Source organism: Psychrobacter nivimaris (assembly GCF_043419765.1).
GTDB lineage: Bacteria > Pseudomonadota > Gammaproteobacteria > Pseudomonadales > Moraxellaceae > Psychrobacter.
In genome coordinates this window covers 115,343-173,013 of record NZ_JBHOFX010000005.1, presented here as the reverse complement: position 1 = coordinate 173,013, position 57,671 = coordinate 115,343, and the positions used below count along the sequence as shown (strand labels likewise).

Annotated in this window: 47 protein-coding genes (1 of these 47 cut by a window edge); 29 read left to right on the top strand and 18 right to left on the bottom strand. The window is 43.5% G+C overall.

Annotated elements, in window-relative coordinates; genetic code table 11:
- Positions 1-285: 285 nt before the first annotated feature.
- The 3 genes from ACHEVO_RS12115 to ACHEVO_RS12105 all read right to left on the bottom strand — a co-directional run bounded on the left by ACHEVO_RS12115 (position 286) and on the right by ACHEVO_RS12105 (position 3,686).
- Complete coding sequence (locus ACHEVO_RS12115) at positions 286-744, bottom strand: hypothetical protein (RefSeq protein ID WP_394125084.1); 459 nt, start codon at positions 742-744, stop codon at positions 286-288.
- 192 nt (positions 745-936) lie between these two features.
- A complete protein-coding gene (lnt, locus tag ACHEVO_RS12110) occupies positions 937-2,511 on the bottom strand; it encodes an apolipoprotein N-acyltransferase (RefSeq protein WP_394125083.1) in 1,575 nt (524 codons plus the stop codon).
- A 275-nt stretch (positions 2,512-2,786) separates the two neighbouring features.
- The gene (locus ACHEVO_RS12105) at positions 2,787-3,686 is read right to left on the bottom strand and encodes a CBS domain-containing protein (protein WP_290178559.1); all 900 of its coding nucleotides are present in this window, start codon (positions 3,684-3,686) and stop codon (positions 2,787-2,789) included.
- Positions 3,687-3,974: 288 nt separating this feature from the next.
- Here ACHEVO_RS12105 and ACHEVO_RS12100 point away from each other — a divergent pair, with 288 nt between their 5' ends.
- Complete coding sequence (locus ACHEVO_RS12100) at positions 3,975-5,309, top strand: Lnb N-terminal periplasmic domain-containing protein (RefSeq protein WP_394125082.1); 1,335 nt, start codon at positions 3,975-3,977, stop codon at positions 5,307-5,309.
- Positions 5,310-5,316: 7 nt separating this feature from the next.
- Here ACHEVO_RS12100 and ACHEVO_RS12095 read toward each other — a convergent pair whose 3' ends face one another.
- Positions 5,317-5,832 (bottom strand): YcgN family cysteine cluster protein, encoded by a 516-nt coding sequence (locus ACHEVO_RS12095; protein ID WP_341610399.1) that lies wholly within the window; start codon positions 5,830-5,832, stop codon positions 5,317-5,319.
- A 256-nt stretch (positions 5,833-6,088) separates the two neighbouring features.
- Between ACHEVO_RS12095 and ACHEVO_RS12090 the strand changes: the two genes are divergently transcribed.
- From ACHEVO_RS12090 to mutY, 5 genes are all read left to right on the top strand, one after another.
- On the top strand, positions 6,089-6,826 hold the full coding sequence (locus ACHEVO_RS12090; protein WP_394125081.1) for a dienelactone hydrolase family protein: 738 nt from the start codon (positions 6,089-6,091) through the stop codon (positions 6,824-6,826).
- A 172-nt stretch (positions 6,827-6,998) separates the two neighbouring features.
- A complete protein-coding gene (locus tag ACHEVO_RS12085; RefSeq protein WP_394125080.1) occupies positions 6,999-10,232 on the top strand; it encodes a DUF2339 domain-containing protein in 3,234 nt (1,077 codons plus the stop codon).
- A gap of 125 nt (positions 10,233-10,357) precedes the next feature.
- On the top strand, positions 10,358-11,314 hold the full coding sequence (gene ylqF, locus ACHEVO_RS12080; protein ID WP_394125079.1) for a ribosome biogenesis GTPase YlqF: 957 nt from the start codon (positions 10,358-10,360) through the stop codon (positions 11,312-11,314).
- Positions 11,315-11,444: 130 nt separating this feature from the next.
- Complete coding sequence (locus ACHEVO_RS12075) at positions 11,445-12,845, top strand: KAP family P-loop NTPase fold protein (RefSeq protein ID WP_394125078.1); 1,401 nt, start codon at positions 11,445-11,447, stop codon at positions 12,843-12,845.
- Between the two features lie 105 nt (positions 12,846-12,950).
- Positions 12,951-14,225, top strand: a complete 1,275-nt coding sequence (gene mutY / locus ACHEVO_RS12070; protein ID WP_394125077.1) for an A/G-specific adenine glycosylase — start codon at positions 12,951-12,953, stop codon at positions 14,223-14,225.
- 86 nt (positions 14,226-14,311) lie between these two features.
- Here the strand turns inward: mutY and ACHEVO_RS12065 are convergent, their stop codons facing one another.
- Together ACHEVO_RS12065 and rapA are read right to left on the bottom strand one after the other, a co-directional pair.
- Positions 14,312-15,214, bottom strand: coding sequence for an acyl-CoA thioesterase (locus tag ACHEVO_RS12065; protein WP_057761915.1), 903 nt, complete (start codon positions 15,212-15,214; stop codon positions 14,312-14,314).
- Between the two features lie 360 nt (positions 15,215-15,574).
- The gene (rapA, locus tag ACHEVO_RS12060; protein WP_394125076.1) at positions 15,575-18,463 is read right to left on the bottom strand and encodes an RNA polymerase-associated protein RapA; all 2,889 of its coding nucleotides are present in this window, start codon (positions 18,461-18,463) and stop codon (positions 15,575-15,577) included.
- 666 nt (positions 18,464-19,129) lie between these two features.
- Here rapA and ACHEVO_RS12055 point away from each other — a divergent pair.
- From ACHEVO_RS12055 to ACHEVO_RS12045, 3 genes are all read left to right on the top strand, one after another.
- Positions 19,130-21,445, top strand: a complete 2,316-nt coding sequence (locus ACHEVO_RS12055; RefSeq protein WP_394125075.1) for a sensor histidine kinase — start codon at positions 19,130-19,132, stop codon at positions 21,443-21,445.
- A 105-nt stretch (positions 21,446-21,550) separates the two neighbouring features.
- Positions 21,551-22,507 carry a response regulator gene (locus ACHEVO_RS12050; protein WP_341610299.1) on the top strand — a complete coding sequence of 319 codons (957 nt, stop codon included), beginning with the start codon at positions 21,551-21,553 and terminating at the stop codon, positions 22,505-22,507.
- Positions 22,508-22,817: 310 nt separating this feature from the next.
- Positions 22,818-23,765, top strand: coding sequence for a D-2-hydroxyacid dehydrogenase (locus ACHEVO_RS12045; RefSeq protein WP_394125074.1), 948 nt, complete (start codon positions 22,818-22,820; stop codon positions 23,763-23,765).
- An 11-nt stretch (positions 23,766-23,776) separates the two neighbouring features.
- On the opposite strand, the gene ACHEVO_RS12040 is transcribed toward ACHEVO_RS12045, so the two are convergent.
- Together ACHEVO_RS12040 and ACHEVO_RS12035 are read right to left on the bottom strand one after the other, a co-directional pair.
- Positions 23,777-25,402 (bottom strand): flavin-containing monooxygenase, encoded by a 1,626-nt coding sequence (locus ACHEVO_RS12040; protein ID WP_394125073.1) that lies wholly within the window; start codon positions 25,400-25,402, stop codon positions 23,777-23,779.
- Between the two features lie 97 nt (positions 25,403-25,499).
- Positions 25,500-26,213 (bottom strand): RluA family pseudouridine synthase, encoded by a 714-nt coding sequence (locus ACHEVO_RS12035; RefSeq protein WP_298810318.1) that lies wholly within the window; start codon positions 26,211-26,213, stop codon positions 25,500-25,502.
- Positions 26,214-26,693: 480 nt separating this feature from the next.
- Between ACHEVO_RS12035 and trxA the strand changes: the two genes are divergently transcribed.
- The 3 genes from trxA (at position 26,694) to ACHEVO_RS12020 (ending at position 29,359) form a co-directional block, all read left to right on the top strand.
- A complete protein-coding gene (trxA, locus tag ACHEVO_RS12030) occupies positions 26,694-27,020 on the top strand; it encodes a thioredoxin (RefSeq protein ID WP_057761928.1) in 327 nt (108 codons plus the stop codon).
- 525 nt (positions 27,021-27,545) lie between these two features.
- Positions 27,546-28,814: a transcription termination factor Rho gene (rho, locus tag ACHEVO_RS12025; RefSeq protein WP_055125334.1), complete on the top strand. Its 1,269-nt coding sequence runs from the start codon at positions 27,546-27,548 to the stop codon at positions 28,812-28,814.
- Positions 28,815-29,131: 317 nt separating this feature from the next.
- Complete coding sequence (locus ACHEVO_RS12020) at positions 29,132-29,359, top strand: hypothetical protein (protein WP_057761930.1); 228 nt, start codon at positions 29,132-29,134, stop codon at positions 29,357-29,359.
- Positions 29,360-29,554: 195 nt separating this feature from the next.
- Here the strand turns inward: ACHEVO_RS12020 and ypfJ are convergent, their stop codons facing one another.
- Entirely contained in the window at positions 29,555-30,442 is an 888-nt protein-coding gene (ypfJ, locus tag ACHEVO_RS12015) for a KPN_02809 family neutral zinc metallopeptidase (RefSeq protein ID WP_341610303.1), read from the bottom strand.
- A gap of 544 nt (positions 30,443-30,986) precedes the next feature.
- Here ypfJ and ACHEVO_RS12010 point away from each other — a divergent pair.
- Positions 30,987-31,343, top strand: a complete 357-nt coding sequence (locus tag ACHEVO_RS12010; protein WP_165598186.1) for a hypothetical protein — start codon at positions 30,987-30,989, stop codon at positions 31,341-31,343.
- 246 nt (positions 31,344-31,589) lie between these two features.
- Here ACHEVO_RS12010 and ACHEVO_RS12005 read toward each other — a convergent pair whose 3' ends face one another.
- The 5 genes from ACHEVO_RS12005 to rpmI all read right to left on the bottom strand — a co-directional run bounded on the left by ACHEVO_RS12005 (position 31,590) and on the right by rpmI (position 36,761).
- A complete protein-coding gene (locus tag ACHEVO_RS12005) occupies positions 31,590-31,889 on the bottom strand; it encodes an integration host factor subunit alpha (RefSeq protein WP_057761935.1) in 300 nt (99 codons plus the stop codon).
- A 215-nt stretch (positions 31,890-32,104) separates the two neighbouring features.
- Entirely contained in the window at positions 32,105-34,516 is a 2,412-nt protein-coding gene (gene pheT, locus ACHEVO_RS12000; protein WP_394125072.1) for a phenylalanine--tRNA ligase subunit beta, read from the bottom strand.
- Between the two features lie 188 nt (positions 34,517-34,704).
- Positions 34,705-35,760: a phenylalanine--tRNA ligase subunit alpha gene (gene pheS, locus ACHEVO_RS11995; protein ID WP_201608011.1), complete on the bottom strand. Its 1,056-nt coding sequence runs from the start codon at positions 35,758-35,760 to the stop codon at positions 34,705-34,707.
- 327 nt (positions 35,761-36,087) lie between these two features.
- Positions 36,088-36,444 (bottom strand): 50S ribosomal protein L20, encoded by a 357-nt coding sequence (rplT, locus tag ACHEVO_RS11990; RefSeq protein ID WP_011281252.1) that lies wholly within the window; start codon positions 36,442-36,444, stop codon positions 36,088-36,090.
- A gap of 119 nt (positions 36,445-36,563) precedes the next feature.
- Positions 36,564-36,761, bottom strand: coding sequence for a 50S ribosomal protein L35 (gene rpmI / locus ACHEVO_RS11985; protein WP_057761939.1), 198 nt, complete (start codon positions 36,759-36,761; stop codon positions 36,564-36,566).
- 435 nt (positions 36,762-37,196) lie between these two features.
- Here rpmI and ACHEVO_RS11980 point away from each other — a divergent pair, with 435 nt between their 5' ends.
- From ACHEVO_RS11980 to ACHEVO_RS11950, 7 genes are all read left to right on the top strand, one after another.
- A complete protein-coding gene (locus tag ACHEVO_RS11980) occupies positions 37,197-37,640 on the top strand; it encodes an acyl-CoA thioesterase (RefSeq protein WP_102093896.1) in 444 nt (147 codons plus the stop codon).
- 188 nt (positions 37,641-37,828) lie between these two features.
- Positions 37,829-38,686 carry a phosphoribosyl-AMP cyclohydrolase gene (hisI, locus tag ACHEVO_RS11975; RefSeq protein ID WP_394125071.1) on the top strand — a complete coding sequence of 286 codons (858 nt, stop codon included), beginning with the start codon at positions 37,829-37,831 and terminating at the stop codon, positions 38,684-38,686.
- A gap of 192 nt (positions 38,687-38,878) precedes the next feature.
- Entirely contained in the window at positions 38,879-39,118 is a 240-nt protein-coding gene (gene tatA, locus ACHEVO_RS11970; protein WP_057761945.1) for a Sec-independent protein translocase subunit TatA, read from the top strand.
- 26 nt (positions 39,119-39,144) lie between these two features.
- Entirely contained in the window at positions 39,145-39,855 is a 711-nt protein-coding gene (gene tatB, locus ACHEVO_RS11965; protein WP_394125070.1) for a Sec-independent protein translocase protein TatB, read from the top strand.
- Complete coding sequence (tatC, locus tag ACHEVO_RS11960; protein ID WP_394125069.1) at positions 39,855-40,772, top strand: twin-arginine translocase subunit TatC; 918 nt, start codon at positions 39,855-39,857, stop codon at positions 40,770-40,772. Before tatB ends, tatC begins: the two co-directional genes overlap by 1 nt.
- 213 nt (positions 40,773-40,985) lie before the next feature.
- The gene (locus ACHEVO_RS11955) at positions 40,986-42,485 is read left to right on the top strand and encodes a UvrD-helicase domain-containing protein (RefSeq protein WP_057761950.1); all 1,500 of its coding nucleotides are present in this window, start codon (positions 40,986-40,988) and stop codon (positions 42,483-42,485) included.
- Between the two features lie 73 nt (positions 42,486-42,558).
- The gene (locus ACHEVO_RS11950) at positions 42,559-43,593 is read left to right on the top strand and encodes a tRNA dihydrouridine synthase (RefSeq protein ID WP_394125068.1); all 1,035 of its coding nucleotides are present in this window, start codon (positions 42,559-42,561) and stop codon (positions 43,591-43,593) included.
- Between the two features lie 216 nt (positions 43,594-43,809).
- Here ACHEVO_RS11950 and ACHEVO_RS11945 read toward each other — a convergent pair whose 3' ends face one another.
- Together ACHEVO_RS11945 and ACHEVO_RS11940 are read right to left on the bottom strand one after the other, a co-directional pair.
- Positions 43,810-44,238 (bottom strand): MAPEG family protein, encoded by a 429-nt coding sequence (locus ACHEVO_RS11945; protein ID WP_394125067.1) that lies wholly within the window; start codon positions 44,236-44,238, stop codon positions 43,810-43,812.
- 11 nt (positions 44,239-44,249) lie between these two features.
- The gene (locus ACHEVO_RS11940) at positions 44,250-44,663 is read right to left on the bottom strand and encodes an OsmC family protein (protein ID WP_201549050.1); all 414 of its coding nucleotides are present in this window, start codon (positions 44,661-44,663) and stop codon (positions 44,250-44,252) included.
- 475 nt (positions 44,664-45,138) lie between these two features.
- Between ACHEVO_RS11940 and ACHEVO_RS11935 the strand changes: the two genes are divergently transcribed.
- Entirely contained in the window at positions 45,139-45,657 is a 519-nt protein-coding gene (locus ACHEVO_RS11935; protein WP_057761956.1) for an RNA pyrophosphohydrolase, read from the top strand.
- A 97-nt stretch (positions 45,658-45,754) separates the two neighbouring features.
- Here the strand turns inward: ACHEVO_RS11935 and ACHEVO_RS11930 are convergent, their stop codons facing one another.
- Together ACHEVO_RS11930 and ACHEVO_RS11925 are read right to left on the bottom strand one after the other, a co-directional pair.
- Entirely contained in the window at positions 45,755-46,576 is an 822-nt protein-coding gene (locus ACHEVO_RS11930) for an NRDE family protein (RefSeq protein WP_394125066.1), read from the bottom strand.
- A 108-nt stretch (positions 46,577-46,684) separates the two neighbouring features.
- Entirely contained in the window at positions 46,685-48,337 is a 1,653-nt protein-coding gene (locus ACHEVO_RS11925; protein WP_394125065.1) for a DUF4139 domain-containing protein, read from the bottom strand.
- Positions 48,338-48,749: 412 nt separating this feature from the next.
- On the opposite strand from ACHEVO_RS11925, the gene urtA reads away from it, so the two are divergent.
- The 8 genes from urtA to ACHEVO_RS11885 all read left to right on the top strand — a co-directional run.
- Positions 48,750-50,102 (top strand): urea ABC transporter substrate-binding protein, encoded by a 1,353-nt coding sequence (urtA, locus tag ACHEVO_RS11920; RefSeq protein ID WP_201549056.1) that lies wholly within the window; start codon positions 48,750-48,752, stop codon positions 50,100-50,102.
- A 366-nt stretch (positions 50,103-50,468) separates the two neighbouring features.
- Positions 50,469-52,157, top strand: coding sequence for an urea ABC transporter permease subunit UrtB (gene urtB / locus ACHEVO_RS11915; protein ID WP_394125097.1), 1,689 nt, complete (start codon positions 50,469-50,471; stop codon positions 52,155-52,157).
- 10 nt (positions 52,158-52,167) lie between these two features.
- Positions 52,168-53,238: an urea ABC transporter permease subunit UrtC gene (urtC, locus tag ACHEVO_RS11910; RefSeq protein WP_394125064.1), complete on the top strand. Its 1,071-nt coding sequence runs from the start codon at positions 52,168-52,170 to the stop codon at positions 53,236-53,238.
- A gap of 44 nt (positions 53,239-53,282) precedes the next feature.
- Positions 53,283-54,092 carry an urea ABC transporter ATP-binding protein UrtD gene (urtD, locus tag ACHEVO_RS11905; protein WP_394125096.1) on the top strand — a complete coding sequence of 270 codons (810 nt, stop codon included), beginning with the start codon at positions 53,283-53,285 and terminating at the stop codon, positions 54,090-54,092.
- Between the two features lie 78 nt (positions 54,093-54,170).
- The gene (gene urtE, locus ACHEVO_RS11900) at positions 54,171-54,869 is read left to right on the top strand and encodes an urea ABC transporter ATP-binding subunit UrtE (RefSeq protein ID WP_394125063.1); all 699 of its coding nucleotides are present in this window, start codon (positions 54,171-54,173) and stop codon (positions 54,867-54,869) included.
- Between the two features lie 303 nt (positions 54,870-55,172).
- Positions 55,173-56,057 carry a prolipoprotein diacylglyceryl transferase gene (gene lgt, locus ACHEVO_RS11895; protein WP_394125062.1) on the top strand — a complete coding sequence of 295 codons (885 nt, stop codon included), beginning with the start codon at positions 55,173-55,175 and terminating at the stop codon, positions 56,055-56,057.
- 148 nt (positions 56,058-56,205) lie between these two features.
- Complete coding sequence (locus tag ACHEVO_RS11890) at positions 56,206-57,075, top strand: thymidylate synthase (RefSeq protein ID WP_394125061.1); 870 nt, start codon at positions 56,206-56,208, stop codon at positions 57,073-57,075.
- A gap of 64 nt (positions 57,076-57,139) precedes the next feature.
- On the top strand, positions 57,140-57,671 hold the 5' portion of the coding sequence (locus ACHEVO_RS11885) for a dihydrofolate reductase (protein WP_394125060.1). The gene runs 41 nt beyond the window's last position; only the first 532 of its 573 coding nucleotides appear in the window; the start codon lies at positions 57,140-57,142; its stop codon lies off the right edge, out of view.

Below are 57,671 nucleotides of genomic sequence, written 5' to 3'. Positions count from 1 at the left end.
AAAGATCATATTTGTAATGACCAAACCCCTGATTATCCAGATGGACGGTCATATAGGCGGAACATTGTTTCACTTGGCTATAATCAAGTAAAGAAAAAATTGGTCAAAAATTACACAAATACCCATAAAAAAAGCCCGCTCTCAATGGTTGAGAACAGACTCTTTTTATAGGTATCTAAGACAGTAATATTATGCTTATAGCACTGTTGATACAGACTTCATAATACAGCTCATTTAACAATCGAGTAGCACTATTTTAGATTATTTACATAGTCATACTACAGCTTACTGTGCTGCGGCCTCATCAGTAGCGTCGCCAGCATTCCCAGCATCTAAGTCACCATCCGCTTGCTCAGCTGTCAAATCAGCATCGGCAACAGCGGCTTGGCTTACAGTACCAGAGGCAGTTGCTGTACCAGCTTCTGCGGTGACAACTGCACTATCTGCATCTGCCGCTGGTGTTACGGTTGCATCTGCTGCAGTATCAGGCGCTGTAGCATCTGACGCTTCTTCTGTTGTTGCAGCTTCTGCATCGGCTGGAGCCGCTTCTTCTTCAGTAGCAGTAGCTTCTGCTTCATCTGCCGCAGCTGATGCTTCAGTTGTCTCAGCAGTGATATGCTCGCCTGCTGGACGCAAAAATGCAGAAACACCAATAAGTAAGACAATACCTAAGAACATGGCAATGCCACCTAAAGCGAATAACAGCTCTTTTTTTGGATTGTTATTAACGATACCTTCTGACATACCTTATCCACCTTGCACAAAATATTTGAAATATTGACCTATTATATCGCAATTTATACTGATTTGTGAAAACCCTTAAGTATTTAAAGGGTTTATTATCCACAATTTAAATATCCATTTTTGGCACTTGTGACAGCTAACTACTTAATCAGTTATCTATTATTCGCTGTCAACACATCTTACTTAACAATACTACTTAACCGAACGTACTGGATTCTTCGGACGTTTACCCAAATAGCTGAGTATCAGCAACAGTGCCATGATAAACAAAATAGGATATTGACCAAAGCGCATAAATGGCGTGTTGCCAACTCGTGCCTGAATATCACCGCGCAATACAGTACGCTCAAACTGCGGTGCACGCTCTACGATACGACCTTTGTGGTCAATGATAGCTGTCACACCTGTATTGGTCGCACGCATAAACCAGCGGCCGTTCTCTAATGCTCGCATCTGTACCATCTGTAAATGCTGTAATGGGCCTGCCGACGTACCGAACCAAGCATCGTTTGAGATGGTCAATAAGAAGTCCGTGCCAATCGCATTTTTGCGCGTAGTGTCTGGATACGCCACTTCGTAGCAGATGGCTGCACCTAAATTATGCCCTCGCACACGTAGCGGTGACTGCTGATCACTGCCGCGACTATAGCTCATAATGTCTTGGCTGCCTGCTAGATTTGGCAGAATATCGAGCACGCCTTGGAATGGAATGTATTCCCCAAACGGCACCAGACGTTGCTTTTTATACAGCCCCTCTGCCTGTGCCCCTAGCGCTACCACGCTATTGTAGAACGGCGGATATTTATCTGTACTGGCATCAAACGCTGCTTCGTCCTTATAAGGAATACCTGTCACCCATGTCGTGTCAGTCTCTTTGGCCATCGCGACCATTTCACTGATAAACCCAACAGCTTCTGTCTGAAACATAGGAATCGACGATTCAGGCCACAGCACGATGTCACGCCCCCACTCATCACGGGTCAACGTTGCATAGATTTTTAGCGTCTCAATCTGATACTCGGTGAGCCATTTTAGGTCTTGCGGGATATTACCCTGAATCAAAGATACCGATAGATCAGGGGTTCCTTTTGGTTTGGTCCACTGCGGATTGATCAACCATAGCGTGCTACTAATGATTAGCAAGGCTATCGATGGAATCATATAGCCACCGCGGCGACGCAATAGCTCAACGATACTGGCAGCCAATAATACCGCTACAAAAGAAACCGCAAAGACACCAGCCACAGGTGCGAGCGAGGATAGCCAATACTGTTCAGTAAACGCATAACCAACGAATAGCCAAGGAAAACCAGTAAACAACCAAGTTTTCATCCACTCTTGAAGTATCCACAGGGCGGCAAAAGATAACGGCTGCTTACCGACCACACGATTAAAGATGAGCGCCAAAAAGCCATGGAACAAACCCATGCCCAGACCCATAAGCGCAATCATAATCAGTGCCAGCCATGCGGGCGTATCGCCATAAACGTGTATAGAAGTATATAGCCAAAACGCGCCAACACACCACAGCCCTGTACCGTACGCTTGACCAATCAGAAAGGCGCGGCGACCTGTCATCGCTGGTACCAGTAATGCATATAAAATAGCAGGTGACACCAAGGCAACTGGCCAAATCCCATAAGGCGCGAGCGCAAGTATGAAAGCTGCCCCTGCCAGCCAAGCTATTAGTACCGTCAACCCCATATGTAAACCTTTTGGCTTATCGGGGTTCAGACGTTTTTGCAAATCAACAGTAGACAGACGCATAGCAGTTATCCAAAACCATATTTTCTAAAATTTCTCAGCTAAGCGATGAGATAATACTCACGCAAAACCTGACTGCATAATGCTTTATGCAGGGCCACAAATAAAACCCACCCATGATACCAGTCAAAACCTACAAGTGGGTAAATTTGCGTAGCTAAAACCTCATTCTAAAGTTCAAAAGGCAGAAAGCAAAAAACACGATTTTTCATCGTGTTTTCTGTTAATTTGCTAACAAGTTTTATTCATTGACCAACTATCGTGACACTATAAGCAAGCTAATGGCTGCCTATCAATATCTGTTGCTCGGAATTGGTTTTGGTCAGCTCTAGATTTTGGATAAATCGCCCTTCGACATCGGTAATGGTAATTTTCCAATCATCTATCACGACGCTCTCGCCTTCTAAATCACCAACGAAGCCAAGTGCTTGCATGACCAAACCGCCCATCGTATCGACATCGGTATCGTCAAAACGACTACCTAGCTCATCATTACAGTCTTCAATTACTGTAGACGCTTGGACACGCCATGTATTTGGCTTTTCTGGATCAGGGACGATGTTATTGATATCGCTATCTTCATCAAAGTCATCGTGCTCATCGACGATGTCGCCAACGATTTCTTCCAACAAATCTTCCATGGTGACGACACCACCAAAGTTACCAAACTCATCAACGACAATCGCCATGTGTACTTGGGTACGCTGCAATGAGCGTAGCAAGGTATCAGAGCGAGCCGTCTCACTGATATATAACGGCTGGCGCACCAAGTCTCTGAGACGCTTACTATCAATTTTGTCTTCTTGGTTGCGGACCATATGTACCAGAATCGGAATCAAGTCTTTTGCTAATAAGATACCGATGACGGCATCATCATCTTGACTGTCAAAAACAGGATAGCGCGAGTGAGTGGTCTCAAGAATAATATCCATCACTTCGGCAAGACTGGTGCTCTCGTGCAGACCAATTACTTGCGGACGCGGCGTCATGATTTCGCGGACTTGTGTCGCAGGCAAATCTAGCACGCCTTCTAACATATCGACCGTATCAGGCTCTAAAAATTGGCGCGAGTCTTGTACCAGACGAATCAATTCATCACGGGTTTCGGGGGCGGTCGATAGCCAGCGTTTTAAGCCGCGCATCGACCAACTACTCGGGCTGGGAGTGTCGTCAGACATGGTGGTGTGATTTAACCTCTTTAGTTAATAAAATTCAGAATAGTATTCAATAGAAAAATGAACAATACTCAATAAAAAAACAAGTAGAGCCTAGATGGGGATAAAAGTAGCAAATAAAACGGCTGGTTTGTTATTAATTAGTGCATGAATAACAAATTTGCTAGTACAAATTAGCTTCACTTTATCGCAAGGCTCACCGACATTCAACGACAAATTCACTCAAATTGTATTGTCAGCGTGTTATAAACTTTGCTATGGTCAAAGCCTTTATTTATCAAAGCAAACCCTATGTCGCTACGTTCCGTTTTTTCTCGCTTACTCTCGTCGCGTTCACGCAGTCGACGGTCAAACAGTCGTGGCTTAGAGAGCCTTGACTTAAAACGCGAAATATCAAAAAATAGCCCATCAGATAGCAATCAGCCAAAGCCTACATGGCGCCAGCGTCTTGTGACTTTTTTAATTGCCGTTACGTTATTGTTATCAGCGATATGGTTGTTACTCGCGATTTGGTATCAATACGGCGTCAGCTCAGTATTGACTTGGCTTGCGACAATAGCGATTGTAAGTATATTAGCTGCGCTGCTAAGTACGCGTTATTGGGATGCCGTCACAAAAGTATTTCACAGTGACTCACTATCTAATAAAAAGTCAGTTAGCAAAAGCACAGCAACCAAGCTACTTATCCGCATATATAGCGCTGTTTGGCTTGTAGGTCTAGGTTGGTTTTTTTCTATTGAGCCCAAGCAGGATCGTGACTGGATGGCTGAGGTCGACCAACGGGTCTCTTATGAACGCGATGCGACCAACCCTGATTTAATTACTTTAACCAATGTTCGTAACTTTGATTGGCAGACTGAAGAGGATGCTAACGAGCATTGGGATACCCGTACGATTGATTTATCTAAACTCTCTGGCGTTGATGTGACCAATTCTTATTGGATGGGTCCGCTAATCGCTCATACATTGGTTAGCTTTCGATTCGAAGATGATAGACCACTTGCATTCTCATTTGAGATACGTAAAGAAGATGGCGAGTCTTTTTCAGCGTTGGCTGGGTTTTTTCGACGTTATGAGCTGAGCCTGATTGCCGCAGAAGAGCGCGATATTATTTACACCCGCAGCAACGCGCGCGGCGAGCAGGTTTATCTGTTTCCTATTAGCAATTTGCAACAGCATGAAGTGAGGTCGCTATTTGAATCTTATCTGACTGCGGCTGATGATTTGAACGCTAAACCTGCTTGGTACAATACATTGATTAGCAACTGTACCAATATTATCTTTTATATGGCGCGTATTGTTAGTGGCGATCGCTTGCCATGGGATTATCGAATTTGGGTCTCTGGTTGGTTACCGAACTATCTATATGATGTAGGCATGTTGGATGCGGCGCCAGAAAAGGACAACCAACCTTGGTCAATGAATACGTGGTATGAGCGCACTCATATCAACCCAAAGGCAAAAGGCTTTGATAATCAGGCTAACCAACTAACTAGCGTTAGTAGAGATAAAAACAGCCGTAACTTTTCACAGCAGATTCGTCAAGATATTCCGATACCAGCATTGGCTAACTCGCAAGCCAGTGCTGAAGCGAAGGCTAGATCTACTGCTCAGGCATCTAACTAACTGTAGACTAAGGGTTAACCCAGTTAACCACCCGTGTCTCCATTTCTTCATCAGACATACCGATTTCCGTGACACAGCGACCAGCGACGCCTACGTTGGCCGCTCGCATTTGTTGTTGTGTTACCACCGCATCCCCAGTCAATAATAAATGCCAACTTGGTAAGCCCTGCCCTTTATACAGACGCTTATAGGCGCAGTGCGATGGTAGCCACATCATCTTGGGCAAGTTGTCCATAGTCAGCTGAATGCAATCTGGCACATGCTCTTGCCGCGTTGCATAGTGACTGCAATATCCCGTCGCGCAGTCCATCAACTGGCAGGTGACATCGGTATATTCGACCAGCTCCTCATCCACATTGCCACTTTCATCTTCGTCGATGTACTTAATCAAGCAACAACTGCCGCAACCATCACACAGTGCTTCCCACTCGCTATGGTTTAATTCTGTTAACGCAAATCGCGACCAAAACTGCGGACGTAGTGGCTCAGACTCATACTTAGAGTCAGCATCAGCAGAATCGATATCGGCACTATCAGGGAACAAGCTCACCGATTGCGCAGGCTTGGCTGCTGCATCGAGACCTGAGTTCAAGTCTGATTGGTCATTATTTTTGTTTAACAAATTTATAGTCATAAAGTCGCAGTAGCATTTTGATAAAGAGCGTTACAGTATTATAGCTGTTTTTGCTAGACATGGGCGTTAAGGTAGTACGAGTTAGAAAAACGAACCATCACAATGACGAATAATTAAAACTCACAACATAAAAAAGGACAATAATATGTCAATTAAGACTTTTGAATTAATCAGTACTACCGAGAATGGTGTAGAACTTATCAGTTATGTAGCACTCCCAGAAAACGCTTCAGATGAAAATCCAGCAGCAGGTATCTTGGTTGCACCGGAATGGTGGGGCGTGGTCGATCATCCAAAATCAGTGGTTGAGCGCTTGGCAGAAGCAGGTTATGCAGCAGTCGCTATGGATGTCTATGGTGAAGGTAAACTAACTACTGATGCAGCAATGGCAAACATGTGGATGGAGCAAGTACTGGCCGATCAAGACATGCTAATGGCACGCTGCCACTTAATCCTTAATGACTTCAGCGATCAGTTATCAGTCGATGGTGATAAACTAGGCGCAATCGGTTACTGCTTCGGTGGTAAAGTTGTACTAGATATGGCTCGCGAAGGCATGCCGCTAAAAGCCGTTGCTACGTTCCATGGTAACCCAACCCCAAAACAGCCAGCAGATAAAAACTTTGCAGCAAAAGTGTTGGTCGCTCATGGCCGTGATGACTCAATGGTATCAATGGATGCTATCGAAGGTCTAAAATCAGAGCTAGATGCAGCCGATGTTGACTACACTATCGACGTTTATGACAATGCCAAACATGGCTTTACCAATCCGCATGCTGATGAGCGCGCAGCCAAAAATGAAGTAGATCTTGGCTACAATGAAGCCGCTGCTAAACAAAGCTGGGAAAACATGCTTGAGTTTATGAAAGCCAATCTAGCATAAAAAATGATTTGATATAAAGACCATTAAAAAGGGTAGCTTAATTATTAAGCTACCCTTTTATTTTGAGTGTCATTTTAGCATCTGTCTTTTAGTCCAGTAATCAGAGTAGTCTTGTGCTTCTTATTAAATCACGTCATTATCACTTTACTATAAACTGGATTGAGTGACGAAGATGTTGTATCTAATGGTGACCCAGTTGGGCTGGCTGGCTTTTACGATTTTATTGATCGTAGTGGTCGCGTTGTATACTAGGATAGCTCGAAAAATCGAGCATCTACGCCGCGATGTAACGACGCTGCAAGCTGAGCTGGAGCAGCAAAGACATCGTAGTATGCCGCCTCCGTCTGCACCTTTCGTCGATAAAAGCAATTATGCGCGCAACACTGCTACTGACGATCATGATCTTAAAGACAATGCTCCTAAAGACAGTGACGCTAAAGACCATGATGCTAAAGAAATAGCTTTTGACTCACAACATTCTTTTTCAGATAATCAGCTGCCTGTATCACCACCACCGCTTCCTACCGTTGCTTCAAACTCAACCATACATGCAGCATCAAGTATCTATGACGATAAATCTATAGACGATAACGCCTCGATAAATACGCAAAATACAGTGCCTACCGCACCGATTGAGCCTGATGAACGCTCATTACCTATTGTGACCTCACTGATTCACTCAATCAAAAACTGGTTTTTCGGTGGCAACTTGGTCGTGCGAGTCGGCGTATTGGTGCTATTGGTAGGTGTGGTGTTATTGCTTCGCTTATTAAGCGAATATATCGAGATTTCGATTGCCACGAAGCTGCTAGCAGTTGGCGTTACAGGGTTAGCATTGGCAGCGCTTGGGTTAAAGCTGACGGCAAAACGCTTCTCATATGGGATTACGCTACAGGGCGCAGGCTTAGCGATTGCTTATCTAAGCACCTTTTTTGCTTACAGTGTTTATGAAATCATTCCTAGTATCCCAAGCTTTATCGGGCTTGGGTCATTGTCTGCCATTACCATTGCTCTCGCCGTACGTCAAAACGCCTTCCCATTGGCATTACTGGCATTATCAGGTGGATTCTTTGCACCGATTTTGACCAGTGAAGATACTGGCAGCTTGGTTACCTTATTCAGCTATTATCTACTGCTAAACGTCACCATTGCCGTCATTGCTCACTATCGACCGTGGAAAATATTGAATCTATTCGGTGTGACTGTGACATTTGGCTTGGCATACTATTGGGGTGTCAGCGAAAACCTGAGCGCCGTCATTGAAACGCAGCGTTGGTCATTGGTGGCATTAGTAGCCTTACATTGGCTGCTTTACTTGTTTGTCGTCATTCGTTATGCGCAGCAAATCATCACTTATAATGCGCTAAACGAAAAAGACCTCGGTCATGCTGATAATGTAGATAATACAAAACACTTGGACAAAGCCCATGTAGGCAGCTCCTATGTATTCCCTATTGATACGGGTTTACTGTTTTCAGTACCGCTACTGGCTTTTGGTTTATTTTCTGCCTTACTAAACGACATCTCTAACGCCCTCACGATTACCAGTGCCATTTTGGCTACGGTTTATCTTGGCTTAGGCTGGCTATTTATCCAGCGCAGTAAACGCTATGCTTTAATCACCGAAGGCATGCTAGCGTTAGGATTAGGATTTTTTGCGCTCGTTATTCCGCTGGCGCTAGATGCTGAATGGATTGCTTTTGGCTGGTCCGTACAAGGGTTGGCGCTAGTATGGTTTGGACGACGCTCGTTGCGATCGTGGTCTGTATTATTCGGTGTGCTATTGCAGCTCATCAGTATCGTCATGTTGATGGCTACCATCGTATTCCCTAGCAATGATTATCCGATTTTGGCCTTTAGTATTTCAGCGCTCAGTTATCTAGCGACCGTCTTTATATTACGCGCTAGTAACTCCCCTGCTGTGCTGCTTAATAGCTTAGATAGTAGTAACAACCTCAATAACCTTAACAATAAAAGCGCTACAACATCCTCGGTCATACAATCACAATCCTCAGTAATAAAAACACAAACATTGGACAGCGCATCAGATGCATTAACCAGCTATGCCCATGCGCTGGGTGTCAGTACGCAAGCTGCACAGCAATGGCTGACCTCAATCAATAGTCGGAGCCGCGTATTCAAATTCGTTTGGCATAGCCCTAGATTTATCAAGTTTTTGACACTGACCGCGATGGCTTGGATGCTACAAGTTCTGATGCTTGATTTGCATCATTGGTTTGATATCTGGCAATCAAGCACGACGGTAATTGCACTGGCCGCACTTATGAGCTTAATCGCCTATTGGGTCATCAATCGCTATCGTCCGTGGGCGGAAATTAGACAGCTTAGTCATGGATTACTAGCCCTGTTCTACTTCATGCTAGTACTGCAACTGCCACAAAAATTTGAGCGAAATTTAACATGGGCAACAGCGGAATGGTTAGTGTTCCTAGGCTTAATAATCGGCTGGTTAGTCATGGGGCAGCTATGGCTAAAAACATGGTCTGATACATTGTCCGATAACAACAATATCTCACGTTATACTGCTGCAAGTTGGCTAGGTACGGGCATCTTACTCATTGCTGCCGCTGCGCATTACGGCCTACCAGACTCTGATGGCGTAATGGCTTTCTTGTTTTCAGCGACACTCATATTATTTGGGTTATGGTTAAATCATCGTTATCTCAGTCAAAATGCAGAGAACATCTCAACTAATAAAGCTTCAGAACAAGGTCTGCTGTATTGGTTTGATTGGCAGCAAGCACTATTAGGATGCGCCGCCATCTTTGCTCCTATTGCTTTACTGTGGACTGTTCTTACCAATTGGTCTTATGACGGTGTGATTTGGGGACTGTCTTATTTTCCATTATTCAACCTATATGACATCACCTCATGGCTGACGCTATCAGTTGGCTTTAGTCTGTATTACATCAGCCAACGCCGCCACAATGAAACCATTACTGAGCCAAGTGCAGCTGCCAAATCTAAGCGCGTATTCACCGCTGAGAATTTGCTAATTATATTGGGTCTGATCAGTTTTTGGGTGATCTCCAGCATGTTGGTCAGAACGCTACACGCCTTTATTGGCACGCCACTTTGGAATGACTATCAAGGCGGCGCATGGCAGAGCGAGCAAGTACAAACTGGACTGACGATCTTATGGACGCTCTTGGCATTGGTCGCCACCATCATGGCGAGTCGCTATTGGCAGCGCGCGCTTTGGTTTATGGGTATTGGATTATTAGGTATCGTCGTACTTAAGTTAGTCTTGGTAGATTTGTCACAGACTGAGGCAATTTGGCGAGTCATATCCTTCCTTGGCGCAGGCAGTTTAATACTATTAATTGGTTACCTTGCACCATTACCACCTGCGCATGAGGAAACAGAAAACCAAAATCAGGCGTAATGACAAAGCTGGTTGGGTGAAATTGTGCCGTGAGCAAGGTGGTTCTGTAGTAAACTGGACACCATTAGAAAGTAAACGTTGATTGTTTTACTTTTAGCATTTTTTATAAAAGGTTATGAAAGCAGATGGATAAGAGAGCAAGTATTCAGTGGTTCCCTGGGCATATGAACAAAGCCCGTAACGAAATCAAAGAAGTCATGCCGCAGATGGATTTGGTCATCGAGGTCATCGATGCGCGTATTCCATATAGTAGTGAAAACCCAATGGTCGCAGCACTGCGCGGCGAAAAACCTGTTATCAAAATCCTGAACAAAGCTGACCTTGCCGATCCTGAGTTGACGCAAGCTTGGATGGATTATCTCGAGCAGCAAGATGGGGTCAAAGCCATTGCTTGCGATACTGAAAAAGCCAATGACGTAAAACGTATCATCGCCATCTGTAAGCATCTTGTACCCAATAAAGTCGGGACTGGTCGTCAAATCAAAGCGATGATTATGGGTATTCCAAACGTTGGTAAATCAACGCTGATCAATACGCTAGCAGGACGCGCTGTGGCAAAGACAGGCGACGAGCCAGCCGTGACCAAGTCGCAGCAGCTGATTAAGCTCGACGATGACATCATGCTCTATGACACACCTGGTATGCTATGGCCAAAGGTTGAAAACGAAAACTCAGGTTATCGTCTCGCAGCGACAGGCGGTATCCGTGATACTGCTTTTGACTTCGCTGATGTAGCCAGCTATACCGCTGAGTACCTAATGCAAGCCTATCCTGAAATGCTAAAAACTCGCTACAAAATTGAAGAGCTGCCAAAGACTGACTGGGAGTTTTTTGAAGTGGCTGGACGTAATCGCGGCTGTGTACGCGCGGGCAACCAAGTCGATACGTACCGCATGTCTGAGATCCTCATTAACGAGTTGCGTAGCGCAAAGATCGGTCGCATCACGCTAGAAACACCAGCAATGACTGAAGCGGAAGAAATCGTCGTCGCTGAACAACGACTCGCTGCTGAAGAGAAGAAAAAAGCGAAAGAGGAAGAAAAGCGCTTACGTCGTCTAAAAACGCGGAAGAATCGGAAGTAGCGTTTATCTAAAGGCTTATTACTTAAAAAACTATTACCTATATAAAAGCCCTTATGGGCTTTTTTTATGTCTGTATTATCTGTATAACATCAGTATCGTATATCAAAAATATAAATATAGAGAATGAGTAATGACAGATGACAACATAATGAGAGAGTTAACTTTTTCTAATAGAGATGAGTTCACGCGGAAGCCTATCGCTGAAAAAATCATTAAGCTCTTGGACTCAGATATTGATGTCTCACCACTTATCATCGACGGTAAATGGGGTACAGGTAAAACCGAGTTTTGCTTCAAGCTTAAAAATCTAATTAAAGCTGATAGCTCCAATAACTACAAAATTGGTTACGTTAATGCCTTTCAAGCTGACCACACTAACGAGCCGTTACTGACTTTAATCTCAGAGATTGTAAGCTTTTATCCTAAAAAAAGTTATCAGCGAAAAAAACTAATAAAAAATGCTGTTCCTTATTTACGCTTGGTTGGTGGTATTGGCTTGAAGGCAGGATTAGGCTTCGCTTTTGGACGCTATGCTGCGGATATACCTGAAGAGTTGTCTAAGGGCATGGAAACCATAGAAGAAGGTTCAAAAGAGTTAATAGACCTTTCTTTAGAATCTCTTATTGAAGACCAAGCTGAGGCTGAAAGAAGTCTGAATACCCTAAAAAATGTATTAACTGACATTACAGCAGAAAATCCTGTCATTTTATTGATTGACGAGTTAGACCGATGCAGACCAGATTTTGCAGTAATGATGTTAGAAACTATCAAACATGTTTTTGACGTTGAGAATGTACAAATCATTTTAATCACTAATGCGGAACAGCTTAAAGCCACTATAAAACATAGCTATGGTAGCGAAACCGACTCACACAGCTACTTATATAAATTTTTTAAATATCAAATTAATCTACCTACGACCAGTAAAGATAAGGACAATCAATCAGTTAAAAATAACGTGACTTACTTTGAAAAAGTCGTAAGAGACAGTAAAGTTATTTCGCAGGAATTCAAAGATAACCAATTTATCTATGAGATTCCAACCTTTCTTAATGTTGATACGCTGTCTCTACGAAATATTGAGCAAATCGTTCGCTGTGTAGAAGCACTAGTAGTATTCGAAGATAATAAAGAGCAGAACCAGTCACCAACTGTTGAACAAATTCTGATGGTCTTTCTATCTTTTGTTTATATGATGGATAAAGATTTACTAGAACAAATCATAAAAAGGAGTATCAACTCAGATAAATTTCTGGGCTTCACTAATAGTTCTAGATTAGATATGACGTCCTCATATGTTAGATCTGAAATTCTTACAGATTTGTCCGTTAAACATCTTTTCTTAATTATATTTGAAAAAATTTCTACGATTCCTTTTTTAGATCTACCAGTTAGTACTATCGATCGACAATCAGTGATGGCTCGTATTGAGGTTAGTTTATCCAAGTATGATTATATCGAAGATGCGCATTGCGACAAGTATGTTAAACAAACGATAAACAACCTCTTACTATTCGATATCGTTAAGTAGTTATTTTTATTATATTATTTCAATACATTACGTCAGAGTTGGGTCGTAGCAAATACGTATATCAGGTATAATTGTTTACCTTCAAAAAACTAAATAATAGAGCCTATGACCCAGCTAACTGCCAACTCTACTTCTTCTGAAACCAACTTTAATCACTGTACAACATCTCTTAACTCCTTCGCCCCGCGCCTACTCGATTGGTTTGCCGAAAGCGGTCGCCATGACTTACCTTGGCAACAGCATCAGACTGATACGCCCAATCCTTATATCGTCTGGCTATCAGAAGTGATGCTTCAGCAAACGCAAGTGACCACTGTAATGCCCTACTTTGCACGTTTTATGGCATCGTTTCCGACTGTGCAGGATTTAGCCGCAGCAGAATGGGATACCGTAGCAGAGCATTGGGCAGGGCTTGGCTACTATGCACGCGCGCGTAATTTGCATAAAGGTGCTAAGCAGTTGGTAGAGGTCATCGCCGAAACGGGCGAGTTTCCGCAGACGCTAGCAGGATGGGAAGCGATTTCGGGCGTTGGGCCATCGACTGCTGGCGCGATTATGTCGATGGGATTACATCATTATGGCGTCATCTGTGATGGTAATGTCAAACGAGTGCTGACACGTTGGGCCGCTATCGACGGCGATATCACTAAATCTGCTACCACCAAAGATTTATGGGCATTGGCAGAACGACTGACACCGACAGAGAACTCAGGACTATTTGCGCAAGCCATGATGGATATGGGTGCGACATTATGTACCCGTAGCAAGCCTGCGTGTCTATTGTGTCCATTGAAAGAAGACTGCCTAGCCCATGCGCAAGGGCGCGAGACTGATTATCCCGTCAAAGCAAAAAAACAGCCAAAGCCAAGTAAGTTTAGCGATGCGTTGCTGATAGAAAGCGTAGACGGTGAGATACTATGGCTACAACGCCCTGACAACGGCATCTGGGGTGGATTATGGAGTTTGCCATTACAGTTCGTGGAAAAAGTTGACGGTAAAACTAATAACAAGGCTACCGTTAAAAAGACACTAGCTAACGATGACAAACTATCGAATATGCCAAATGACGTACGTAGTAATGAAAAAGTATACGAAGCAGAATTTACCACTGCTGAGCAAATCATTAATGAGTGGCTCATAAAAAATGAACTGGTGGCAAAATCAGTTAGCAATACCTTGCTCGATGATGCTCCTATCAAGCATTCGCTGACGCACTTTCACTGGTATTTGACCCCGCGTAAATTGACGATTGACGCGACGCAGGTAACTGAGCTAAATCAAAAATTAGCAGCGGCTGAAATTGAATTTAAGTGGCTAACCGAACAAAAAGCGCAAGACAGCCTAGGACTGCCTCGCGCGATGGTTAAAATCTTAGAATAAAAATTGGAATAAAAAAAGCGACTCACTATTAATAATGAGTCGCTTTTTTATGATGATAATATAAAGATAACTAAGCCTACAGTACTCTAAGACTTTGGCACACGTAAACGCATGAGTCCTTCTTGTTGCACGGTAGCGACCAGTTTACCATCTTGCCAAAACTGACCATGATTCAAGCCTTTCGCATTAGACGTGGTATCGCTCCACATGTCGTACAGCATCCATTTATTCAAATCAAAATCACGATGGAAATGCATTGAGTGATCGATACTAGCAGCCTGTAGACCACTGGTCATAAAACTCACACCATGTGACATTAGCCCTGTGCCAACCAAATAAAAGTCCGACGAGAATGCCAAGAGTGCTTGCTGAATAGCCACTGGCTGATTGCCCAATTCACGAATACGTAGCCAGTTTGCTTGCTTGGGTTTCATAGGTTCTGGGCTAATCGGATTACGCGGCTTAACTGGCTTAATCTCGACATGACGGCGGCGCATAAATCTTGCTTTTAGCGCTTCTGGCACTTTTCCGACATTTTCTTCTTTTAGATCTTGCTCTGTCAGTAAGTCTTCTGGCGGTGGATAGACAGGCATATCTTCTTGATACTCAAGCCCATCTTCCATCGGCGAAAACGAGGCAATCATTGAAAATATTACTTGTTCAACAGGCGGCTTACCACGTACTTCTTTGTACTGAATAGCCGTGACTTCACGTGCAGACAAGCTACGACCATCACGCAATCGACGGACTTGGTATATCACTGGTTGGTTGATATCGCCACCACGCAAAAAATACCCATGCAATGAGTGACAAGGTTTGTCTTTATCTAATGTATGCGCCGCTGCCATAATCGCTTGAGCGAGCACTTGCCCACCAAATATACGACTGCCCACATAGTCATGGCTTTTACCCTCAAACACATCAGGGGTAACTTCAATAAGCGCGATAGTAGCCAGCAGCTCATCAATCAGTTGTAGATTATCGGACATGACGATATGTTTCCTTATTTTTATCAAAAACGCTCAGCATCTGATGATATTGATGCCATATAGCCATCATATTTGAATGTAAAATAATGCGAGATCACTTGTTAAGATCTGTCGAAGGAGACCTTAAAATAAACATACAGACATCGTTAGCGATGTTATCACCGAATATTTATTTTCTATAGAAAAGGTAAACATCTTACCCAATATTGGTGGCTTTGACTAGTTACTGTCGGCTTACTCATAAGTATTGCTTGTCTGTTTTTGCCAGACAAATCGCAACTAAAGATCAAAGCAAGCAATCTCAACCATAAAAAAACGAGATGTATAACAACACCTCGTTTTTGACAAATACGCCGATATTTATGGCTTAACTGCTACGAGTACGCGAATAGAATCCGGTACTAATGACAAGTTACCAAGCGCTTGCTCACCTTGAGCTTTAAGCTGCTCTAAACGCTCAATCTCTTCAGGACGTACGTTTGGATTGATCGTCTGTAGATGTTTTAGACGCTTAATTTCGCGTGACCACTGCTGGCTAAAGCGGCTACTTGCTTGCTCACCAATCTCAGCGATCTGCTGACGAGCAATGTCTTCAGCTTCGTAATAACGCTGTTCAATCACATCGCCGCGTACTTTAATGACTTGGCGGGCACGGTTTTTATCCAATCGCTCAACGTGCGGCATAATCATCTCAGCACTGATACGAGCCGATAAATCACTGCCCTGCTCACTGATAAAGACACGGATATTTTGTGTGGACAAAGTCGCTGGTAAATTCAGCAGTTTCGGTGCTATTGCTTCTACACGGAAATTCACTTCTAGCAATACCATACCTTGCGGTACAGCAGCGCTTTTCAGCATCGCAACTGTCGTATTACCAAAGGTACTGGTACTCGCCAGCTCATAGATAGCACGCATCAATGGATGCTCGTGAGTGATAAACTCGATGTCTTCACGCTGAAGCGCTTGCTCACGCTCAAAGGTCAACGTCATACCGTCTTCATCACCAAGTGGCAAGCCATCAATATAGTCGCTAATTTCGGTGCTATCGATAGGCGCGATAACCCACGAGCCATCACGCTGGATATTGTGATCGATATTGGCAGACGCAAAGAAACGCTCGATGAAGTGCGGCAGCAAATTATTGCCATCAAAGTCACGCATAGCATCGGCGATACGACCAGCGACACGCGGACGGCATGAGTTGTACTCTAGCAGACGGTCACGACCAGCTTGTAGCTGTGCTTCTAGTCCCAAACGTGTCTGTAGCGCCTCGTCAATGATGTCTTGCAAGATGACATTATTTTCAGCGGTATCAGCACCCTCAAGCATTGGCTTAAGCTCTTGGATATATTGCTCTTGTACACTTTGGGCAGTTGGCGATATCTGATTGAACATGTTCAGTGCATCGTTATACCACTGATACAGACGCTCTTGCGCTGTACCTTGCACATAAGGCACATGTAGCATGATTTGCTGCGTCTGACCGATACGATCTAGACGGCCGATACGCTGCTCTAACGTATCTGGATTAGCAGGTAGATCCCATAGTATCAACTGGCTTGCAAACTGGAAGTTACGACCTTCTGAACCAATTTCTGAACACAGTAGTATCTGCGCACCTTCACTATCTGCAAAGAATGCGGCCGCTTGGTCACGCTCAAGCAAAGTCATCTGTTCAGTAAAGATAGCTGTTTTGATGCCCGCATGCAGACGCAATACTGCTTCTAAACTCTCTACCGTCGCACCACTACGAGCGATTAATAGCACTTTTTGATGCTTAAGCTCACCGCGTAAGATATCAATCAACCAAGAAACGCGTGGATCATCTTCTAGCCAGCCACCGTCTGGTTGGTTTTCTTCGCCCCATAGCTGCTCACGCAACTTACCATTGGTTTGATAGCTGTCTTTCCATGCCTCAGGAAGTGGCAATGGATATGGTTGGCTACTACGGCCATAGAACCCTTTGACACTCTCACGAGTATTACGGAACAAAATACGACCTGTACCATGACGATCTAACAGCTCATTTAATGCATGAGTTCGTAGTTTTTCATCTTCATTGATTGAAGATAGTTCTTCAATACTAATATCTAATAAGCTACTTAAAGCAGCGATTTGACCTTCATTCAATGGCTTTTCTTCTATCAAGACGCCAGCAACTGCTGCTGTCTCTGCAAAAGCTTCTTGCCCATCGATAAATTCATCCAGATCATCAAAGCGATCTGGATCAAGCAGACGCAGACGGGCAAAGTGACTCTGCGCACCAAGCTGCTCTGGCGTTGCTGTCAATAGCATCACGCCTGGCGTTTCTTCTGCGAAATCTGCAATCAAGTCATACTTATCATTGCCGCCCTGTGCTTCATCCCAATGCAGATGATGCGCTTCATCAACGACCAATAAATCAAACCCTGCATCCATCGCTTGATCATATAAGTCTGGGTGATCAAGTAACAGATCCATACCACCGATGATACATTGCTCAGTGGCAAAGACGTTTTGTTCAGGATCGTGTTCTTTAATAGCCGCAGTACGCACTAGATCAAACAAGGCAAAGTTTAGGTTAAAGCGACGACGCAGCTCAATCATCCATTGATACTGCAAACTATCTGGTACTAAAATCAACACACGCTCAGCTTTGCCTGTTAGCAACTGCTGATGAATAATCATGCCCGCTTCGATGGTTTTACCAAGGCCAACTTCATCAGCCAATAGTACACGCGGCGCGATACGCTTACCGACTTCATGTGCGATATACAGCTGATGCTCGATGATATCGACACGTGCACCCATTAGGCCTTTTAATGGATGACCTGCCAGCGCTGACTGCATGCGCAAGATATCTTGACGCAGCTCATACCAATCACCACGTTCAATACGGCCAGCAAGCAAACGCTCAAGCGGCTTGGCCAACGTGATATTAGCAGCAAGGCGGGTTTCCATAATGCCGCGCTCGTGCTCATCGACGCCATATTTCAGTACGCCCATCACTTCATCAACGGCATTGACCGTATAGCTTTTGCCATCTTGATCGTAGATGCTATCGCCCACTTTAAACACCACGCGCGATAATGGCGCAGAGTTTTTTGCGTAGACGCGTGTCTCTTCACTTTGCGGAAATAAAATATGCACACATCGGTCGTCAACATCGATGACCACACCTAAGCCAAGCTCAGACTCCGTATCAGATAAATAACGTTGACCAACGGCGAATTCAGTACTGTGCAATGAAGCAATAGAGATAGTCATAAGGCGATGTCTTTTGTACTCAGGTAGTAAGAAATTAAATAGATAGCTTATAAAAACAGCAATGGCGGCTAACAATGGCTAAATAAGGTTGTTCACACCACAAAATGTCAAAAAAACATAGAAGAAGTGCCACAACACCAATTAAGCCAATCGTTCAGCCCAACCATTATATAACGTTAGCGGGTAGATGAGTGCGTTAAGTTGACTTTTCAAGAGCAGATTCATACAAGATGACGCGAATGCTAAGCATAAGTTGGTCATATAAAACAATAAGATAACGACTCGCAAGTATAGAAAAAACATTTACATCATAAAATTGTTTCTATACTGTTACTTTATGAAAATAGATGTGTTTTTCGTTACGTCAATTGTTCATATTTATTATTAAAAAATAGTATTTAGCGCTTTCCTTCTACTTATCGACAGGTATCAATATTCACAAGTAGACGAATTTTAATACTTGTTATAGGGACTTAGTTTGTAGATAAGCGGATGGGTTTATGGATTGCGCCCTTCCTTAGAAGTAATGGCTTCACATCGTTGTGCTATTTATTCAGACATTTAGACATCAAATTATTCAGCATTAATAATCGCAGCTCTTTTTATACAAAAAATACTGCTAATCGTATTTTTTGTACTTTATATAATTCAAGGATGAATACATTTATGAGTGCCTCCAAAAAAGTTGGCTTATTTAACCAAGTCAGTACCCAAGTTACCATTATTTTGTTTCTTGCTTTTGCCGTTGTTGTTGCCGTTGTGGTTTACATTGTCGAAAAAGAAGGCTATGAAAAAATCAGACTTGAGTCAGGAAAACTAGTGGCTCAACGAGGGAATACCGCCGTCAACAGCATCTCGGCTGATGTCAATCGCGTCATGCGTAGCGCGTTGCAACTACAGCAAAGCGCTCAAACACTGCCAATCGAAGAAAATATTTTGCAGACCAGCACGGCTAACGCTTTTGATAAGCGCGATTATAGCTTATTAGGTAGTGGTGGTATTTGGCCTGATAATGGTGCGCTCGGAGACAGTACAGCGACTCATCCATTTTTGATGGTGCGCCAAGATGGCGATTACCGAGCAATATTAACGGATCCAAACCCTGCTAATCCTTATTACAATGAAAACTGGTTTAACAAAGTAAAAGTACTCAGACCTAATGGCTGTATATGGGCTGATGTAAGCCCCACTCAAACCAAAGGTGAATTGGCAATGAGCTGCGGTGTCGCTATTGAACGTGACAATCAGTTTTGGGGTGCAAGTACCGTTAACTTTACGCTCAACCAGCTACAAGAAAACATCGTTAAGCTGAGTGAAAGCTCTGGCTCAGGTTATATTTTATTGATTGACAACAGTAATAAGGTTATCGCTTCATCTAACCCTGAGCGCTTGAACTATATTGACGAAGAGACTGGTGTCCCACTGGATATCAAACAAGTCATTGATTCAGACCCTGCGTGGCAACCTATCTTAGATTTTTTAGATGCTCAGCATAGTGAGATTATCAAACAAATTGCCGCAAAAATGCCTCCTGAAATACAACAAGTCATTGCAACACTTGATAAAAATGAGGCCACTGCTGTTAGTAGTTCTGAGCTTATCAACTACGCCGCTTATTTGAATGCTAATGCAAGCAATACAAGCACGATGGACAGTCGCTTGCTACAAAGTTTCGATCTAACCAATGACAGCTACTACAATGGTAGTCAGGCATATGTTTTCCAGATTCCTGAGACCTACTGGAAACTAATCGTAGTTCAACCAGATGCTGCCGTTAATGCTATCGCAGATAACTTAAGCAAAAACCTGATCAACTTAATCATGCTAGCGTTATTTATAACTGCTGCACTGATCTATTTCATGCTGACATTCTTAGCATTCAAACCATTGAAAAAGACCACAGACAAAATCTCTCTCGCAGAAAAACTAATTGATGATAAGCAATATAATAAGCTTAGTGACGTCAAATTTTCAGGCGGACGTAATGAAATTGGCCTAGTAAACCACTCTATTAGTGAGCTACTCCATCGTATCCAATCTAATGAAGGTAAGCTTGCTAATATCAATCAACAGCTAGAGATTAAAGTCGAAGAACGCACCGCTGAACTACAAGACACACTAAAAGAGCTGAAAAACTCTCAGCTACAGCTGATCCGTTCTGAAAAAATGGCCACACTTGGTCAGATGGTTGCAGGCGTTGCTCATGAAGTAAATACACCATTATCTTATGTACAAAACAACCTCGAAATCATCGGTCAATTGACTGAGCAATACGAAGAGCTGATTGAGTTGGTACAAGGGTTAAAAGGCGTTCAATCTGAAGCAGCTGCTGCTGATGACAAAATAGATAAACTGTTAGCAGATATTGTCCGTGCTTCGGATGAAATCGAAGAAGATGATTTATCGTCTGAGCTAAAAGAGCTGATTAAAGACTCTTTGTTTGGGGTGGAACAAATTACCGAGATGGTACTTAACTTACGTAACTTTGCACGCCTTGATGAGTCAAAAGTGAAAACCATTGATGTACGCGAATGTATAGAATCTTCTCTCAAAATTGCTGGGAACTCTATCAGACATCAAGATATTGTCACCAATTTTGGCCCAACACCTGAAATCAAATGCTCACCATCGCAAATCAATCAGGTATTAGTCAACCTATTAAACAATGCTTCGCAAGCAATGGAAGGCAACCCTGATGACAAGATTGAGGTGCGTACCTACGCTGATGAAACCAACCTCTACATTGAAGTAACTGATAATGGTAAAGGCATGAGCCAAGCAGTATTGGATCAGATATTTGAGCCCTTCTTTACTACAAAAGCGGCAGGTGAAGGCACTGGCCTCGGCATGGCAATCAGTCAGCAAATCATGGAACAACACAATGGTACGATTACCGCTACATCTACTGAAGGTGTTGGCACGGTGTTTACCTTAACCCTACCCATCAACAATAATTTAACGGAACAAAGTATGTCGGCATAAGCAACACGCTTATTATATTGTCGGCGCAGCTCAGTTGTGCGCTGTGCTGACAACAGACATAACACTTACAATCTAGCCTCTATTATTCATCGTAAGGATACGATCATGAATGAAGTTAAAGACAACATACAACCCTCTGCTCTAAGTACTGGACCTAAACCGAAAATTGCGTTTATTGACGATGAACAACGCATTTTACGTTCTATGAAACTCCTCTTTCGTAAAACTCATGACGTTTTTATCACGACCGATCCCACTGAGTATATTGACTATATTAAAAACAACCATGTATACGTAGCAGTCAGTGACCAACGCATGCCTGAGCGTGTCGGTGTCGATATCTTACGTGAAGTAAAAGACATATCACCGTCTACCATGCGTATTTTATTAACGGGCTATGCCGATTTGAATGCCATTATTGGTTCTATCAACGATGGAGAGATTTATCGTTATTTAACCAAGCCTTGCAAGTCTGAGGAACTCATCGCTGTGGTTGGGCGTGCCACTGAAATCGCGTTGACTTACAATCCAGATGAAGATGCCGATCAGATTGATAGCTCAGACAATAAGCAAACCCTGTTGGTTATCGATGAAACAAATGAGCTAATCGAACAAATCCGCAAGCAGTTCTCCAACAATTATAAAGTACTGCATGCTGAAGGTTTAGAAGAGGCTTATGACTATCTGGCAAACTACGACATTGGTGTGTGTATTACTGACATCAATGTTAGTGGCGAAAACATCGCACCAATAATCTTCACTTTAAAGCAAGATGCACCGCATTTGGTCGTTTTGGTGCAAACTGAATTCCAAGATGCAGGGTTGTTGATTGATTTAATTAACAAGGGTCAGGTCTATCGATGCTTGCCGAAGCCGATGCGCGCGAGCTTGCTAGAGATTAGTGTTAATCGTGCTTTCCAACATCATACTAAACTCAAAGCGAGTCCTGACTTGGTAAAACGTTATGAAGTCGAACACGACCCTGACAATGATGTGCGTATTGATTTGAGTAATCGCGTACGCAGTTTCATTGGCAAATTGCGCAAGCGTTTTTCTTTTTAGCATTTGTTATTAACAGTGTTTGCAAAGTTGGCTTGATAGCGCTTGTAATACAAGCTGCATCAACGAAAAAACGTATTGTCTAACTATAAGACCTCTACTTCGATATTGAAATAGAGGTCTTTTCTTTGTTTACAGTAACATCCATTTTATAGATACTGCTTTCACGCCAAAAATAAAGTGAAAATTCCTTTTTGCTGCTTACTTCTTTTTGACTAAAAATACCAACGTGCTACATTAAGCCGATAAGGATTCATGCGATAGCCATTTATTCGCTAATTATCTATAAGACAACAATAAGTAAGGACTAGCCATGCAAGCCGTTTTTTTAGATAAAGGTACTTTTTCTGAAGGTATTGACCTGCCCGCGCCAATGGGTGTGAGCGATTACATCACTTATAATGACACGCCAAAAGACACGGCTGTTATCATTGAGCGTTGCAAAGATGCTGACATTATTATCACCAATAAAGTGCAAATCGGTGCAGAAGTCATAGAGCAGCTACCGAAACTCAAGCTGATCCAACTGACTGCCACTGGTATGAATAACGTCGATCAAGAAGCTTGCGATAAGCACGATGTTGCGCTTTTTAATGTCGCTGGTTATGCGGTCAAAAGCGTGCCCGAGCATACCTTTATGTTAATGTTAAATGCAATGCGCGCAGGTATCCATTACCATCAAAAAGTCGCTGACGGCACATGGCTGGCAAACGGTAATTTTTGTCTGCTGGATATTCCGTTGATTGATTTGGAAGATAAGACACTAGTTATCATCGGTATTGGCACCATCGGCAAACGCGTAACCGAAATCGCTCGTGCCTTTGGTATGACCGTACTATGGGCAGAGCACCAAGGACGTGAACCACGCAGCGACGACTATACCGCGTTTGATGAAGTGCTAGCATGTGCCGATGTAATCAGTCTACACTGTCCATTGAATGAACAAACTGAGCATCTTATTAATAAAGACACTCTGGCAAAAATGGTTAAACAGCCGCTCATCGTCAACGTCGCACGTGGCGGCATCGTTGATAGCCAAGCATTAACTGACGCGGTTAATAATGAGCAAATCATCGGTTATGCTAGCGATGTGTTTGAACAAGAACCGATCGCTGACGATGATCCGCTCCTCAGTATCAGCGACCATCCGCGTGTTATCTTTAGTCCGCACAATGCATGGGGCAGCAAAAGCGCCCAAGAGACCTTGTGGCAGATGTTAAGTAAGCAAGTCGCCGATTTCATCACTAACCATCATCAATAACTACCAAGATGCTAACGACTAAACCGTAACCAGTCGTCTTTTATCTTGCGATACTTAAGCATGATTCGATCGCTTAGATAGTTGTTGGTCACAAACCAAGGATAGCGATCGCCTTGCTTAGGTAGCTCGTCTTTGCCGCGTCTGACATAACCAGACGATAGCGAACCCATCACGGTATCTGCTTGAGCACAGGCTGTCATATCGGCAGTCTGTGCTTGTGGTAATGCGACTTGGTAGCGGTTTTTATGCATATACCCCAGTAACCTCACTACATACTGACAAGCCAAATCGATTTTTAGTGTCCACGAAGCATTGGTATAGCCAAACAGTGCAGCCAGATTAGGTATGCCTTCTATCATGACTGCCTTATAGGTCATACGCGTGCCAATATCGACAGCTTGACCATCGATATATACCGCTGCCCCGCCCAACATCTGTAGCTTTAAGCCAGTCGCGGTAACGATGATATCAGCGTCGAGATGCTGGCCAGATTGCAGCATAATCCCTGTTTCAGTAAAGTGACTGATTTGATCGGTCACTACTGTTGCGCGTTTGTCCTGCAGGGCTTTGAATAAATCACCGTCAGGTACCGCACATACTCGTTGATCCCATGGATTATAGTCAGGCATAAAATGCTTGCTATCAACGCCGCTACCTTTTAACTCTTTTTTCACCCCATTTTTTAAAACTGCCTTCATCACCTTGGGTGCGTGAGTCGCAACTTTGTACAGGCCTTGCTGTCTCAACACATTGCGCGCACGCAGTACCGTATAAGCTTGCTCCTTTGATAATGGTGAAAACTTGCCTGATAACCAGTCAATAGCATGGTCATCACCCGGCACGCTTGCCACATAGGTCGGCGTACGCTGCAGCATCGTGACATGACGCGCACACTGATTATTGTCTTTATCTACTAGCGCAGGTAGCAACGTCATCGCCGTGGCACCACTACCAATAACGACAACTTTTTTATCATCATAGTCTAGATTATTCCAGTGCTGTGGATGGACGATTTGACCGTGAAAACCCTCCTCTCCGTCAAAATGAGGACGATAGCCTTGCTCATAATCATAATAACCAGTGGCACCTACGATAAACTTAGCAGTCTTAACAAACCTCTCACCGCTTGCATGGTTTTTAATGGTTACTGACCACTGTTGATCCTCACTAGACCATGATATCTGCTGAACTTCATGCTGATAGTGGATATGCTCGGTCACCCCAAATTCGTGTGCCGTATCAGCGATATAGCGCTTAATATCATCGCCTGCTGCAAGCATTCTATAGTCAAGCCACGGCTTAAAGTTATAACCAAAGGTCAAGGCGTCAGAGTCAGAGCGAATCCCTGGATAGGTAAATAAATCCCATGTACCACCCAAATCAGCACGCTTTTCTAAGATAGCAAAGCGCTGTGGAGATTTTTGCTTATTAGTCGGTTTTGCCTGCTTTTGCTTTTGGGGAGCTTTACGACCGAATAGGCCTTTATGCTGCTGTTGCTGTAAACGGCAAGCCATACCAATACCTGCAATACCCGCACCGATAATCAATACTTCATAGTCGGCTACTTTATCCGTCTTTGACTTTTTACCTTTAAGGCGGTTTTTGATAGCCTGTTTGGTCGTGGTGATATCAAGCATACTTTCATCCTTGTATTTGCATGACTGGCATTTTATAGCTGGCTTTAGAGCCGTTGTTTATCGCACCTATTAACCGCAAGCGGCAAAATTTAACGATTTAAAATGGGCAAGGACTTTCCCAGTCCATCCAAGCACCCAGTACCGGATGCTTTAAACGCAATTGCTGTGCATGTAAGTTGAGCCTTGGGGCTATCTCTAATGCGGCACCTTCAGCATAAATCGGATCGCCAATCATCACATGATCGACATGGACCATATGTACGCGTAGCTGATGGCTGCGACCAGTGACTGGCTTTAGCATGACCCTAGTAACTACCTCGCCATTACAGGTTTCGTGAGCCACAACTTCGTATAGCGTCAGCGCATGCTTTGACCAGTCGTGATCGACGATATGGCGTGGTTTGGTACTTGGCTCATAGCGCACTGGCACTGATATCTCACCAGTTGCGCCGACTTGCTCCCATTCACCAAAGACACGCGCTTGGTATTTTTTTTGCGGTAAACGCTCGATGAATTGCTTACTGATATTGGTTTGCGCTGCTGCATTTTTTGCAAAAATAAGCAGTCCCGACGTGTCCATGTCTAAGCGGTGAATCAACTTGACGGCTGGATTGGCACGCTCAAGACGAGCAAGCAGACTGACTTTGAGTGTCTTGCCATCGACGCTCAATAGGCCTGCAGGTTTATCAACCACCCAAATGTCATCGTCTTCGTAAACTGTAATTTCTTGCGCAAAATTTTTAAAGAACTCAAGCGGATAAGCGCTTTCTTGGGCATTGAGGGCATTAACTTCTTCATCGGTAAAAGGCATAAATTTAACTACTTATGTAAATTGGTTTTGAGATAAGGATTGTTGGTGGCTAATACTTCAGACACGACAGCTATATTTGGCACGACAGCCATTTTAGGAACAATGGTTATTTGGACAAAAGAGCAAAAATTTGGCTGATTTTTAACGTTATTAATATCGCTAGCTGCTAATCAATAACTACTATATAAACGAGGTAAACATAAAACTTCTATCGCACTGAGATACATACTTTGATAAGGATAATCGTATTAAATAACAGATTAGACACTCTTGTGCTGCACCGTTTCGATTTATTGTGCTAATACTAGTTGTTAAACAATTTAACCAGCCTGTATCTGTCAAATTAGGGCAAACATGTTAATATAATGGCACATTTTCACCCCTTCTAAACAATTCTTTGACCACCGACTGATTTATTATTAAACCAATATATAGGTTGATGAGTGGTGATAGAAGTAATAAAACAAGAGAGATAAAATTATGTCAGACCTTATTGTACATACTACCGACACAGACTTTGATCAAGACGTTCTACAATCAGACGTACCTGTATTAGTAGACTTCTGGGCGCCATGGTGTGGTCCTTGTAAAGCCATCGCTCCTATTTTAGAAGATCTAGCGACTGAGTACCAAGGTAAAGTTAAAATCGTTAAAGTAGACGTGGACAACAACCCACAAGCGGCTAGCCGTTTCGGTATCCGCAATATCCCAACGCTATTTGTATTCAAAGATGGCGAAAAAGTTGATTCAGTAATGGGCCTACAGCCAAAAGCTGAATTGGCTAAAGTACTAGACAAGCATTTATAAGTTAGATTTGCTCGCTCTAGATTACCTTGAGCGGGTAAAATAGAATAACCGAGAAAGCCATTATCTAACTAAGATAGTGGCTTTTTTGCTTGTTTTTTGTGCAAAAAACTCGATAATATGACTTTTTTGGCAAAATTTATTGACAACGCTATTGTGAAGACCGTATAGTCTGCTGACAAGAGAAAACCAACTGTTTTCCTAAGTATCTTGTCGCTATTCTCCTCGTGTTTATCAACAAAAACACAATCGTCATTATAAACACCATTGCTGAACAAAATGACTAAACGCAATTACTGATATTGAGTTTTTGACGCAGACTCTTATGTAGCCTTTTTTATCCTTATTTCTTATTACCTTGCATCCAATGATGGCAATGCGTACATAAGCAGACATATAAAACCAAAACTACATAAACTACAGCGCTGTGCACACACCCATATCATCATATTACCGTTATTTTAATCACTGTCGTGACTTGTGCTGCTAATGGCATCTCTCATCTGATCAATTGCTAATGACCTATCTATGAATCTTACTGAATTAAAGAAAAAATCAATCGCTGAGCTATTGGCTATCGCCAAAGAAATGGGTCTTGATAATATGGCGCGTAGCCGTAAACAGGACATTATCTTTGCTATTCTAAAAACCCATGCGCGTAACGGTGAAGCCATTTATGGTGACGGCGTACTTGAGGTTCTTCCTGATGGTTTTGGATTTTTGCGCTCATCAGAAGGCTCATATTTAGCCGGTCCTGATGATATTTATGTCAGCCCTAGCCAAATTCGCCGTTTCAGTCTAAAAACTGGTGACAGTATCGCTGGTACGATTCGTCCACCAAAAGATTCTGAGCGTTATTTTGCATTATTAAAAGTTGGCGAAATCAACTTTGATACGCCAGATCGCTCACGTCATAAGCTTATCTTTGAGAACCTGACGCCCCTATTTCCAACTGAGCATTTAAAACTTGAGCTTGGTAACGGAACCACTGAAGATTTGACTGGTCGTATCATCGATCTAATTGCTCCGATTGGTAAAGGTCAGCGTTCTATCATCGTCGCACCGCCAAAAGCAGGTAAAACGATGTTGCTACAAACCATTGCACAGTCAATTACTCGTAATAATCCTGAATGCTATTTGATCGTACTATTGATTGATGAGCGTCCAGAAGAAGTCACCGAAATGGTACGTACGGTACGCGGTGAAGTGGTCGCTTCTACTTTTGATGAGCCGCCACAGCGTCACGTACAGGTTGCTGAAATGGTCATCGAAAAAGCCAAACGTTTGGTTGAACACAAGCAAGACGTGGTAATTTTACTTGATTCAATTACGCGTCTAGCACGTGCTTATAACACGGTCATCCCATCATCAGGCAAAGTATTGACGGGTGGTCTGGATGCCAACGCCCTAGAACGTCCAAAACGTTTCTTTGGTGCTGCGCGTAACGTTGAAGAAGGTGGTAGTTTGACCATTATTGCCAGTGCATTGATTGATACTGGTAGTAAGATGGATAGCGTTATTTTTGAAGAATTTAAGGGAACTGGTAACCAAGAGATTACGCTTGAGCGTGACTTGGCTGAAAAACGTGTATTCCCTGCGATTAATATCAAAAAATCTGGTACACGCCGCGAAGAGCGTCTATTGGACGAAGACAAGCTGCGTAAAGTATGGATTTTACGCAAACTACTTCAACCGATGGATGGCGTACAAGCCACTGAGTTCTTGTTGGATCGTCTAAAAGAAGCGAAAACCAATGATGAATTCTTTGAGCAAATGAAGCGTAAATCACAGAACTAATTCTTAGTTAGTTTGCTAGACATATTCAGCTTTGATTCAATATTAAGACTACCTATAGGTAGTCTTTTTTATGGCAGCATCAAAATATTAATAGTTAAGCCAATTAAACTATGCTGCTCTGTCGTTCACAGCTATTGCCGATGATACAGTACGGCAACATCGCTTACATCTCGTTTGCAAAGTTTAGCGTTTTTACTACGACTATATTATTAGTAACCGACTATTATGACAGACAGTAGGAATATACTTGAAAATATCATGGACACAGTATTTTGAAGGTATTGTATTTTAAACTTGATGACTTAATAGGTGATAATATGAAATTTGCTAAAACGATCGCAATGACTGCAATTACTAGCTCAGCCCTAATCATGACTGGTTGTAACTCTTATAGTGGTATGAGCAACACAGCTAAAGGTGCTACTGCTGGCGCAGCAGCTGGTGCTCTTATTAAAAGCAAAGGCGACAGCAAAGATATCGCTCGTGGCGCATTGGCTGGTGCAGCGATTGGCGGTGCTGGTGGTTATGTTCTTGACAACAACTAAATCTTTCTACGCTGATATTATTTGACAATTGGTTGAGTGATATCAGATAAAAGATGATAAAAAAGCCTGCGACTCGTTGCAGGCTTTTTTATGTCTTAATTTTTACTATAAATCCATGCACTAGACTTATAATAAAAAACATCAGTCTTAAAAAACATCGTTAGTTAAATACACGATTATTAATATATATGTCCATTAAAGTGCACCGCTGAACGTATCACAAGATTGTACATTACCGCTTTCTAGACCACGGGTGAACCATTCGACACGTTGTTGACTGGTACCATGAGTAAAGTTATCAGGCACTACTGCACCACCACTCGCTTTTGCCAGACGATCATCACCGATTTGACCAGCAGCATTTACCGCTTCGTCAATATCACCAGCCTCTAAAAACTGTACACGCTCTTGATTGCGCTGTGCCCATACACCAGCAAAACAATCCGCTTGCAACTCTTGTAATACTGAGAGCTTATTGGACTGTGCTTGAGTCACTTGCTGACGAGCTTCATTGACCTGTTGGCTAATGCCCAGTAGCGTCTGTACATGATGGCCTACTTCATGTGCTATCACGTAGGCCTGTGCGAAATCGCCAGCCTTGCCTTGGTTCTCTTCACCACCAGAGCCTTGCTGATCGCCTGAAATACCAAGATTCTGACGCATCTCTACGAAGAATGACGTATCCAAATAAACAGTCTGATCCCCTGGACAATAAAATGGACCTGTTGCAGAGCTAGCACTACCACATGCCGAGCTGACCTGACCATTAAACAAAATCAATGACGGCTCTTGATAAGTGCTACCAGCTTCGTTAAAGATTTGATGCCAGACTTCTTCTGTATCTGCCAATACAACTTTCACAAACTGCGTGTCTCGGTCTGTGCTAGTTGCAACCTCAGTAGATGATTCACTACCACCGCCTGTGACCGCTTGGCCTGTCTGTAATGCGGTCATTGGGTTTACCCCAAATACCAACCACAAAATACCAGCGATAATAATACCGCCAATACCACCGCCAATCATCTTACCGCCACCTGTGCTAGAACGCACATTCGAACTGCCTCGTCTACCTTGCCATTTCATAATTCTATTCCTCAAATATAGATTGATTCACTATTTCTATTAACTACTATCTCTACTAGCCACTACTTTTATTAATTATTACTTATGTTATATATTATTTGGCCAGCTAATTCACGCTATGACCTAGTCTACTATCCTAAAAGCAAGTAGAAACCTATAAAATTGCTAACTTAACTAGGATTTATGTAATACAGGATGGCCATCTCACCATTTAAATTCATTTTTAACCATGAAAACGGGGTTAATATCAACAATTCAAGACAAAAAATGAGAACCAAAAAAGCGCTCAATCCCTCTGATGTCATTGATTATACGTCGATTAATTTGGCTTCTTGTATTAAAAAGTATATCGGATAGACAAAGTAAAATATTATTTTAAATTTTATTGTTACTTAATTGTACAGACTATTTCTATTTACTTAGAAAACCTATAGAATGCGTGGAAGCTGAGTAGCTGTAACTAAGACTAGTTGAATTCTGAGAAATCTCGGATTTCGACCTTTGTTGCTGCTACTGCTCATTTCATTTTTCCGGAGAAAACCATATGAAACTTAAATTACTTGCTCTAGCTGGTATCATGACTGCAACTATGGGCCTTACTGCCTGTGATAGCAGCAAAGAAAACGCTGCTGAAGATTTATCTGACGCGCAAGAAGAAGTGCAAGACGCTTCTGAAGAGCTAAACGAAGCTGCTGCTGAAGGCGAAATGACTGCTGATGCTGACGCTGCTGTTGCTGGCGCTGAAGCTGACATCGCTGATGCTCAAGAAGCAACTGCTACTGACGAAATGGACGCTGAAGTTCCTGTAGACGGCGACACCACTAGCGTAGACGTAGCTAGCGAAACTGATACTGCTGCTGTTGAAGCTTCTGACGAAGTAGTAGTTGAAGAAGCTCAGTAATTTATTGTTCATACAATAGATAAACTGTAGTAAAAAAAAGAGAGCCTATGCTCTCTTTTTTTATGTCTATTATTTATGATCTTAGTAGGATTTTACTTTATAGATAATCCTAATATAGGATACGTGCCGCAATATCGAAATACATAGATGTACGCAAAAATAACTAAGTGCAAATACGCACTAGCATTCTTATGAATTCACGATAAAACAGACACACTATCGTTCAGCGCAGTGCCAAACTAAGTATTAGCTATCAAACAAACGCTCGTCAACCTTCTGACGAAACTTCTGTCCTGTCTTAAAAGTAACCACACGGCGCGCGGATACTGCAACAGGCTCCCCTGTTTTCGGGTTACGGCCTGGACGGCTGTTTTTATCTTTAAGCTCAAAGTTGCCAAAGCCTGAAAGCTTGACCTCTTTGCCATCAATCAAACTCTCTGACAGCTCATCAAAAAAGTTCTCCACCAGACAGCGGCCTTCTTGGCGTGTTAGGTTTAGGTGACTCATCAAATGCTCAATCATGTCAGATTTGGTTAAGGTGCTCACAGTACGACTCCTATGCTATGTCGTGATGTCGAATATCATGGTTTAGCGGTATGAGGGTTAAGGCTAGCTATTATAAAGGTTTTTTGACCATTTTTTAACAAAGTCTTCATTAAAATCCTTTATTAATAACCACTTAACTTATTCTATGAATAGCAATGCTCCGTAGCCTCATGGTAAAAAGACTACAGAGCATTGGGTATAATACTTACTAAATGTTAGCTGTCGCGCAGCTGTACAGAATGCTGGTCAGTTAGCGCTTGTACCACTTTATCTGTGGCAGTCTTGACGGCTTCGTCAGACAACGTTTGCGTACTATCTTGCCATATCAGTGCAAACGCTAGTGAGCGCTGGCCTGCTGGTACTTTGTCACCTTGATAGACATCAAATAACCAAAGATCAATCAGCATATTACCTGCTGCAGCTCGCACGGTTGTCTCTAGCGTCTGCAAACTGATGTCACTGTCTACCAAGATAGCAATATCGCGGCGTACTTGTGGGAACTTGCTTGGTGTCGTGATAGCATGCTGCTCACGTGCAATCGTCAATAGCGGTGCCAGTGACAATTGAGCGACCCAGATAGTCGGCAGATCTAATTGCTTAGCAGTATTTGGGTGCAACTGACCCAACCAACCAACATATATATCATCGATATATAACTCAGCGCTTTGTCCTGGATGCAGGAAGCTTAGCGTACTACGCTCGTAGCGGATACGTGCGCTATCGATTTGAGCTGGTAATAGCTGCTCAATATCATGCTTTAGGTCATAAAAATCTAAGGCGCGGTTTTGATAAGCTTGCTCGCTCCATATATCACCAACTGCGACTAAAGCAATGCTTGGGGTCTGTACTAATTCGCTGATGCTCTGGCCGACAAAGCTAAGCCCTGTTTCAAAAAAACGTACACGTGGCTGCTGACGATTCAAGTTATATTGCACGCAAGGCAGTAGGCTCGATAGCAAAGTACGACGCATGACGGCCAAATCACTAGAGATAGGGTTTGCCAGTGCCAATACCTCCCCTAGCGCTTCGTCATCAAGCAATGCTTCTAGTTTTGCATCACTAAAGCTAAAGCTAATCGCTTCCATATAGCCGTTGTCGACTAATGATAGCTTCATCTCATGCGTCAAATCTGCAGTATCATCATAATCCATACTGACTTGCAAATGTGGCAGGACGCTTGGAATATTGTCGTAGCCATAGATACGAGCAATCTCTTCGATTAAGTCTTCTTTGATACTCATATCAAAACGATAAGATGGTGGCTTACAAATCAGTGAATCGCTCTGCTGCTCTACGTCAAAACCCAGTTGGGTCAAGATACGTACCATCTCAGATGGCTCAATATCAATCCCAATGACATCACGAACTTTCGCGATTGGCAGTGTAATCGGTGCGCGTGCTGGCAAATGCTCAAGGTTTTCGGCCGTGACTATTTGACCTGCTTCCCCGCCAGTAATACTGGTGATTAAATCACAAGCTCGTGCCAACGCCAATGCTGGCAATTCAAAGTCGACGCCGCGCTCAAAACGCTGTGATGCGTCCGTATGTAGCCCAAAACGGCGTGCGCGCGCAGCGATAGCGAGCTGATTAAAGAAAGCACTTTCTACAACGATATTGGTAGTGCTATCAGTGACACTGCTACGCTGACCACCCATAATACCAGCCAGTGCCAAGGCACCTTTATCATCAGCAATCACAAGCTCATCACCCGTCAAGGTAACGGTTTGCTCATTCAGCAAAGTAATGGTTTCATCAGGCTGTGCCAAACGTACAACGATATCACCTTCGATCGTGTCTGCGTCAAACGCATGTAACGGTTGACCCAATTCCATCAATACATAGTTGGTCACATCGACCAAGAAGTTGTGTGAACGTAGTCCTGACTGTACCAGCGCATCTTGCATCCATTTCGGAGTATCAATGCTACGATCAATATTGCGAATCGATTGCAACAGATAGCGAGGACACGCTTCCTTTGCATCGACTGTCACAGCTGGCGTTGCAGCAGTGCCAGCTGTATTGGCCGAGATTTCTGGCATTTGTACAGGTAAGTCGTTGATGACAGATATTTCACGAGCGATACCACGTACGCTAAAGCAATCGCCACGGTTTGGGGTGATTGAGATATCCAATATTTGATTATCTAGACCTAGATATTCACGGATATCTGTACCAACTGGTGCATCTTCAGGCAGCTCAAGCAAGCCATCCATATCATCGACTAAATCAATTTCAGAAGCGCCGCATAGCATGCCATTTGAGGCCACACCGCGTAGTTTGCTCTTCTTAATCTTAAAGCCCGCTTTACCATCACTGGCGTTATCGCTTGGCAATACCGCACCAACGGTAGCAACCGGTGCTTTCATACCGACGGTCACATTAGGCGCGCCGCAGACAATTTGTAGCGGCTCAGCATCACCGATATTTACTTGAGTGACACGTAATTTATCTGCATCAGGATGCTGCTCAACGCTGATGACTTCACCGACAACCACACCGCTAAAAGCACGGGCAACCGCATAGCGATCATCAATCTCAAGACCTGCCATAGTCAACTGTTCGGCTAACTGTTCGCTAGTATTTGTAGGGTTTACCCACTGACGTAGCCACTGTTCGCTAATTTTCATAAATATCTCGGATCAGAATTTTATAATAAAGATGTTGGAGTAAAGCTTGGCGAATTCACTTGCTATAATCAATCCTATATAAATTAGATACAGTGTCAGGCTCGCTCAGTCTACGATTGGTAGCACTTTCACTCACGTTCCTTGGATCTAAATTATCTTGAACTAACTATATAGGTGTAAAGAAAACTCTAGCCAAATTGCTTTAAGAAGCGCACGTCATTTTGGAAAAACAAGCGCAAGTCATCAATACCGTAATACAGCATCGCAAAGCGCTCGATACCCATACCAAAAGCAAAGCCAGTGTATTTGTCGCTATCGATACCGCAATTGGTTAATACTTGTGGATGCACCATGCCGCAGCCCATCACTTCAAGCCACTTACCATTGTCATCTAAGATATCCACTTCTGCAGACGGCTCAGTGAATGGGAAAAACGACGGACGGAAACGTACGGTCAGCTCTTTGGCAAAAAACGCTTCTAGAAATTCACTGATTAAACCTTTTAGCTCAGCAAAAGTGCTCGACTCGGTGACCATAAGGCCTTCTAGCTGATGGAACATCGGCGAATGAGTTTGGTCTGAGTCGTTACGATAAACACGACCTGGGCAAATGATGCGAATCGGCGGCTCATTTTTTTCCATGGTACGAATCTGAACAGGACTGGTATGCGTACGCAATAGATAATGCGCATCAAAATAAAAGGTATCATGCATCGCGCGCGCAGGATGGTGCGACGGGATATTCAACGCTTCAAAATTATAGTAGTCACTCTCGACTTCAGGACCAGTTGCAACATTGAAACCCGCTTGAATAAAGTACTGCTGCATACGCTGAGTAATCATAGTTACTGGATGCAGATGACCTTTTTGACCTCCGCGAGCAGGCAAAGTAATGTCAATGCTCTCGCTTTCTAGCTTGGCATTGAGCGCGGCGACTTCTAGTTGTTGCTGTTGGTCTGTCAGTGCTTGCTGAATGCGACTACGCACTTGATGCAACCAGCCGCCATAAGTTTTTTTATCATCAGCATCGAGCTTGCCCATCTGCTTTGACCAGCCCGTTAAAGGACTCTTTTTACCAGTCAATTGCACACGCAAATCTTGCAGTGTACGTGCATCAGTTACTTGTAGGATTAGAGCTTCAGCAGCATTTGCAAATTCGGTAAGCTGAGCTTCGTTAAGCTCATTAAGCTCTGAAGACAAGGTCGGTAGCGCCGACAAGTCGTTGGTGGCAGCAGGGTTAGTCATAAGACGCATTATTCCTGATTTGAACGGACTATTAATTGTAGGGATTTGACCAAATATTGCAAACCATTTATCCAGTTATGTTTATATAAAAGATTAATATAAAGGCTGGTTATAAGAATGGCTTGAATATTTAGACGATGACAAGCATATTTCTGCTCGACAAAGTTCAATATAGAGCACGCTTAAAATAATTTAATATAAAAAAAGCCACCGACCAGCGGTAGCTTTTATTAATATCATACTATTAATCAATATTAGTCCTATCCATTTAGACAATTGCTTATAAATAATTATTTAAAAGCATCATACCTAAAGGATGGTTAATATTTAGGCCAATTCCGCTTTTGCTTTTTCGACCAATGCTGTGAAAGTCGCTGCATCATGCATAGCGATGTCTGCTAGAACGCGACGATCGATTGCGATGTTTGCTTTTTTCATGCCATTGATGAAGCGGCTATAGCTTAAGCCGTTTAAGCGTGCACCAGCATTGATACGTGCGATCCAAAGACGACGGAAAGTACGTTTCTTGTTGCGACGGTCACGATAAGCATATTGACCAGCTTTGGTCACTGCTTGTACCGCTACGCGGTAAACACGTGAACGGGCACCGTAGTAGCCTTTTGCGCGCTTTAAGATTTTTTTGTGACGGCGATTTGCCTGTACACCACGTTTTACACGGGCCATAATTTACTCCAAGATTTTTTAATCACTGTTAAGCGAGTGATGATGCCGTTAAATAACAAACATCATTGTCAGATTGCAAAGTCAAATATTTTCAATCAAAGATAGATGACGGTAGGCTATTAAATGTATGGGCACATACGACGAACTGCTGCTTCGTCAGACTTGTGCACCAACTTAAGACCACGCAATTGGCGAATACGCTTAGCTGATTTCTTGGTCAAAATATGGCTTTTGAATGCTTGCTTACGCTTGAAGCCATTCGCTGTTTTTTTGAAGCGTTTAGCTGCGCCGCTTCTGGTTTTCATCTTAACTTTCATGATGATTTGCCTCTTTTTCTGTTTTAGAACCTGGTCGTCAAATAGTCATGCTGAATAATCGTTATATAAATAACCACTAAACCTCTATTTGCCTCGAGGTGGGAGGCGCTATTTTAGCAGATAGTGCCTTGTTTTGCCAAGTAAAGTTTTGGCGAGGTTTTAGTAGACAATATAGACAAGTAATCAGCATCAAATAAGCGATAGCAGCTCTCTTAAAAGCCTTAATAAAACGGCTGATTTTTATTCAAATAGATTGAATGTCAGCCTAAGCTGTGCTTAAGTAGAGACTGAGCTATATCTTCATATAAACATCTTTAAAACCCGCTTATTCACCATGAATATTTACGCTGTAATGTATAGTGATAACGATAACAATGCTACTAACCTACAGCATGATAAATAGAACAATCTTTGGCCATCACTCTAGGAGATAGTGTGTCAAAACAAGAGTTAGTATTCGACGACGACTTGTTTGTTTTTGAGACAGTGATGCGTGTGCGTCATACGGAAGCCGACGCAGGACAGCATATGACGGTCGAATCTCTGACAGCGCTATTGTCCGAAGCACGGCTAAGGTTTCTATACGCTAAAGGTGTCAAAGAAATCAACGCAGACCATCAAGGCTTAATTATCGATAAATTGCAGCTAGATATTGTTAGTCGTATCCGCGTACGAGAAGAGTTGTTATTTGAAGTTGGTGTCGAGCCGATATATGATAACGGCGGTAATATAATCCTAAAGGTCACGCGGATGCACACGGGCGAGATAGTAGCAAAAGCGCGCCAGCATTTTCGAGGTTACGACTTTAACCTCAATAAAGTGACTAAGCTTGATAATACGATCAAAGAAGCGCTGTATCCGCATTTATTTAGACTGTAGAATCGCTTGTCATAAATAGTATGCTGTCATTTAGCACAATTGCATTTTATAGTGCATTTAGTTGACATCATATTGCTAGCTGTCAGCATATTGCAGAGCATTTCAGATAATCTCCCCGCTTTAATCATAAGTAGTATAATTGCTTATCACTCTTTTTCACTTTCTACCTATAAGACGACAAATACATTATGACTTTACCTGCTTGGCTGACTGCCGTAACTTTTAATGATGATGGTTTGATTCCTGCAATTGCTCAAGATCATCAGACAGGTCGTATTTTGATGATGGCGTGGATGAATGCAGAAGCATTACAGCTCACTGCACAAACACAGACAGCGGTTTACTTTTCGCGCTCGCGTGCCAAGCTTTGGCATAAAGGTGAGTCATCAGGTCATACGCAAACTGTGCATGATATTCGTCTAGACTGTGATGCAGATGTGATTGTGCTTAGTGTCACTCAGGCTGGCGGCATTGCTTGCCATACGGGACGTGAATCTTGCTTTTATCAGCGTTTGGATTTATCAGGTCAAACGCCTGAATGGCAAACTGTCGATAAAGTATTGAAAGACCCTGCGGATATTTATCATTCTCATGAATCTACTAGCGACACTCATGAAACGGAAAACACTGGCGCGAATACTGACTCTAATACTATCCAAGCACAATCTGATATTGCTCAAGCACAAGTCGATAGAGCCTCTGTATTACAGCAGCTCGATAGCGTATTAGCAGAGCGCAAACAAGCCGATGCCGACAGCTCTTATGTGGCCAGTCTGTATGCTAAAGGATTAAATAAGATATTAGAAAAAGTCGGTGAAGAGAGTACAGAAAGTATCATCGCTGCCAAAGATTTTGCTAACTGCGATGAGAGTACAGACAAAGCAAGCTATGATGAAGCGCGTCATGAGCTGATCTATGAAGTCGCCGATGTCTGGTTCCATACCTTGGTTGGGCTGGCATGGTTTGATATAGAGTCGGATGCCGTGTTAAACGAGCTAGGCAGACGTTTTGGGTTATCTGGTATCGATGAAAAAGCCGCTAGATAAGCCTAAATAAAAAATAAACGTCTATTTTATTGGATTATTGTTGCTTTCACCTATTTGTAATAAGTGCAGGTTATAATATAGCTCTGTTTTATCTCGCATTATATGTCGATGCTTTTTGTTTGCTAGATAGACCTTTTTGCAAATTAAAAGCAGGCATATAAAGACTGAAAACCAAGTCACAAGGATACCATTATGGGTAGTTTTTCTATTACACATTGGCTGATACTATTGGTCGTTGTCGTTGTCGTGTTTGGCACCTCAAAACTCAGAAATGCTGGTAAAGATTTGGGCGGTGCTGTCAAAGGCTTTAAAGAAGCTGTTAAAGATGAAAATACAGAGCATGCCAAAAAACACGCGGTTCTTGACCACGATGCGACGGCACACACTGAAGAGCGCTCAACCACCAAGGTTGATGATAAGCATAACGTATAGCATCTAAACAGTGACATCGGACCATTATGTTTGATATCGGGTTTTCTGAACTACTTCTCTTCGGCGTTATCGCCCTAATCGTACTGGGCCCAGAAAAACTGCCACAGGCAGCGCGCACGGCTGGGCAATGGTACGCCAAAATTCGCCGTACAGTCTCAACATTGCAGTCTGAAATAGAGGCTGAGCTTGACTTGGCTGAAACGCGTCAGCAAATGCAAAAAGAGCTCGCCAAAATTCGCCAGACCGAAGCTGAAATGAGGCGCGAGATGGCTGAGATGCGCGGTAATATGAAAGCTTTTGAAAGCTCACATAGCCCTGCTTCGATAGATTCTGAAACTGCTACGAATGCTGCAAACAGCAAAGGCGACGAAACTGATGAAAATAACCGCACACAAAAGCAACAGTCAGCCACGCCAAAAGCATTCGACTATGCTTATGCCACTGACGAGCAGCCAGATACAATAGAAAATGGTCAATTATCGAAGCGCGGTCACAGCGGTGACGATGTAGATGATGCAAATGTAGATGATATAAATGTGAGTGACAACGCCAAGGCAGCGCCAGTTGTTCAGACCATCATTACCCGACCGTGGGAAAACATGTGGTTTCGACTTGGCGCTTATGACAAAGCACGTCGGCTCCCAATGCCACCATATGTGCCAAACTATAAAGCTGATGCCCTACTCAACAGTCCTGCCAACATGCAGACTTCTGACCATAAGCAGGAGACTGATTGATGCCATTATTCAAGCGCAAAAAAAGTCGTCAAGAGAAAATCGCTGTTTCTGCCATTACTGACCAAGATGTTATTGATCAAGACTCTATTGACCAAAACACACTTAATCAAGGTGCTGCAGCAACGACCAATACCACTCAAGATAAAAAATCAGAGGATGTTTTAAGCCCTTTGGCTGACATGCCTATTACCGAGCATTTGATTGAGCTGCGTCGGCATTTGATCAAAATATGTGTGGCAGTACTGATAATATTTTTAGGCTTGGTCGGCTATTCGCGCGAGCTATATAACTTGTTGTCTGACCCATTAGTTGCGCAGTTACCTGCCAACTCGACCATGATTGCCACTGATATCACGTCAAACTTTATGGCGCCGATACGTTTAACCGTATTTGTAGCCGCGTTTTTAGCGATGCCCTATATTCTTTATCAAATTTGGTCATTTGTAGCGCCCGGCTTGTACAAGAAAGAAAAGAAAATCGCTATTCCAGTGCTGCTATCTTCTATATTTTTGTTTTATGCTGGTGTGGCTTTTTCTTACTTTATTGTGCTCAAAGGGGTCTTAAAGTTCTTTATCATGTTTGCCCCGCAAAACGTACTACCCATGACGGATATCGACAGCTATCTCAGTTTTGCCTTAAAATTATTTATGGTATTCGGCTTAACGTTTGAGATTCCAGTTGTCACTTTGCTATTGATATTGGCAGGTATTGTCTCCATTCAGAGCTTAGAAGAAAAACGTCGTTATATCATTGTGGGCTGTTTTGCTGTGGCTGCCGTTGTCACGCCGCCAGATGGTGTATCGATGCTCATGCTAGCGATTCCGATGTGGTTGCTGTTTGAGCTTGGTTTGTTTTTGGCGAAGATTTTAATCAAAGAAGAGCCTAGTCCTACTCTCGTATCGACAGACAAAGAATAAAACACTTATCAGTCTAACCTAGACTAAAATAAAGTTATTGATTACATATAGCTATGCGTTAAACTACCATTACACCGTTTTATTCTTGCCTCATTAGTAAGCTGATTGCTTATTATCACGTTTTAGCATCATCATCTATAAGCCATTGTTTACCCAGTGGCTTTTTTTGCCCCTTTTGTTTTTAATCAATTTTTGTATTTAGGTAGCTTTATTATGTCCGCATCTATGCCAGCTTATATGAGCGATCCCACTGACGAGCAGCTGAGCGCGCTGAATATGGCGATGGATCATAAGTCGTTTAAAGTGGTTGCTTATGCGGGCGCCGGTAAGACAACGACGCTCAAGCTAATCGGTGAGCGCTTACGTGGCCGCGGACTGTATCTGGCTTTTAACAAAGCGATTGCCAATGATGCTCGGTCAAAGTTTCCGCCGCATGTAGAGTGCCGTACTTTTCATTCATTAGCTTATCGTCATGTTGCTCGTGATATTACCGCCAAGCTATCTTTGCCGCGCTTTTCACCTAAGCGTCTCGGTGATGATTTAGGACTACAGCCTGTACAAGTACGTCGACAAATGGATGGGGTTAATAAATACATTACGCTGACACCCGCACGATTGTCTCGGTTCGTCAGCGACGCAGTGAGTAATTTTTGCAGCACGCATGCCAGCTATCCTGCACCAAGGCACATACTGTTCCCAAGCTGGCTCGATGACTCAGATGCAGAACAGTTACGCGAGATGCTCTACCCTGCTGTCGAGCAGCGCTGGTTACAGTCGATTGATGCGCGTCACCCTGCTGGTATTGGCCATGATATTTATCTCAAGCTCTGGGCACTATCTAAGCCTAGTATTCCAGCGGACTTTATCTTATTTGACGAGGCGCAAGACGCGGACCCATTGATGATGGGTATCTTGACTCAGCAGTCGAGACAAGTCATCTATGTGGGCGATGCGCATCAGCAGATTTATGAATGGCGCGGCGCGGTCAATGCGATGAAAAAGTTGCCATTGCCGCAGACATTATTGACGCAATCTTTTCGCTTTGGTGAGCCGATTGCAGAAGTGGCCAATACTCTACTAAAAGCACTACAAGAGGACGTACCGCTAAAAGGTAACCCGAATAAGCAGTCTTCTACCGATAAGGGCATGGTACATAGCAAAAAAGATGCTATTTTGTGCCGTACCAATGCTGCTGCCATGTCACAACTGTTGACAGGGCTAAAGCACGGACATCGCGTGGCGCTACAAGCGGATACCGACCGTATGCTCAAATTCTGTCAGGCAGCCGAAAACTTAAAAAATGGTAAATCGGCTTACGGTGTACCTGAGCTGGCGTATTTTTATAACTGGGGTGATGTACAAGAGTACGCCGAAACTAACGAGGGTAGCGATCTCAAAACACTGGTCAAATTGGTCGATGACCACGGTACCAACGTCTTGAGCCAAGCGGTCAATAGTCTCACCAGTATCGAAAATGCTGACTATGTCATCTCTACCGCTCATAAAGCCAAAGGGCTCGAATGGGGAAAAGTGCAGTTAGATGATGACTTTTATTATGATGTGACCACCAATGCAGTCAAGATTAGCCCAGAAGAGTTGCGCCTGCTCTATGTCGCCTGTACTCGCGCGCAAAGCAATTTGGATATTCATAATATTAAAGACCTGATCTCCGGATTGCAGACGGGCAAAAAAGTGATTTTTGGTAATACTTAATTACCCTCCACCTTTGTCAGCCTCAAGTTTTATTCAATCTCTCATAGTGACCCTTTAGCAGTGAATCACCAGCATGAATAATAACCAACAACTTCAAACGCGTCGAAATACTATTAATCAGTTATTTGCAGCTCCCGTGCGTTTGCTCGCGCCTATGGAAGGCTTAACCGATCCATTAATGCGTCAAATCTTAACCCAAATTGCGTCTGACTTAGGCCGTCCTTATGATTGGTCAGTCAGTGAATTTATCCGTATCACTCAGCACGTCTTGCCTGCGCATGTTTTTTATAAATATGTGCCTGAACTACATCATGATGTCAAAACGGCTTCTGGTACGCCCATTCATGTACAGATTTTGGGTAGCGAAGCGCAGCTGATGGCCGAAAACGCCGCGTACGCTTGTGAGCTTGGTGCGCCTGCTATCGATATCAACTTTGGATGTCCAGCAAAAACGGTCAACAGCCATCGCGGTGGTTCTGTATTGTTAGATGAACCTGAAACCATGTATCAAATTATCAGTGCCGTACGCCAAGCCGTTCCCGCCCATATACCAGTATCAGCTAAGATTCGTCTGGGCTATACCGACACTAGCCGAATGGATGATATTCGCGGCGCGATTGCTTCTAGCGGCGCTGATTGGCTCACCATCCATGCACGAACTAAGACCCAAGGCTATAAACCACCTGCCTATTGGGATAAAATTCAGAGTTTTAATGCGCTCGATATTCCAGTCATTGCCAATGGAGAAATTTGGAACTTTGAGCATGCGCAAAACTGTATGACGCAAGCAGGTACACAGCATTTAATGTTAGGTCGCGGCGCAGTAACGCGTCCTGATTTAGTGGCACAGGTTGATAATTGTACTGAAAAAAGTACTGACAGCGGAGAGAATACGGCTACATTGTTATGGCAAGATTTGATTGCCCATCAGATTAAGTTTTTGGAAGGTGAGGCAAAGAACGATGTGGTATTGGTCGGACGCTATAAGCAATGGTTAGGAATGCTTACCAAAGGCTATGTTGAGGCACAAACAGTGTGGGAAAGTCTCAAACGAGAAAAAAATAAAGCGGTGATTATTAGCGCCCTACAAGCAAGCGTACGAGATTAATCACTTGCTTGTATTTGAGCGTTTTGGCGGTTACGGGTATTTTTACTAGGGTGGTCCTCATTTCAAAAATGGAGATAAAAATGAGATAAATTGCCGTCAAACGAGAAAAATAGCGTAGATAATATCGAGATACTAGCAAGCGATTTGACGCTGTTTGGCAAAATTGAGCCATTTTTAATCCGTTTAGATAGCTGTCGTTTGAATTGAGGACATGCCCTAGACGCTGACTCGTATCGCTAAATAAAATAGCATCAGACAACATGCCATTGATAGTACCCAGAGGATAGAGCGGAACATTGCCAAGTTAGTAATATACGCCACACAAAAACCAATTCGTATCATCACATACAGCCAAGCCAATACGTTGATAATCGACTGCGGTACAAAGAAAAGCATCGCTACCAATACTGCTGCCAAGAATACTGGCAAGGTTTCATAACTGTTTTGTTGTGCTGCATTAGCACGTGCTGCCATGCCTGTTGCATTTTGAAAAAATTCGCGAGGATGTGCATTATTTCTGACTCTAAAGCCACCAGATACTTTTGCAACGATTGACACCGCCCATGGCAGTAGGCTTGCTACCACCATGGCTAAAATGGCAGACGCCACTTTATCAGTTACCAACTCAAAAAATGCACTTATCATTATATAAGTCCCTAGCCTGCAACCACTTCGAAATCATGGGTGATATTGACCCCACCTGCTACTAACATACGGCTGGCAGAACAGTATTTTTCTGCTGATAACTGGATGGCTTTTTCGACTTGTTTTTCTTTGACCTCTTGACCAGTGACAATGAAATGCATATGAATATCGGTATAGACCGCTGGTACGGTCTCAGCGCGCTGGGCGGTTAGCTCACAACGTACATCTGTCACTGCTTGGCGTGATTTCTGCAAAATCTCTACGACATCATAACTGGCACACCCACCTAGTCCTAGCAAAATGAGCTCCATTGGGCTTGAGCCTTTTTCTTTATCAGCATCGATTTGTACATTATGTCCTGATGGTGACACACCCATAAAGGCTTTGTTCTCTTGCCATATTACGCTTGCTTTTGATTCTGACATTGTAGATGTTCCTTATTTTAAATGGCGTATTGCCTATTATTATTGTGTGAATGATATATTGCCCAGCTAGTGTAGCATAAGCCAAAGCAAGATTTTATAGGCTCATTGTTTTGCTGCTAACTCACCAGTGAAATCTGTACTTTTATCACTTTATACATATCAAAATAGTGGAGTTCGATAGTTTACTAAATAATCGTATGTTCATACGCCTATTACTACTCTTCAACACTTACCTAAAAATGCTATATAAAAACCTACAAAAGTTTGCTTATAAATAGTTGATTTTAAAAGGTAAAACTCGTGAAACATTTTATAGCAAAATACTGTTACACATTTTGCTTGTTTCTTGGTTTAATAACGGTAATGAATCTTGTTTTGAGCGAATATCGATAACAATCACCTTATAATAATTACGATTGCTGTCACGGTTTCAAGTCAAAACAAGCTATTTTTAGACAAATTAAAAGGTTTAGTCATGATAGATGCAGACGGCTTTCGCGCCAACGTCGGCATCATCTTGGCAAATACACAAGGGCAGGTTCTGTGGGCAAAACGTATTGGTCACAACGCTTGGCAATTTCCGCAGGGTGGTATCGACCGCGGGGAGACGCCGATGGATGCAATGTATCGCGAGCTCTGGGAAGAGGTCGGATTACATCCGCGTCATGTAGACTTATTGGCAGTCACGCAAGACTGGTTGCGCTATCGTTTGCCAAAACGTTATGTACGTCATGGTCAGCATCCCTTATGTATTGGGCAAAAACAAAAATGGTTTTTGCTACGCTTAGATGAGCCAAACACTCAACATATCCGCTTTGATGAAGGGAAACCTGAATTTGACCATTGGCAATGGGTCAGCTACTGGTATCCACTCGGACAAGTGATTCACTTTAAACGAGGCGTTTATCGTCGTGCCTTACAAGAGTTGGTACGCGAACTCCCCCTAAAGCAAGAGCTGATCATTCCTGAGCAAAATAATCATTTGCTTATGTAATGAGTCACTCAATAGTACAATGCAAAACACCCACGATAGTAGCTAGAATGTTAGCAATTACCGTGGGTGTTTTTTTATTATCTACTAACAGTCATTGTTAGTGACTATCAAATTCTCGGCTAATAATGTCAGCCGTGTAGTTTGCTCCCGTATCTCTCTCTTTGCGCAACGTTAAGATGCTTTGAGTGCGGGTACCATAAGTAGGTTTGCTAGTTTCAGTATCGCCAAAAGCGACGGGTTCAATATAAACAGACGATAACATCTGCTCTACTTCAAATGCCACACCAGTAACAGGCAGTTTGTCTTCTGGTGCTTTGGTACTATCTGACAAGACATTAAAAGCCGCCGCTTGCCAGTACGCAGGTGAGCTATCCTCGGCAATCAATGGCAGCACTTCTTGACGTAGTCGCCCGCGCAACCGCTCTGTCTTAAACCAACTGTCCTCTGGTTGACCATTAGAGATAACATGTAAACCTGAATACAATGGCGTGGGTGCATGACCACGATTATTGACGATCACAGCTTGCGCAGCGTCGCCAATGATCAGATTAAAACCCGCATAATCCTGCAAATCAATCTGCCGTGCAAAATCCATCGGACTTAGAGTTCCTGTTAAAAACTCAGTGACCAACGCACCACGTGAGCGCTCATCACTGCTTGCCTGTACCCCATCACGGAAATTTAATACCGCAGCCCAACGACCATTTTGTTCATAATACTCTGGATTCTGCGCTGGTGACGCTTGCTGATGAATGCCTAACCACGTGCCGCCGCTTTGCTTATCACGTCCAGCATAAATAGGTTGATCAGACCACTGGTGGAGCGGCTCAGTTGGGCGCTGCAAAAATTCATCACGGTTAGACAGTAGGACCAGCGGTAGCTCATCAAATAATTGCCAAGCAATAGCGACAATACACATAGCTTTCCTTTTATAATAATTTTCGTTATGCGGGTAATTTTTAATAAAGGCAAAAATATTATTTCAAACTTTACCTATTGATAAGGTAGCCTTTATAGATATTAATTATTAATTGCCAGTTAGCAATTTATTGGCAGGATAATTAATTTGGGAAGTTGAACGTATTACTTGTGATTGCTTACTTGGTAAGTCAAACTCCCACGCCACCATACTTTGATTGTCATTCCAATCTCGCTCAGTCACAGGCGGCGTATGCGTCACCGCAACCTTTAAACTATCGTCACGACTGATAGGCTCACTGCCCAGTACTTGTAAGCGTACGCTACGATTGTGCTGGTTGGTAAACTGATATGCTTTGGTGGTCGTCAGTGTTTGCATACGGTTTAGCACACCTTTCTCACCTTGCTTATCTTCATTGGTCAGCTCTTTTACGAGCATATTTGAGTCACGACCAAATCCAATCCCCTGCTCTTTTAGCACTTGATAATTATAACGCGACTGACCTACATAATTGTCATCACGGTACAACTGTAGCGAACCATCGACCCAGTCCGGTGTCAAAAACGGCGCTGATGCATACCAGTAGGCAGCAGTCTCAACACTTGGCGTACTACGAATCCAGAGCTTACTATTACCTGCCTGCTCCCCAATCACTGTACGTACCCGTCTCCCATCACTCGGAATACTGACCAACTGCGGTAAACGATACTCGATGATGCCATTCTTGTTTTGGCTACTGACCGTAAAATTCGGTAGCGGTGCCATCGGTACGCCTGCTCCTTTGTTATAAGCAGGCTCTTCCATCATAACAGGGGACGCATCCATCATAGGTAGCTCGCGTCTTACTCGGGCATCTTCGCTCTCTTCATACAATGACAGACGCTGCACATATGGCAGTTGCCCTGTCGTACTTTGATTGGGATTCACGGTGCTGAGTGTCAGTGGTACGTTTGTCCAGTTCTCGCCAGTTTGCTGAGCAATAATCGCAGAGGCTGTAATACTTAATTGGTCACTGTTTGTGTTTAGACGAGCTTGATACGCAGGTTCCCAACCTGCACCTTGCACTTGATAATGCAACTTAATACTACTCGGCGAGCGGCTTGCCGTACGTACACTCACCCGTGTCACCTTGTTAAAGGTCGATGTCGCGCTGCCTGCCATCAGTTGGTTCAATGCGTCTTGGGCACGCGCTTGTCGCTGTTGAATCTCTAAAATTCTTTGGTTAATACTGGTCGCTTGAGTTTCTATATCGCGGGCATTATTGGCAATCGTACTATCTGTATTGACTTGCGTGGCTTTGGTCAGATTTTGCAAGTAGGCTTTTGCTAACCGTGCCGCTTCTAATTCAGCATTGATATTGGCTAGGGTATTTTGTTGTGTCTGTACTTTGGCGTCACCTTGATATTGGCACTGGGCTGCCTGCTCACTTGTCAACTCTTCAATACTAACTTCCCCAACGTTGACACTGCCTGTCGCCTGTACGCTTAGGCTTTCTTTATCCATATAAGGTGACAGGCACGAAAACACCACCGTTTGCTCACCGCTACCTGTGACTGGCAATGCGCGCGTCACGCTCGCTAGCCCTTGATAAATAGTCACTTGCTCAACACTACTGGTGGCCGCTTGTGCCGAAGACAATCCCAAAATGGCACTACTACTAAGTACAAATGGAAGAATAGCAAATCTAGTTATTTGATTAAGCGGCGGTAATACGCTGCCATGGCCTGTTGAGACAGATGACTCTATTAATTGTGCGTTCATATATCATTCCTTAGCAGTAAAATCCCTCACGGCAGCCATGCATTGGCTCAACGCGCAAAATAGTAACTATCTTAGAGATATTACCGTAGCCGTTTTACAGGTCTTTGGCAATAAATGCTTTTGGCAGACAGCATTTTTAGTAAAAAGCGCCTTTACCGATAAATCTCTTCATGTGGCAGCTATTAAGTTTCAACAATTTGGTTTTTAACATTGCACCATTTTTTTGTTCATCTCCCCTTTATGGTGCAATTTATTAACCATCCTGCACTAAATTAATGAATATATTAATCAGAACTTAATTATTGCTCAATTATTACTCGATTATTGGCTTTTTTAACTTGGCACGGAACTTGAACTCTTAATAGGTGTTCAGGAACATTATTTTACCTTTTGTATTTATTAGGAGATGTCCATGTTTTCGTTACCAATTTTAGCCAACACTCAAGTAGTAGACCCTCAATCACACGGAAAAATCAAATCACGTTTTTCGTTACTAGCGGTAGCCGTCGTTGGCAGTTTAAGTCTTATTGGTTGTCAAAAACCTGCTGAAACTGCAGCTTCAACAGAGACAACCGCTGAAACTAGCACAGAAACGACCACCGAGCCTGCTGCTGATGGCGACACTATCAAAGTCGGCATTCTACATTCGCTGTCTGGCACCATGGCCATCTCTGAAACCTCTCTAAAAGATACCGCGTTGATGACGATTGATGAAATCAATGCCAATGGCGGCGTGCTTGGTAAGCAACTAGAGCCAGTCGTCGTCGATCCTGCTTCTGATTGGCCATTATTCGCTGAAAAAGCACGTCAGCTACTCACTCAAGACAAAGTAGATGTTATCTTTGGCGGTTGGACATCGGTATCACGCAAATCCGTATTACCTGTAGTTGAAGAGTTAAACGGATTGATGTTCTATCCAGTACAGTACGAAGGACAAGAGCAATCAGAAAACATCTTTTACACTGGTGCGGCACCAAATCAGCAAGCTATTCCGGCAGTAGAGTACTTGATGAGCGAAGAAGGTGGCGGCGCAGAGCGCTTTGTGTTGTTAGGTACTGATTACGTCTATCCACGCACCACCAACCAGATTTTAAAGGCATTTTTGAAATCAAAAGGCGTGGCTGATGCAGACATCATGGAAGAATACACCCCATTCGGTTTCAGCAATTATCAAACCATCGTATCTAACGTCAAAAAGTTCTCAACGGGCAAAAAGACCGCGGTTATCTCGACCATCAATGGCGACTCAAACGTTCCGTTCTATCGTGAACTAGCGAACCAAGGTATCAAAGCGTCAGATATTCCGGTCATGGCATTCTCAGTCGGTGAAGAAGAGCTACGCGGTATCGATACCAGTCTGCTACAAGGGCATTTGGCGGCGTGGAACTACTTTATGTCGATCAAAAACCCAACCAACAGTGCCTTCACCAAACGCTATAAGCAGTATGCATTGGACCAAAAACTACCAAATGCTGAAAAAGTCGTGACCAATGATCCAATGGAAGCTACTTATGTCGGTATCAATATGTGGAAGCAAGCTGTCGAAAAAGCCGGTACGACTGATGTCGATAAAGTACGTATTAGCATGGCGGGACAAACGTTCGACGCACCTTCTGGCTACACGCTAAAAATGGATGAAGAAAACCATCACCTATGGAAGCCTGTCATGATTGGTCAAATCCGTGCCGACGGACAGTTTGATACGATTTTCAAAACGCCAGAAGTCATCCAAGCCCAGCCATGGAGCGAGTACATTCCTAAATAACCTGCCCTAAAAATAAAATGATACTGAAAATCACATGGATAGTAACTGAATAGTAGGCGGATGGATAAACGACACTGATAACAGTCCTAACGCCTACTTTTCACATTTATTTTCAACACTTATTCTTAACCTTTAAATAACACCAAACTTTATCAACTCTTCTATCGCTTAATCCGTTAAGTAGTAGTGGCTAAGGGTTTGTTGTCTGTGAAAAACAGGGAGCCGCACATGCAGCACCATACTTTACGCCCGTTTGTAGGGCAAACATCGTCCAAAAATGGAAATAACCCACAAGCATCAGCCAGTGAAGTCATGCAGCATGCGGCTCGTTTTTCAATTTATGCGCCTCTGCGATTACTTGCATTGATGGCATTATGCATAACAACATTCACCACCACGGCGTATGCGGATCATAATGGTCAGGTACATGACCACGATACGGATATCGCTCATAGTGAGCAATCCTTGGTCACACCTGTCAACGTAGCCACTTCCACTCAAGCTAGCACCTCAAGTATTTCAACAGCAACTACAAACTCAGATGATGCCATTCAACAATTTGTGGCAGGTGATTTTAGTAAACGCCAAGCCATGCTAAGTGATTGGCCAGGATCCGTTGAGAGTTTAGATAGTTTGGTTGAATTTATTGCCAATGATGAGCTATATCAAGGCAACGGTGGGCAAACGTATCTACTGAATAAAGATGACCAGCTGTTTACTTATCCTGATAAAAAAGAGACTGATGATTGGCCAAGTGATTTATCACAAATCACCCTGACCAATGCCCTACGTTCAGCGCTCATCTTTGGTCAAGCTAAGGTGAAACTAGCATCTGACAAGCCCGCACAGCGCCTACAAGCTGTAGAGATTTTGGCCGATAATATTGACCAAGTAGATCCATCTATTATCACCTCTGCTGCAGCAAATGAGGACAGCGCTAAAGTCAAAAAGGCACTAATTGCTCTACAGGCGCGTATTGATTTCAAAAACGGCGACCTGCCCACTCAGATTGCAGCGGTCAATCTACTTGCAGATAGTGATAACCCACAAGTTTTGGTCGATATTGAATCTGCCCTCGCTGCGGATAACTTAGATGCCTCGCTCAAAGCTGCACTTATCGATGCTGAATCTAGCGTGTCACGCCGTATCGAGATCAGCACATGGACGGGACATATCTTTACTGGTATGAGTACCGCCAGCATTTTACTGCTAGCGGCACTTGGTCTCGCCATTACTTTTGGTTTGCTCGGCGTCATCAATATGGCGCATGGTGAGCTAATCATGATTGGCGCGTATACCACTTATATGGTTCAAAATTTCTTTCAAGCTTATATACCGAATATGGCAGGTTGGTATTTGCTTGCTGCTATTCCGGCTGCTTTTTTAGTTAGTGCCATCATCGGTATGATTATTGAGCGCATTGTCATTCGCCCACTATATGGTCGTGAGCTAGAAACCTTACTGGCGACCTTTGGCGTCAGTCTGATTCTGATGCAATTGGTACGGATGATTTTTGGTGCGCAGAACGTTGAAGTCAGTAACGTGGCATGGCTCAGCGGTGCCTATCAGGTGTCATCAAGCCTCGTACTGCCTTACAACCGTATTGCCATTATTGGTTTTACCGTCATCGTCGTGGCACTCTTGGTGTACTTACTCAACAAAACCCGCTTTGGATTGTTTATACGAGCTGTCACCCAAAACCGTCAAATGGCACGTGCTGTCGGTATCCCCTCTGCACGTATTGATATGATGGCATTTGGGTTGGGCTCTGGACTGGCTGGTATGGCTGGCTGCGCCCTTGCCCAAGTCGGCAACGTCGGTCCTGATCTGGGTCAAACTTATATCATTGATACGTTTTTGGTCGTCGTCGTTGGCGGTGTCGGACAAGTATGGGGCGCAGTATTGGCTGCCTTAGGACTTGGTGTGAGCGGTACGGTACTTGAGATTGGTATCGGTGCAGTATTGGCAAAGATTGTGTTGTTGGTTCTTGTGATTCTGTTTATTCAGAAACGGCCACAAGGTTTATTTGCACTCAAAGGCCGCTTTGTCGAATAAGGAGACTTCTATGATACTGACCAAATTACTGTCTGATACGCCGCGTAGTGCTGTTTTAATTGGCTTGTGTTTTGCTGTACTACTGATACTGCCTTGGCTACATCTTATGCCCGAGACTTCAGCCTTTCACCTTTCAGCCTACTGGATTACCCTGATTGGCAAAATCATGGCGCTAGCTATGGTGGCTTTGGCATTAGATCTTGTCTGGGGCTATGCCGGTATTTTGAGCTTGGGACATGGTTTGTATTTTGCTTTGGGTGGTTATGCGTTTGGCATGTATCTAACACGTGAGACAGCAGGCGATGCGCTTCCTGATTTTATGCGTTTCTTGAGCTGGACCGAAATGCCATGGTACTGGGCTGGCACGCAGCATTTTTGGTGGGCAGTCGCACTGGTTGTATTAGTGCCTGGCTTGGTTGCTTTTCTCTTTGGTTTCTTTGCCTTTCGCTCAAAAATTAAAGGGGTGTACTTTTCTATCATCACCCAAGCCATGGTCTATGCAGCAGCCTTGCTATTCTTCCGTAATGAGACAGGCTTCGGCGGTAACAACGGTTTTACTGGTTTTACCACCTTACTCGGCTATGACATTACCGCTGCCTCTACTCGTTCAATGCTGTGCTTTGTCACGGCCGTAGCATTATTAGTCTCTTATATGGGTTTGCGTCATTTAATGAACCAACCTTATGGGCGAGTACTTGGTGCGATTCGTGACAGCGAAAACCGCTTGCAGTATTTGGGCTACCGTACGTTGTGGTACAAGCTATCCGCTTGGGTATTATCCGCTGTCATCGCTGGTATCGCTGGTGCGCTATACGTGCCGCAAGTCGGCATTATCAATCCGAGTGAGATGAACCCAGTGAACTCAATTGAGATAGCTGTCTGGGTAGCGACTGGTGGTAGAGGAAGCTTAATTGGCGCGATCTTAGGTACTGGTGTAGTGAACGCGGTAAAAACCTACTTCACGGTCGCCTACCCTGAGTTTTGGCTATTAATATTAGGCGGGCTATTCGTCGTCATGACGTTGTTTTTACCCAATGGCATTATGGGCTTGTTCGATCGATTCAAAAAGGAGAAACAATAATGCTAAACGATAAGTCCTTATCAACTGAACAATCGACCAAAGCGCTGTCTGAATATGATCATACTGATGGACGTGACGGTCTCAGTCACCCCAAAAAATCAGGCGTCGACTTTAGCCATGGTATTGCTCTGTATTTAGAAGATGTGAGCGTTTGGTTTGATTCGTTTCGCGCACTCAACAACCTGTCGCTCTATATCGAAGAAGGCGAGCTACGCTGTATTATCGGCCCCAACGGCGCGGGTAAAACCACATTAATGGATGTCATTACAGGTAAAACCCGCCCTACGGAAGGCAGCGTGTTTTTTGGTCAGACTCATAACCTTGCCAGCTTATCTACCGAACAAATCGCTGAAGCAGGTATCGGCCGTAAGTTTCAAAAACCTACTGTCTTTGAAAATTTTACGGTGATGGATAATCTGTTACTTGCCGCACCAAAAGACAAACGTGTGGTCAAAAGCTTATTTAACAAACTCGATGCCGATACTCGCGATACCCTCGACGCTACCCTACAGCAAATCCGCCTGACCGATAAGATCAACAAGCCCGCTGGATTGCTTTCACATGGGCAGAAACAGTGGTTAGAGATTGGCATGCTACTGATGCAAAGCCCCAAGCTGATTTTGCTTGATGAGCCAGTGGCAGGTATGACCGATGCAGAAACTGAGCATACCGCCGAGCTGTGTCTACGGCTTAAAAAGAACCATACATTAGTAGTAGTCGAACATGATATGACCTTTATCGATGCCATCAGTGAAAAAGTCACGGTATTGGCACAAGGGGCGATTTTGGCCGAAGGTACGTTAGCTGAAGTGCAAGCCAATGAGGCAGTGATTGAGTCCTACTTAGGTCGATAGCCGAACGAATCATCTAGACGAGCCAAACGAATATTCCCTTTAAAATATTAGAAAAGTTTTAGAGTTTAGGAGACAGCTATGTTACAAGTGAACGATATCAACCAGTATTACGGCGGCAGTCATATCTTACGAGATGTCTCGTTTACAGCACCTGTAGGCGCGTGCAGCGTGGTACTTGGACGCAATGGCGTGGGCAAAACTACGCTACTTAAATGCCTGATGGGGATATTGCCGATTAAATCAGGAGAGATTCTGCTCAATGATAAAGACATCAGCAAGATGTCTCCAGAGCAACGTGTCCGAGCAGGTTTAGCTTATGTACCACAAGGACGCGATATTTTTTCGACACTGACGGTCGAAGAAAATATTTTGATCGGTATGGCAAAGTTTTCACGCAGTAAGGCCAAACATGTACCCAAGCATTTATATGATATTTTCCCCGTACTCGATGAGATGAAACATCGCCGCGGTGGCGATCTGTCTGGTGGTCAGCAGCAGCAGCTCGCTATCGCCCGTGCCCTAGCCTCCGAGCCGACTGTGTTGATTTTAGACGAGCCAACTGAAGGTATCCAACCCTCTATTATAAAAGATATTGGCTGTGTCCTTCGAGACCTAGCAGATAAAGGTGACATGGCCATTGTGCTGGTTGAGCAATTCTATGAATTTGCCGAAGATCTAGCTGACAATTACACGGTACTATCACGTGGTAAAGTAGTCTCACAAGGTGCAGGCGACACAATGGTCGAAAATAACGTACAAGATCTGGTCGCCATCTAATTTCTTTTAATAATAGATGTAATAATACAAATTGGTAGTGAACGCTCGATAATGCTAAAAATGGCATTTTTATCCCAAGCTGCTAGCTACCAAGATTACATATCATCACGAAAACACTCCATAATTAAAGTCACTTTTTTCACCTCACTTCTTATTTTTTGACGCTTAGCCTATACATTCTCTACTATCTAAAAAACTCAAATTACTCATACACTCTGATTGGTGTCATAGCAATTATGTATGCCCAGCGAACGAAATTTGCTATTATAGTCAGCATTTTATTATCAATATTATGATGCCCTTATGATGATTCATCCTCAGTACGATCCTGTAGCATTAGCAGTTGGACCCGTCGAAGTCCATTGGTATGGGCTGATGTATTTGTTGGCATTTGCTGCCGCCTACGGACTGGCGTGGTATCGCAGTACCAAGCGTGAAGGCTGGACGACAGATATGGTCTCAGACCTAGTGTTCTTTGGCGCACTTGGTGTGATATTAGGTGGCCGTGTCGGCTATGTATTGTTTTATCAGTTCGGTGAACTGCTTCAAAACCCTGCTTATCTGTTCAAGGTCTGGGAAGGCGGCATGTCATTCCATGGCGGCCTGATTGGTGTCATGTTGGGTATGCTGTATTTCGCCCGCAAATATAAAAAGACACCTTTCCAAGTGCTCGATTTTGTCGTTCCCTGTGTACCAACTGGTTTATTGTTCGGACGTATTGGTAACTATATCAATGCCGAGCTATGGGGCCGCGTCTCTGACGGTGGCTATAACTGGTTGACCTACTTTCCGCAGGCCGCTAGCGTTGATATGCAGCAGCTACAAGCCAACCCTGCGCTACAAGATCTGATGACTGAGGTCAATGGTCAGTACCTGTTGCCCCGTCACCCGTCGCAATTGTATGAAGCCCTTGCAGAAGGTCTGCTGTTATTTCTATTCTTGTGGTGGTACTCATCGAAGCCCCGTCCTCGTATGGCAGTGACTGGTGTCTTTATGCTTGGTTATGGCTTTAGCCGCTTTATCATTGAGTTCTTCCGCCAGCCAGACATCGACCAAGGATTCATCTTGCTAGGCTGGATGACCAAAGGTCAGATACTAAGCGCCCCAATGATAATGATCGGTCTGTTCTTGATCGGTTATGCCTATAAACGCGGCATCTACGACTGGGGTAAGCAAGCTGCTTATTAAGCCTACCCTTTTGTGATAAAGGTTGAGGACTTAAAATAGGGTAAGCTGTCAAAACGCTTATCCTAGCAATACTTTCAATAATGACAGTGTATATATCGACTATCCATCTAGCCTGTATGCGCAGTCAGTAGTAACTAAAGAGCATTTTATGATCAATGGCACCCAAAGTAATAACGAGCAAGGCTATTTAGATTTGCTACGCCACGTTCTCGACAATGGCACTGAAAAAGGTGATCGTACTGGTACGGGTACGCTTAGCCATTTTGGCGCGCAGCTACGCTTTGACTTAGCAGAGGGATTTCCACTGCTAACGACCAAAAAAGTTCACTTTAAATCTATCGCTTATGAGCTATTATGGTTTTTAAGTGGCAGCACTCATGTTGATTATCTACAAGAGAATAACGTTCGTATTTGGAATGAGTGGGCGACAGCAGAACAGACAGCACGTTTTAACAGACCTGCTGGTGATTTGGGCCCTATTTATGGTCATCAATGGCGTAACTATGGTGCGACCAAAAATGAAGATGCTAGTTATAATGCTGATGGTGTCGATCAAATCGCACAGGTCGTTGAACAGATAAAGACCAATCCGAATTCACGCCGTTTGATTGTTTCTGGCTGGAATCCAGGTGAGGCAGAGCAAGTAGCCCTACCACCATGTCATACGTTATTTCAGTTCTTTGTCGCAGACAATAAGCTGTCATGCCAGCTATATCAACGTTCTGCTGACTTATTTTTAGGCGTGCCTTTTAACATTGCGAGTTATGCGCTATTGACTCATATGATCGCGCAGGTGTGTGGTCTAGAAGTTGGAGAGTTTGTTTGGACAGGTGGTGATTGTCATATTTATCAAAACCACCGTGAGCAGGCCGAGCTACAGTTGACACGCTCGCTATATAAATTGCCGACATTGTCTTTGAACCCTGAAGTAAAGGACATATTTGCGTTTGAGTACGAAGACATTAGCGTCAATGACTATGAGTCGCACCCTGCTATCAAGGCCAAAGTTGCCGTATAAAGTTAGTCTGGTTAACTACGCCAAATAAAAGCAAGATTTAAAAATACAATAAAAAGGATATATTATGAGCTATGCCCATACCGAAGTTGCCCAAATCGCTGCTATTAGTAGCAATCGCTGTATCGGCAAAAACAATGAGCTACCGTGGCATATCTCAGCAGATTTGCAACATTTCAAAAGCATGACGACCAAAGAAAATGATAGTAAGATTCAAGGTATCGTGATCATGGGTCGTAAGACATTTGAGTCAATGGGTAGCAAACCATTACCAAAGCGTGTGAGCTTCATTGTCACGACACAGATGGACTATGCTGAGACGAAAGGTCTTGCAGATAGCAGCAATGCTTATGTGGTACACAACTTAGACGATGCTCTGACACAAGCAGCTAGCCTGGCTCATGGCGCGCATCTCGATACGATTTGGGTGATTGGCGGTGAGCGAGTATTTAGTGACGCTCTGATGTACACCGACCGTATTGAGCTGACTCATGTAGATACTAATATTGCTGACGGCGATGCATTTTATCCTGAGCTGCCAGAACGCTTTAAAGTAGCAGACGAGTCTGAGCAAATGCACGATGAAAAAAGCGATTTAA

What these genes read in the sequence shown, in the direction of transcription:
- ylqF (WP_394125079.1), top strand. Translation starts at nt 10,358, where the DNA reads ATGGATAAGAGAGCAAGTATTCAGTGGTTCCCTGGGCATATGAACAAA.
- ACHEVO_RS12050 (WP_341610299.1), top strand. Translation starts at nt 21,551, where the DNA reads ATGAATGAAGTTAAAGACAACATACAACCCTCTGCTCTAAGTACTGGA.
- rplT (WP_011281252.1), bottom strand. Translation starts at nt 36,444, where the DNA reads ATGGCCCGTGTAAAACGTGGTGTACAGGCAAATCGCCGTCACAAAAAA.
- ACHEVO_RS12020 (WP_057761930.1), top strand. Translation starts at nt 29,132, where the DNA reads ATGAAATTTGCTAAAACGATCGCAATGACTGCAATTACTAGCTCAGCC.
- trxA (WP_057761928.1), top strand. Translation starts at nt 26,694, where the DNA reads ATGTCAGACCTTATTGTACATACTACCGACACAGACTTTGATCAAGAC.
- mutY (WP_394125077.1), top strand. Translation starts at nt 12,951, where the DNA reads ATGACCCAGCTAACTGCCAACTCTACTTCTTCTGAAACCAACTTTAAT.
- urtA (WP_201549056.1), top strand. Translation starts at nt 48,750, where the DNA reads ATGTTTTCGTTACCAATTTTAGCCAACACTCAAGTAGTAGACCCTCAA.
- lnt (WP_394125083.1), bottom strand. Translation starts at nt 2,511, where the DNA reads ATGCGTCTGTCTACTGTTGATTTGCAAAAACGTCTGAACCCCGATAAG.
- ACHEVO_RS12115 (WP_394125084.1), bottom strand. Translation starts at nt 744, where the DNA reads ATGTCAGAAGGTATCGTTAATAACAATCCAAAAAAAGAGCTGTTATTC.
- rho (WP_055125334.1), top strand. Translation starts at nt 27,546, where the DNA reads ATGAATCTTACTGAATTAAAGAAAAAATCAATCGCTGAGCTATTGGCT.
- ypfJ (WP_341610303.1), bottom strand. Translation starts at nt 30,442, where the DNA reads ATGAAATGGCAAGGTAGACGAGGCAGTTCGAATGTGCGTTCTAGCACA.
- ACHEVO_RS12010 (WP_165598186.1), top strand. Translation starts at nt 30,987, where the DNA reads ATGAAACTTAAATTACTTGCTCTAGCTGGTATCATGACTGCAACTATG.
- ACHEVO_RS11955 (WP_057761950.1), top strand. Translation starts at nt 40,986, where the DNA reads ATGTCCGCATCTATGCCAGCTTATATGAGCGATCCCACTGACGAGCAG.
- ACHEVO_RS12040 (WP_394125073.1), bottom strand. Translation starts at nt 25,402, where the DNA reads ATGCTTGATATCACCACGACCAAACAGGCTATCAAAAACCGCCTTAAA.
- ACHEVO_RS11890 (WP_394125061.1), top strand. Translation starts at nt 56,206, where the DNA reads ATGATCAATGGCACCCAAAGTAATAACGAGCAAGGCTATTTAGATTTG.
- pheS (WP_201608011.1), bottom strand. Translation starts at nt 35,760, where the DNA reads ATGACTAACCCTGCTGCCACCAACGACTTGTCGGCGCTACCGACCTTG.
- urtB (WP_394125097.1), top strand. Translation starts at nt 50,469, where the DNA reads ATGGCATTATGCATAACAACATTCACCACCACGGCGTATGCGGATCAT.
- ACHEVO_RS12035 (WP_298810318.1), bottom strand. Translation starts at nt 26,213, where the DNA reads ATGCCTTTTACCGATGAAGAAGTTAATGCCCTCAATGCCCAAGAAAGC.
- ACHEVO_RS12100 (WP_394125082.1), top strand. Translation starts at nt 3,975, where the DNA reads ATGTCGCTACGTTCCGTTTTTTCTCGCTTACTCTCGTCGCGTTCACGC.
- ACHEVO_RS11925 (WP_394125065.1), bottom strand. Translation starts at nt 48,337, where the DNA reads ATGAACGCACAATTAATAGAGTCATCTGTCTCAACAGGCCATGGCAGC.
- ACHEVO_RS12105 (WP_290178559.1), bottom strand. Translation starts at nt 3,686, where the DNA reads ATGTCTGACGACACTCCCAGCCCGAGTAGTTGGTCGATGCGCGGCTTA.
- rpmI (WP_057761939.1), bottom strand. Translation starts at nt 36,761, where the DNA reads ATGAAAGTTAAGATGAAAACCAGAAGCGGCGCAGCTAAACGCTTCAAA.
- urtE (WP_394125063.1), top strand. Translation starts at nt 54,171, where the DNA reads ATGTTACAAGTGAACGATATCAACCAGTATTACGGCGGCAGTCATATC.
- ACHEVO_RS11945 (WP_394125067.1), bottom strand. Translation starts at nt 44,238, where the DNA reads ATGATAAGTGCATTTTTTGAGTTGGTAACTGATAAAGTGGCGTCTGCC.
- urtC (WP_394125064.1), top strand. Translation starts at nt 52,168, where the DNA reads ATGATACTGACCAAATTACTGTCTGATACGCCGCGTAGTGCTGTTTTA.
- tatA (WP_057761945.1), top strand. Translation starts at nt 38,879, where the DNA reads ATGGGTAGTTTTTCTATTACACATTGGCTGATACTATTGGTCGTTGTC.
- ACHEVO_RS12045 (WP_394125074.1), top strand. Translation starts at nt 22,818, where the DNA reads ATGCAAGCCGTTTTTTTAGATAAAGGTACTTTTTCTGAAGGTATTGAC.
- ACHEVO_RS12055 (WP_394125075.1), top strand. Translation starts at nt 19,130, where the DNA reads ATGAGTGCCTCCAAAAAAGTTGGCTTATTTAACCAAGTCAGTACCCAA.
- ACHEVO_RS11930 (WP_394125066.1), bottom strand. Translation starts at nt 46,576, where the DNA reads ATGTGTATTGTCGCTATTGCTTGGCAATTATTTGATGAGCTACCGCTG.
- ACHEVO_RS11950 (WP_394125068.1), top strand. Translation starts at nt 42,559, where the DNA reads ATGAATAATAACCAACAACTTCAAACGCGTCGAAATACTATTAATCAG.
- ACHEVO_RS11935 (WP_057761956.1), top strand. Translation starts at nt 45,139, where the DNA reads ATGATAGATGCAGACGGCTTTCGCGCCAACGTCGGCATCATCTTGGCA.
- ACHEVO_RS11940 (WP_201549050.1), bottom strand. Translation starts at nt 44,663, where the DNA reads ATGTCAGAATCAAAAGCAAGCGTAATATGGCAAGAGAACAAAGCCTTT.
- pheT (WP_394125072.1), bottom strand. Translation starts at nt 34,516, where the DNA reads ATGAAAATTAGCGAACAGTGGCTACGTCAGTGGGTAAACCCTACAAAT.
- tatC (WP_394125069.1), top strand. Translation starts at nt 39,855, where the DNA reads ATGCCATTATTCAAGCGCAAAAAAAGTCGTCAAGAGAAAATCGCTGTT.
- tatB (WP_394125070.1), top strand. Translation starts at nt 39,145, where the DNA reads ATGTTTGATATCGGGTTTTCTGAACTACTTCTCTTCGGCGTTATCGCC.
- lgt (WP_394125062.1), top strand. Translation starts at nt 55,173, where the DNA reads ATGATGATTCATCCTCAGTACGATCCTGTAGCATTAGCAGTTGGACCC.
- ACHEVO_RS12075 (WP_394125078.1), top strand. Translation starts at nt 11,445, where the DNA reads ATGACAGATGACAACATAATGAGAGAGTTAACTTTTTCTAATAGAGAT.
- hisI (WP_394125071.1), top strand. Translation starts at nt 37,829, where the DNA reads ATGACTTTACCTGCTTGGCTGACTGCCGTAACTTTTAATGATGATGGT.
- ACHEVO_RS12090 (WP_394125081.1), top strand. Translation starts at nt 6,089, where the DNA reads ATGTCAATTAAGACTTTTGAATTAATCAGTACTACCGAGAATGGTGTA.
- rapA (WP_394125076.1), bottom strand. Translation starts at nt 18,463, where the DNA reads ATGACTATCTCTATTGCTTCATTGCACAGTACTGAATTCGCCGTTGGT.
- ACHEVO_RS12085 (WP_394125080.1), top strand. Translation starts at nt 6,999, where the DNA reads ATGTTGTATCTAATGGTGACCCAGTTGGGCTGGCTGGCTTTTACGATT.
- ACHEVO_RS12065 (WP_057761915.1), bottom strand. Translation starts at nt 15,214, where the DNA reads ATGTCCGATAATCTACAACTGATTGATGAGCTGCTGGCTACTATCGCG.